Annotated in this window: 42 protein-coding genes and 2 pseudogenes (1 of these 44 running past the window's edge); 32 read left to right on the top strand and 12 right to left on the bottom strand. The window is 73.7% G+C overall.

What is annotated here, in order from left to right; all coding sequences use genetic code 11:
• The 10 genes from ACZ5NJ_RS33735 to ACZ5NJ_RS33690 form a co-directional block, all read left to right on the top strand.
• Window positions 1-337: the 3' end of a PucR family transcriptional regulator gene (locus ACZ5NJ_RS33735; protein WP_468770052.1), read on the top strand. 1,244 nt of this gene lie to the left of the window's left edge; 337 of the gene's 1,581 nt are visible here — the last part of the coding sequence; its start codon lies off the left edge, out of view; the stop codon is at window positions 335-337.
• 187 nt (window positions 338-524) lie between these two features.
• Complete coding sequence (locus ACZ5NJ_RS33730; RefSeq protein WP_468770050.1) at window positions 525-1,970, top strand: aldehyde dehydrogenase family protein; 1,446 nt, start codon at window positions 525-527, stop codon at window positions 1,968-1,970.
• 155 nt (window positions 1,971-2,125) lie between these two features.
• Window positions 2,126-4,075 carry an acyl-CoA dehydrogenase family protein gene (locus tag ACZ5NJ_RS33725; protein ID WP_468770048.1) on the top strand — a complete coding sequence of 650 codons (1,950 nt, stop codon included), beginning with the start codon at window positions 2,126-2,128 and terminating at the stop codon, window positions 4,073-4,075.
• Window positions 4,076-4,142: 67 nt separating this feature from the next.
• Entirely contained in the window at window positions 4,143-5,453 is a 1,311-nt protein-coding gene (locus ACZ5NJ_RS33720; protein WP_468770046.1) for a hypothetical protein, read from the top strand.
• Window positions 5,454-5,474: 21 nt separating this feature from the next.
• Window positions 5,475-6,728, top strand: a complete 1,254-nt coding sequence (dxr, locus tag ACZ5NJ_RS33715; protein WP_468770044.1) for a 1-deoxy-D-xylulose-5-phosphate reductoisomerase — start codon at window positions 5,475-5,477, stop codon at window positions 6,726-6,728.
• Window positions 6,725-8,026 (top strand): M50 family metallopeptidase, encoded by a 1,302-nt coding sequence (locus ACZ5NJ_RS33710; protein ID WP_468770042.1) that lies wholly within the window; start codon window positions 6,725-6,727, stop codon window positions 8,024-8,026. Before dxr ends, ACZ5NJ_RS33710 begins: the two co-directional genes overlap by 4 nt.
• Before the next feature lie 175 nt (window positions 8,027-8,201).
• Window positions 8,202-9,359 (top strand): flavodoxin-dependent (E)-4-hydroxy-3-methylbut-2-enyl-diphosphate synthase, encoded by a 1,158-nt coding sequence (gene ispG, locus ACZ5NJ_RS33705; protein WP_045947680.1) that lies wholly within the window; start codon window positions 8,202-8,204, stop codon window positions 9,357-9,359.
• Window positions 9,360-9,520: 161 nt separating this feature from the next.
• On the top strand, window positions 9,521-10,366 hold the full coding sequence (locus ACZ5NJ_RS33700; protein ID WP_468770040.1) for a GNAT family N-acetyltransferase: 846 nt from the start codon (window positions 9,521-9,523) through the stop codon (window positions 10,364-10,366).
• A gap of 110 nt (window positions 10,367-10,476) precedes the next feature.
• Window positions 10,477-11,049: a GNAT family N-acetyltransferase gene (locus ACZ5NJ_RS33695; RefSeq protein WP_468770038.1), complete on the top strand. Its 573-nt coding sequence runs from the start codon at window positions 10,477-10,479 to the stop codon at window positions 11,047-11,049.
• Between the two features lie 42 nt (window positions 11,050-11,091).
• Window positions 11,092-12,789, top strand: a complete 1,698-nt coding sequence (locus tag ACZ5NJ_RS33690) for a proline--tRNA ligase (protein WP_468770036.1) — start codon at window positions 11,092-11,094, stop codon at window positions 12,787-12,789.
• Window positions 12,790-12,808: 19 nt separating this feature from the next.
• On the opposite strand, the pseudogene ACZ5NJ_RS33685 reads toward ACZ5NJ_RS33690, so the two are convergent.
• The 4 genes and pseudogenes from ACZ5NJ_RS33685 to ACZ5NJ_RS33670 form a co-directional block, all read right to left on the bottom strand.
• A pseudogene (locus ACZ5NJ_RS33685) lies at window positions 12,809-13,699 on the bottom strand (slipin family protein); the annotation flags it as partial.
• Window positions 13,700-13,741: 42 nt separating this feature from the next.
• A complete protein-coding gene (locus tag ACZ5NJ_RS33680; RefSeq protein ID WP_468770034.1) occupies window positions 13,742-14,644 on the bottom strand; it encodes an aminoglycoside phosphotransferase family protein in 903 nt (300 codons plus the stop codon).
• A gap of 16 nt (window positions 14,645-14,660) precedes the next feature.
• A complete protein-coding gene (locus ACZ5NJ_RS33675) occupies window positions 14,661-15,131 on the bottom strand; it encodes a ferritin-like domain-containing protein (protein WP_395513432.1) in 471 nt (156 codons plus the stop codon).
• Complete coding sequence (locus tag ACZ5NJ_RS33670; protein WP_468770032.1) at window positions 15,128-15,658, bottom strand: hypothetical protein; 531 nt, start codon at window positions 15,656-15,658, stop codon at window positions 15,128-15,130. Before ACZ5NJ_RS33670 ends, ACZ5NJ_RS33675 begins: the two co-directional genes overlap by 4 nt.
• Before the next feature lie 202 nt (window positions 15,659-15,860).
• Between ACZ5NJ_RS33670 and rimP the strand changes: the two genes are divergently transcribed.
• From rimP to truB, 7 genes are all read left to right on the top strand, one after another.
• Entirely contained in the window at window positions 15,861-16,373 is a 513-nt protein-coding gene (rimP, locus tag ACZ5NJ_RS33665; protein WP_468770030.1) for a ribosome maturation factor RimP, read from the top strand.
• A gap of 2 nt (window positions 16,374-16,375) precedes the next feature.
• Window positions 16,376-17,380: a transcription termination factor NusA gene (nusA, locus tag ACZ5NJ_RS33660; protein ID WP_468770028.1), complete on the top strand. Its 1,005-nt coding sequence runs from the start codon at window positions 16,376-16,378 to the stop codon at window positions 17,378-17,380.
• A gap of 163 nt (window positions 17,381-17,543) precedes the next feature.
• Window positions 17,544-17,831 (top strand): YlxR family protein, encoded by a 288-nt coding sequence (locus tag ACZ5NJ_RS33655; RefSeq protein WP_468770025.1) that lies wholly within the window; start codon window positions 17,544-17,546, stop codon window positions 17,829-17,831.
• 149 nt (window positions 17,832-17,980) lie between these two features.
• The gene (infB, locus tag ACZ5NJ_RS33650; protein ID WP_468770023.1) at window positions 17,981-21,061 is read left to right on the top strand and encodes a translation initiation factor IF-2; all 3,081 of its coding nucleotides are present in this window, start codon (window positions 17,981-17,983) and stop codon (window positions 21,059-21,061) included.
• 159 nt (window positions 21,062-21,220) lie between these two features.
• Window positions 21,221-21,514, top strand: a complete 294-nt coding sequence (locus tag ACZ5NJ_RS33645; RefSeq protein ID WP_030227569.1) for a DUF503 domain-containing protein — start codon at window positions 21,221-21,223, stop codon at window positions 21,512-21,514.
• A 33-nt stretch (window positions 21,515-21,547) separates the two neighbouring features.
• Entirely contained in the window at window positions 21,548-22,006 is a 459-nt protein-coding gene (gene rbfA / locus ACZ5NJ_RS33640) for a 30S ribosome-binding factor RbfA (protein ID WP_079430055.1), read from the top strand.
• Window positions 22,003-22,911: a tRNA pseudouridine(55) synthase TruB gene (gene truB / locus ACZ5NJ_RS33635; protein ID WP_395512838.1), complete on the top strand. Its 909-nt coding sequence runs from the start codon at window positions 22,003-22,005 to the stop codon at window positions 22,909-22,911. Before rbfA ends, truB begins: the two co-directional genes overlap by 4 nt.
• Before the next feature lie 4,863 nt (window positions 22,912-27,774).
• Here truB and ACZ5NJ_RS33630 read toward each other — a convergent pair.
• Window positions 27,775-28,047 carry a hypothetical protein gene (locus tag ACZ5NJ_RS33630; protein WP_468770021.1) on the bottom strand — a complete coding sequence of 91 codons (273 nt, stop codon included), beginning with the start codon at window positions 28,045-28,047 and terminating at the stop codon, window positions 27,775-27,777.
• A 99-nt stretch (window positions 28,048-28,146) separates the two neighbouring features.
• On the opposite strand from ACZ5NJ_RS33630, the pseudogene ACZ5NJ_RS33625 reads away from it, so the two are divergent.
• Both ACZ5NJ_RS33625 and ACZ5NJ_RS33620 read left to right on the top strand, forming a co-directional pair.
• Window positions 28,147-28,854: pseudogene (locus ACZ5NJ_RS33625) on the top strand (serine protease); the annotation flags it as partial.
• A gap of 1,265 nt (window positions 28,855-30,119) precedes the next feature.
• The gene (locus ACZ5NJ_RS33620) at window positions 30,120-31,082 is read left to right on the top strand and encodes a bifunctional riboflavin kinase/FAD synthetase (protein ID WP_468770020.1); all 963 of its coding nucleotides are present in this window, start codon (window positions 30,120-30,122) and stop codon (window positions 31,080-31,082) included.
• A 79-nt stretch (window positions 31,083-31,161) separates the two neighbouring features.
• Here ACZ5NJ_RS33620 and ACZ5NJ_RS33615 read toward each other — a convergent pair whose 3' ends face one another.
• From ACZ5NJ_RS33615 to eccE, 3 genes are all read right to left on the bottom strand, one after another.
• Window positions 31,162-34,056 (bottom strand): SCO5717 family growth-regulating ATPase, encoded by a 2,895-nt coding sequence (locus ACZ5NJ_RS33615; RefSeq protein ID WP_468770018.1) that lies wholly within the window; start codon window positions 34,054-34,056, stop codon window positions 31,162-31,164.
• Between the two features lie 669 nt (window positions 34,057-34,725).
• Complete coding sequence (locus ACZ5NJ_RS33610; protein WP_468770016.1) at window positions 34,726-35,442, bottom strand: hypothetical protein; 717 nt, start codon at window positions 35,440-35,442, stop codon at window positions 34,726-34,728.
• The gene (eccE, locus tag ACZ5NJ_RS33605; protein WP_468770014.1) at window positions 35,439-36,713 is read right to left on the bottom strand and encodes a type VII secretion protein EccE; all 1,275 of its coding nucleotides are present in this window, start codon (window positions 36,711-36,713) and stop codon (window positions 35,439-35,441) included. The genes ACZ5NJ_RS33610 and eccE overlap by 4 nt, the downstream gene beginning before the upstream one ends.
• A gap of 262 nt (window positions 36,714-36,975) precedes the next feature.
• Here eccE and eccB point away from each other — a divergent pair, with 262 nt between their 5' ends.
• The 4 genes from eccB (at window position 36,976) to ACZ5NJ_RS33585 (ending at window position 40,648) form a co-directional block, all read left to right on the top strand.
• Window positions 36,976-38,556, top strand: a complete 1,581-nt coding sequence (gene eccB, locus ACZ5NJ_RS33600) for a type VII secretion protein EccB (RefSeq protein ID WP_468770012.1) — start codon at window positions 36,976-36,978, stop codon at window positions 38,554-38,556.
• 15 nt (window positions 38,557-38,571) lie between these two features.
• The gene (mycP, locus tag ACZ5NJ_RS33595) at window positions 38,572-39,828 is read left to right on the top strand and encodes a type VII secretion-associated serine protease mycosin (protein ID WP_468770010.1); all 1,257 of its coding nucleotides are present in this window, start codon (window positions 38,572-38,574) and stop codon (window positions 39,826-39,828) included.
• A gap of 150 nt (window positions 39,829-39,978) precedes the next feature.
• Window positions 39,979-40,299 (top strand): WXG100 family type VII secretion target, encoded by a 321-nt coding sequence (locus ACZ5NJ_RS33590; protein ID WP_468770008.1) that lies wholly within the window; start codon window positions 39,979-39,981, stop codon window positions 40,297-40,299.
• Between the two features lie 37 nt (window positions 40,300-40,336).
• A complete protein-coding gene (locus ACZ5NJ_RS33585; RefSeq protein WP_468770007.1) occupies window positions 40,337-40,648 on the top strand; it encodes a WXG100 family type VII secretion target in 312 nt (103 codons plus the stop codon).
• Window positions 40,649-40,732: 84 nt separating this feature from the next.
• Here the strand turns inward: ACZ5NJ_RS33585 and ACZ5NJ_RS33580 are convergent, their stop codons facing one another.
• Window positions 40,733-40,966 (bottom strand): DUF397 domain-containing protein, encoded by a 234-nt coding sequence (locus ACZ5NJ_RS33580; protein WP_007266914.1) that lies wholly within the window; start codon window positions 40,964-40,966, stop codon window positions 40,733-40,735.
• A gap of 122 nt (window positions 40,967-41,088) precedes the next feature.
• A complete protein-coding gene (eccCa, locus tag ACZ5NJ_RS33575) occupies window positions 41,089-45,042 on the bottom strand; it encodes a type VII secretion protein EccCa (RefSeq protein ID WP_468770005.1) in 3,954 nt (1,317 codons plus the stop codon).
• 223 nt (window positions 45,043-45,265) lie between these two features.
• On the opposite strand from eccCa, the gene eccD reads away from it, so the two are divergent.
• The 6 genes from eccD to ACZ5NJ_RS33545 all read left to right on the top strand — a co-directional run bounded on the left by eccD (window position 45,266) and on the right by ACZ5NJ_RS33545 (window position 52,392).
• Window positions 45,266-46,771, top strand: a complete 1,506-nt coding sequence (gene eccD, locus ACZ5NJ_RS33570) for a type VII secretion integral membrane protein EccD (protein WP_468770003.1) — start codon at window positions 45,266-45,268, stop codon at window positions 46,769-46,771.
• A 171-nt stretch (window positions 46,772-46,942) separates the two neighbouring features.
• Window positions 46,943-47,230, top strand: a complete 288-nt coding sequence (rpsO, locus tag ACZ5NJ_RS33565; protein WP_008737721.1) for a 30S ribosomal protein S15 — start codon at window positions 46,943-46,945, stop codon at window positions 47,228-47,230.
• Window positions 47,231-47,549: 319 nt separating this feature from the next.
• Window positions 47,550-49,772, top strand: coding sequence for a polyribonucleotide nucleotidyltransferase (locus ACZ5NJ_RS33560; protein WP_468770125.1), 2,223 nt, complete (start codon window positions 47,550-47,552; stop codon window positions 49,770-49,772).
• Window positions 49,769-51,148, top strand: coding sequence for a M16 family metallopeptidase (locus tag ACZ5NJ_RS33555; RefSeq protein ID WP_468770002.1), 1,380 nt, complete (start codon window positions 49,769-49,771; stop codon window positions 51,146-51,148). Before ACZ5NJ_RS33560 ends, ACZ5NJ_RS33555 begins: the two co-directional genes overlap by 4 nt.
• 26 nt (window positions 51,149-51,174) lie before the next feature.
• Window positions 51,175-51,927, top strand: coding sequence for a 4-hydroxy-tetrahydrodipicolinate reductase (gene dapB, locus ACZ5NJ_RS33550; RefSeq protein ID WP_468770001.1), 753 nt, complete (start codon window positions 51,175-51,177; stop codon window positions 51,925-51,927).
• 15 nt (window positions 51,928-51,942) lie between these two features.
• Entirely contained in the window at window positions 51,943-52,392 is a 450-nt protein-coding gene (locus tag ACZ5NJ_RS33545; protein WP_468769999.1) for a hypothetical protein, read from the top strand.
• Window positions 52,393-52,477: 85 nt separating this feature from the next.
• Here the strand turns inward: ACZ5NJ_RS33545 and ACZ5NJ_RS33540 are convergent, their stop codons facing one another.
• Together ACZ5NJ_RS33540 and ACZ5NJ_RS33535 are read right to left on the bottom strand one after the other, a co-directional pair.
• Window positions 52,478-53,032 (bottom strand): hypothetical protein, encoded by a 555-nt coding sequence (locus ACZ5NJ_RS33540; protein ID WP_468769997.1) that lies wholly within the window; start codon window positions 53,030-53,032, stop codon window positions 52,478-52,480.
• A gap of 47 nt (window positions 53,033-53,079) precedes the next feature.
• A complete protein-coding gene (locus tag ACZ5NJ_RS33535; RefSeq protein WP_395514009.1) occupies window positions 53,080-53,322 on the bottom strand; it encodes a hypothetical protein in 243 nt (80 codons plus the stop codon).
• A 214-nt stretch (window positions 53,323-53,536) separates the two neighbouring features.
• Between ACZ5NJ_RS33535 and thyX the strand changes: the two genes are divergently transcribed.
• From thyX to ACZ5NJ_RS33520, 3 genes are all read left to right on the top strand, one after another.
• A complete protein-coding gene (gene thyX / locus ACZ5NJ_RS33530; RefSeq protein ID WP_468769995.1) occupies window positions 53,537-54,277 on the top strand; it encodes an FAD-dependent thymidylate synthase in 741 nt (246 codons plus the stop codon).
• Between the two features lie 245 nt (window positions 54,278-54,522).
• Window positions 54,523-55,422 (top strand): 4-hydroxy-tetrahydrodipicolinate synthase, encoded by a 900-nt coding sequence (gene dapA, locus ACZ5NJ_RS33525; protein ID WP_468769993.1) that lies wholly within the window; start codon window positions 54,523-54,525, stop codon window positions 55,420-55,422.
• Between the two features lie 112 nt (window positions 55,423-55,534).
• Window positions 55,535-57,220 carry a ribonuclease J gene (locus ACZ5NJ_RS33520; RefSeq protein WP_468769991.1) on the top strand — a complete coding sequence of 562 codons (1,686 nt, stop codon included), beginning with the start codon at window positions 55,535-55,537 and terminating at the stop codon, window positions 57,218-57,220.
• Window positions 57,221-57,671 lie beyond the last annotated feature (451 nt).

Genomic DNA, 57,671 nt, shown 5'->3' with positions numbered 1-57,671 from the left:
GCGGCGCGGGCGGCCGCTGGTCGAGCACGAGGACCTCGCGGCGGGGTCGGTGCTGCCGCTGCTGGCCGACGAGGCGGTACGGGCCTTCGCGGAGGGCACGCTGCGGGCCCTCCGGGACCACGACGCGACCGGGCGGGGGGACCTGGTGGCCTCCCTCCAGGCGTGGCTGGCCCGGCACGGGCAGTGGGACGCGGCCGCCGCCGACCTCGGTGTCCACCGGCACACCCTGCGCTACCGGATGAAGCGGGTCGAGGAGATCCTCGGGCGCTCCCTGGACGACCCGGACGTCCGCATGGAACTGTGGCTCGCCCTCAAGACCAGCCCGTCCCACCGCTGACCCGCCCCGCTGACCCGCCCCGCGCAGCGGCCCGCCCCCGTGAGGCCGGATCGGCAGCGGGGTGACAGTGACAAAGCGGCGCGGCTTCGCCGGGAGGTTCTCCAACGCGGATAAACCGCGAAGCACCCCCGGCGTCCTACCTTGGTGGAGACAAGACCACCGCACACACCGAAGGGCCGGGATTCGCATGACTTCCACCCACGCCTTCTGGCTCGCCGGCCGCCAGGCCACCGGCGAGGACAGCTTCGACGTCCACAACCCGTGGGACGGCCGGCTCGTCGGCACCGTCAGCGTGCCCACCGACGCCCAGGTGGAAGAGGCCGTGGCCGCGGCGTACGCCGTGACGGCGGAGTTCTCCGCGACCCCCGCCCACGTACGGGCCGCCGCCTTGGACCACGTGTCCAAGCGGCTCAGCGAGCGCACCGAGGAGATCGCCCAGCTGATCTCCGCCGAGAACGGCAAGCCGATCAAGTGGGCGCGCGGCGAGGTCGGCCGTGCGGTGTCCGTGTTCCGCTTCGCCGCCGAAGAGGCCCGCCGCTTCAACGGCGGAGACGCCCAGCGCCTGGACACCGACGCCGGTGGCGTCGGCCGCCTGGCCCTGACCCGCCGCTTCGTCAAGGGCCCGGTCCTCGGCATCGCGCCGTTCAACTTCCCGCTGAACCTGTGCGCCCACAAGGTGGCCCCCGCCATCGCCGTCGGCGCGCCGATCATCCTGAAGCCGGCCCCGGCCACCCCGCTCTCCGGTCTGATCCTCGGCGAGCTGCTCGCCGAGACCGACCTCCCGGCCGGCTCCTGGTCGGTCCTGCCGGTCGCCAACGACAAGATGCCGGCCCTGGTCAAGGACGACCGCCTCCCGGTCATCTCCTTCACCGGCTCCGACACCGTCGGCTACGCCATCCAGCAGTCGGTGCCCCACAAGCACTGCACGCTGGAGCTCGGCGGCAACGCCGCGGCCGTGGTCCTCGCCGACTGGTCCTCCGACGCCGACCTCGACTGGGCCGCGACCCGTATCGCGACCTTCTCGAACTACCAGGCCGGCCAGTCCTGCATCTCCGTGCAGCGCGTGATCGCCGACGCCTCCGTCTACGACCGCCTCGTCGAGAAGGTCGTCGCGAAGGTCCAGGCCCAGGTCACCGGCGACCCCGCGGACGACGCCACCGACGTCGGCCCGCTGGTCTCCGAGGACGCCGCCAAGCGCGTCGAGTCCTGGGTGGACGAGGCCGTCTCCGCCGGCGCCAAGCTGCTCACCGGCGGCAGGCGCGACGGCGCCACCGTCGAGCCGACCGTCCTCGCCGAGGTCCCGGCCGGCGTCAAGCTGGCCACCGAGGAGGTCTTCGGCCCGGTCCTGACCATCACCCGGGTCGAGAACACCGACGAGGCCTTCGCCGCCGTCAACGACTCGAAGTTCGGCCTGCAGACCGGCGTCTTCACCCGCGACGTCCAGGTCGCCTTCCGCGCCCACCGCGAGCTGGAGGTCGGCGGCGTGATCATCGGCGACGCCCCCTCCTACCGGGCCGACCAGATGCCGTACGGCGGCGTCAAGCAGTCCGGCGTGGGCCGCGAGGGCGTCCGCTACGCGATGGACGACTACACGTACGAGCGCGTCCTGGTCCTCACGGGCCTCGACATCTGACCGACTCGTACGGTCACAGACCGACGGCCGGGCCTACTGTGCGGGGGCCCGGCCGTCCCCCTTTTGCCGCGCCCCCCGAATCCCCGGCGCCCGAAACGGGTACGACTCACAGGCAACCGATCGGCAGCCCCCGATGCGGCGAGGTGAGGACCCGGATGTCGGCAACACAGCCCGTACAGCCCAAGGTGACCGAGCGCGAGGCACGGCAGGTCGCGGAAGCGGCCCGGGAACAGGACTGGCGCAAACCCAGCTTCGCCAAGGAGCTCTTCCTCGGCCGCTTCCGCCTCGACCTGATCCACCCCCACCCGCTCCCCGCCGACGAGGACGTCCGGCGCGGCGAGGCCTTCCTCGCCCGGCTGCGGGTGTTCTGCGAGAACGAGATCGACGGGCAGCGCATCGAGCGCGAGGCCCGCATCCCCGACGAGACCGTGCGCGGGCTCAAGGAGCTCGGCGCCCTCGGCATGAAGATCAGCCCCGAGTACGGGGGCCTGGGCCTGACCCAGGTGTACTACAACAAGGCGCTCGCCCTCGTCGGCTCCGTCAGCCCGGCCATCGGCGCCCTGCTCTCCGCCCACCAGTCCATCGGCGTGCCCCAGCCGCTGAAGATGTTCGGCACCAAGGAGCAGAAGGACGCCTACCTGCCCCGCTGCGCCACCACCGCGATCAGCGCCTTCCTGCTCACCGAGCCCGACGTCGGCTCCGACCCGGCGCGCCTGGCCACCACCGCCGTCCCGGACCCCGAGGACCCCGACTCCTACCTCCTCGACGGGGTGAAGCTGTGGACCACCAACGGGGTGGTCGCCGACCTGCTCGTGGTGATGGCCCGGGTGCCGAAGCGGGAGGGCCACCGGGGCGGGATCACCGCCTTCGTCGTCGAGGCCGACTCGCCGGGGATCACCGTCGAGCACCGCAACGCCTTCATGGGCCTGCGCGGCCTGGAGAACGGCGTCACCCGCTTCCACCGGGTCCGCGTCCCCGCCTCCCAGCGGATCGGCCCCGAGGGCGCCGGCCTCAAGATCGCGCTGACCACGCTCAACACCGGGCGGCTGTCCCTGCCCGCGATGTGCGTCGGCGCCGGCAAGTGGTGCCTGAAGATCGCCCGCGAGTGGTCCGGGGTCCGCGAGCAGTGGGGCCGCCCGGTCGCCCGGCACGAGGCCGTCGGCGCCAAGATCTCCTTCATCGCGGCCACCACCTTCGCCCTGGAGGCCGTGGTGGACCTCGCCTCCCAGATGGCCGACGAGGACCGCAACGACATCCGGATCGAGGCCGCCCTCGCCAAGCTCTACGGCTCGGAGATGGCCTGCCTGATGGCCGACGAGCTGGTCCAGATCCGCGGCGGCCGCGGCTTCGAGACCGCCGAGTCCCTCGCCGCCCGCGGCGAACGGGCCGTCCCCGCCGAGCAGCTCCTGCGCGACCTGCGCATCAACCGGATCTTCGAGGGCTCCACCGAGATCATGCACCTGCTGATCGCCCGCGAGGCCGTCGACGCCCACCTCTCCGTCGCGGGCGATCTCATCGACCCCGACAAGGACCTCGGCGACAAGGCCAAGGCGGGCGCCCGCGCGGCCGGCTTCTACGCCCGCTGGCTGCCCAAACTCGCCGCCGGCCCCGGCCAGCTGCCCGGTACCTACCGCGAGTTCCACCCGGCCGGCCACCCCGACCTCGCCACCCACCTGCGCTACGTCGAGCGCGGCGCCCGCAAACTCGCCCGCGCGATGTTCATGGCCATGGCCCGCTGGCAGGGCCGCATGGAGACCAAACAGGGCTTCCTCGGGCGGATCGTCGACATCGGCGCCGAGCTCTTCGCGATGAGCGCGGCCTGCGTGCGCGCCGAGCACATGCGCGCCACCGGCGACCACGGCCGCGAGGCGTACCAGCTCGCCGACGCCTTCTGCCGCCAGTCCCGGCTGCGCGTCGAGGAGCTCTTCGGGCGGCTGTGGGCCAACACCGACGACCTGGACCACAAGGTCGTCCAGGGCGTCCTCTCCGGCACCTACACCTGGCTGGAGGAGGGCGTCCTCGACCCCTCCGGCGACGGCCCCTGGATCGCCGACGCCTCCCCCGGCCCGTCCACGAGGAAAAACGTTCACCGTCCGCTGCGCTGACCTGCCATCATCGGCAGTGTTCGGACAGATGTGCGGGCAAGGGGCGAGCGCGAGGCGGACGAGGACGATGCCGACGGCCGACGAGGACCGGGCCAGCCGGGCGCTGGCCCGGTGCGTGGCGCACCTGCTGCGCCACGCACCGCACCACGTCGTCGCCGCCCTCCTCGACCGCCTCGACCCGCCCGTCCGCACCTACCTGTGCCGCGACCAGTGGCTGCCCGCCGCGGCCGTCACCCTGCTGCTGCGCCACGGCACCGACGCCGACCGCCACTACGTCGCCCGCAACCCCCACGTCGTCGGCCGCCCCCTGCCCGGCCTGCCCGGCCCCGCCAGCTACGCCGCCCGGCCCGGCCCCTCGCCCGAACTGCTGGCCGCGGTGGGCCCCGGCCCCTTCACCACCGGCGAGCTGACCGCCCTGCTGCGCCGCCACGCCCGCCGCCCCCGCGTCCCGCTCACCCTGCTGCGCATGCCGCACCACCTCGACCCGGAGCAGCTGCTGCGGGAACACGCCCGCGACCCCCTGCCGCCCGGCGCCGTCGAGGCGCTGCTGTTGGCCGGCGCCCTCACCCGGACGGAGTGCCTCGCCCTGCTCGACGCGCGCGCGGGGCGGCCGTACGGGCGCCACTGGCACCGGCCCGCCGTCCGCGCCGTCCGCATGGGCCTGCTGACCTGCGACGAGCTCGTCACCCACGTGGCCCCGGCCGCCCACACCCTGCTCCTGGGGCACCTGCCCGTCACCCGCGGCCTGCGCTGGACCCTGCCCGAGCAGGCCGAGATGCAGTCCGCCGTGCACCGCGCCCTGCGCGCCCCGCTCGGCGAGGACCCCCGGCTGTGGGCCGAGCTGCCCCGCCGCGCCGCCGGCTTCCCCGGCACCCTGCCCGACCTGGCGGACGCGCTCGCCGCGGGCGCCCCGGCCGCGCCCGGCGCCGTACGGCACGACCCGGCCCTGGCCCGCGCCGTACGCCACCTCGCCCCGGAGACCGCCCCCGCCGATCCGGCCGGAGCCTGGGAGCGCGAGCTGGCCCTGGTGAGCCTCGCCGTACCGATGGACACCGCCGCCGAGGACGTCCGCTGGGTCCGCGACTGCCTGGACCGCTCCCTGCTCACCGGCGCCGACGTCGTCCGGCACAAGGTCCCCGCCTGCTGGGCCCTCGACGAGGACCAGTGGCTCGGCTACATCGGCCACCCCGACCGCCACGACCGGCCCGCCGCCGTGCTCGCCGCCCGCGCCGAGGCCGACCGGCTCTTCGCCGCGGCCCTCGGCGACGACGCGGAGGCCTGGTGGCGCGCGGCCCGCGCCCTGCCCGACTTCGCCGGCACCCTCCCCGAACTCCTCGCCCGGGTCACGGACGGGGACTCCGTGTCCAAGCGCCCCTGAGGAGCGGCAACAATGGGGGGCATGAGCGACAGTCCAGCCCCCCTCGCCGACCCGCACCTCCTCTTCGACGCCGCGGCCGGCCGCCGGGACATCGTCATCCTCGGGTCCACCGGGTCCATCGGCACCCAGGCCATCGACCTCGCCCTGCGCAACCCGGACCGCTTCCGGGTCACCGCCCTGTCCGCCGCGGGCGGCCGCACCGGCCTGCTGGCGGAGCAGGCCCGCACGCTGCGGGTGAAGACCGTGGCCGTCGCCCGCGAGGACGCCGTACCGGCCCTGAAGGAGGCGCTGAGCGCCGCGTACGGGCCCTCCGAGCCGCTGCCCGAGATCCTCGCCGGGCCCGACGCCGCGGCCGACCTCGCCGCCTCGCCCTGCCACACCGTCCTCAACGGCATCACCGGCTCCATCGGCCTGGCGCCCACGCTCGCCGCGCTCCGCGCCGGCCGGACCCTCGCCCTGGCCAACAAGGAGTCGCTGATCGTCGGCGGCCCGCTGGTCAAGGCCCTGGCCGCGCCGGGCCAGATCATCCCCGTGGACTCCGAGCACGCGGCCCTCTTCCAGGCCCTCGCCGCCGGCACCCGCGCCGACGTCCGCAAGCTGGTCGTCACCGCCTCCGGCGGCCCCTTCCGCGGCCGCACCCGCGCGCAGCTGGCGGAGGTCACCGTCCAGGACGCCCTCGCGCACCCGACCTGGGCCATGGGCCCGGTGATCACGGTCAACTCGGCGACGCTGGTCAACAAGGGGCTGGAGGTCATCGAGGCGCACCTGCTCTACGACATCCCCTTCGAGCGCATCGAGGTCGTCGTCCACCCCCAGTCGTACGTGCACTCCATGGTCGAGTTCTCGGACGGCTCCACCCTCGCCCAGGCCACCCCGCCGGACATGCGCGGCCCCATCGCGATCGGCCTCGGATGGCCCCAGCGGGTCCCCGACGCGGCCCCCGCCTTCGACTGGACCAAGGCCTCCACCTGGGAGTTCTTCCCCCTGGACACCGAGGCCTTCCCCTCCGTCGGCCTCGCCCGGCACGTGGGCACCCTGGGCGGCACCGCCCCCGCCGTCTTCAACGCCGCGAACGAGGAGTGCGTCGAGGCCTTCCTCGCCGGCCGGCTGCCGTTCACAGCAATCATGGATACGGTCTCCGCAGTGGTCGATGAGCACGGGACGCCGCGGACGGGAACTTCCCTCACCGTCCAGGACGTCCTCGAAGCGGAGACCTGGGCCAGGGCCCGGGCACGGGAGATGGCGGCGCGGGCCGCCGTGGAGGCGGGCGCATGACGGCTTTGATGACGGTACTCGGGGTCGTGCTCTTCGCGTTCGGCCTGCTGGTCTCCATCGCCTGGCACGAGCTCGGCCACCTCTCCACGGCCAAGCTGTTCGGCATCCGGGTGCCGCAGTACATGGTCGGCTTCGGGCCGACCGTCTGGTCGCGCAGGAAGGGCGAGACCGAGTACGGCATCAAGGCCATCCCGATGGGCGGCTACATCCGCATGATCGGGATGTTCCCGCCCGGCGACGACGGCCGGGTCACCGCCCGCTCGACCTCGCCGTTCCGGTCGATGATCGAGGACGCCCGCTCGGCCGCGTACGAGGAGCTCCAGCCCGGCGACGAGAGCCGGCTCTTCTACACCCGACGGCCCTGGAAGCGCGTCATCGTGATGTTCGCCGGACCGTTCATGAACCTGGTCCTGGCCGTGGCGATCTTCCTCACCACCCTGATGACCTTCGGGCTGAACACCCAGACCACCGTCGTCAGCTCGGTCTCCGACTGCGTCATCCAGCAGAGCGAGAAGCGCGACAAGTGCGCCGCCGGCGACCCGGCCGCGCCGGCCAAGGCCGCCGGACTCCAGGCGCAGGACAAGATCGTCGCCTTCAACGGGCGCCCGGTCGACGACTGGTCCGTCCTCCAGAAGGACATCCGCGCCACCACCGGCCCCGCCACCATCACCGTCGAGCGGGCCGGCAAGCGCCTCGACCTGCACGCCAACCTGATCGAGAACAAGGTCGCCAAGACCGACGCCGCCGGCCGCTACGTCAAGGACCAGTACGTCACCGCCGGCTTCCTCGGCTTCGCCCCCGCCGTCGGCTACGTCCCGCAGACCTTCGGCCAGTCCGTGGAGCGCATGGGCGAGATGATGGAGGCCGGCGTCCAGTCCCTCGTCGACCTCCCCGGCAAGGTCCCGGACCTGTGGAACGCCGCCTTCAACGGGGCCGAGCGCAAGCAGGACAGCCCCATGGGCGTCGTCGGCGCCGCGCGCGTGAGCAGCCAGATCTTCAACCTCGACATCCCCGCCCAGTACCAGCTGGTGTTCTTCCTCAACCTGCTGGCCGGGTTCAACCTGTCGCTGTTCCTGTTCAACATGCTCCCGCTGCTCCCGCTCGACGGCGGCCACATCGCCGGCGCCCTGTGGGAGTCCGTCCGGCGCACCGTGGCCAAGGTCTTCCGGCGCGCCGACCCGGGCCCGTTCGACGTGGCGAAGCTGATGCCCGCCGCGTACGTGGTCGCGGGCGTCTTCGTCTGCTTCACCCTGCTGGTCCTCGTCGCGGACGTGGTCAACCCCATCAAGATCAACTAGCGGAACGGGCCGTACCGCCGCGCACTCCGGAGCCGGGCACCCACCGTGCCCGGCTCCCCGCGTTCGGGTGGCGCCGCCCCTCGGATGCGGGGAGCACGCGCGCATTGGCGTAACCTCAAAGGTCGGAGCCCGCCGATCTCGGGACCTCGATCCACACCTTGGGGTTGCACAGCAGATGACTGCCATCTCTCTCGGAATGCCGTCCGTGCCGACGAAGCTTGCCGACCGCCGGGTCAGCCGCAAGATCCAGGTCGGCTCCGTGGCCGTCGGAGGCGACGCACCCGTCTCGGTGCAGTCGATGACCACCACCCGGACCTCCGACATCGGCGCGACGCTCCAGCAGATCGCCGAGCTGACCGCCTCCGGCTGCCAGATCGTCCGCGTCGCCTGCCCCACGCAGGACGACGCCGACGCGCTCGCCGTGATCGCCAAGAAGTCGCAGATCCCGGTCATCGCCGACATCCACTTCCAGCCCAAGTACGTGTTCGCCGCGATCGACGCCGGCTGCGCCGCCGTCCGCGTCAACCCGGGCAACATCAAGCAGTTCGACGACAAGGTCAAGGAGATCGCGAAGGCCGCCGGCGACGCGGGCACCCCGATCCGCATCGGCGTCAACGCGGGCTCCCTCGACGCCCGGCTGCTCAAGAAGTACGGCAAGGCCACCCCCGAGGCGCTCGTCGAGTCCGCGCTCTGGGAGGCCTCCCTCTTCGAGGAGCACGACTTCCGCGACATCAAGATCTCGGTCAAGCACAACGACCCTGTCGTCATGGTCGAGGCCTACCGCCAGCTCGCCGCCCAGTGCGACTACCCGCTGCACCTCGGCGTCACCGAGGCCGGCCCCGCCTTCCAGGGCACCATCAAGTCCGCCGTGGCCTTCGGCGCCCTGCTCTCCCAGGGCATCGGCGACACCATCCGCGTCTCCCTCTCCGCGCCCCCGGCCGAGGAGATCAAGGTCGGCATCCAGATCCTGGAGTCGCTCAACCTCCGCCAGCGCCGCCTGGAGATCGTCTCCTGCCCCTCCTGCGGCCGCGCCCAGGTCGACGTCTACAAGCTGGCCGAGGAGGTCACGGCCGGCCTGGACGGCATGACCGTGCCGCTGCGCGTCGCCGTCATGGGCTGCGTCGTCAACGGCCCCGGCGAGGCCCGCGAGGCCGACCTCGGCGTCGCCTCCGGCAACGGCAAGGGCCAGATCTTCGTCAAGGGCGAGGTCATCAAGACCGTCCCCGAGTCCAAGATCGTGGAGACCCTCATCGAAGAGGCCCTGAAGATCGCCGAGCAGATGGAGAAGGACGGCGTCGCCTCCGGCGAGCCCAGCGTCGCCATCGGCGTCTGACCCGGGCCGCCCGGCCCGCACGACCGCGCCCCCGGCCCCCGTTCCCCCTCCCAGCAGGGGGAACGGGGGCCGGGGGCCTTTTCGTGACCTGAGCGACGCGGCATCCCCGCGCCCCGGCGGGTACAGTGCGGAGATCAGCAGACCTGCACGGTGAGGCCCCAGTGTTGACGCAGACCACCACCCGGGTCCTTGAACCCAGTGATCTGGACGCCGCGCTCGCCATCCTCGGACGCGAGCCGGTCGAGAACGCCTTCGTCACCTCCCGCGTGCAGGTCGCCGGACTCGACCCCTGGCGCCTGGGCGGCGAGATGTGGGGCTGGTACGCCGACGGCGAGCTCCGCTCCCTGTGCTACGCGGGCGCCAACCTGGTCCCCGTCTGCGCCGGCCCCGACGCCGTCCGCGCCTTCGCCGACCGGGCCCGCCGCACCGGCCGGCGCTGCTCCTCCATCGTCGGCCCCGCCGCCGCCACCCGGCTGCTGTGGCAGCTCCTGGAACCCAGCTGGGGCCCCGCCCGCGACGTCCGCTCCCACCAGCCGCTCATGGCCACGGAAACGCCCTCCGCAGAGATCGCGCCCGACCCGCTCGTCCGCCGGATCCGCAAGGACGAGATGGACCTGATCATGCCCGCCTGCGTGGCCATGTTCACCGAGGAGGTCGGCATCTCCCCCCTGGCCGGGGACGGCGGCCTGCTCTACCAGGCCCGGGTCGCCGAGCTCGTCGGCAGCGGGCGCTCCTTCGCCCGAGTGGAGAACGGCAAGGTCGTCTTCAAGGCCGAGATCGGCGCCGCCACCGCCCGGGCCTGCCAGATCCAGGGCGTCTGGGTGGCCCCCGAGTTCCGCGGCCGCGGGCACTCCGAGACCGGCATGGCGGCCGTGGTGGAGTTCGCGCTCAGGGACGTGGCCCCGGTGGTCAGCCTCTACGTCAACGACTTCAACACCGCCGCGCGGGCCGCCTACCGGCGGGTGGGGTTCCGCGAGGTGGGGGCCTTCATGAGCGTGCTGTTCTGACGTGGGGGAGGCGTGGGGCCCGGAGGCTGTGGCTACGCACGGGGCCGCGCGGCCGGATTCGTCCGTGAAGCCGTACCGGAGCGGCCCTACCCCGAAGTAAGGTCGGCCGCATGCTGCCTACCCCCGGGGGCGACGACCCCGCACGGCCCGCTGGACTGCGCATCGGGCACCTCGACCTCGCCGGCCGCGTGGACGAAGCCCTGCGCGTGCAGGCCGTGGCCTTCGGGCTCAGCGAGGAGGAGATCGGCATCCGGCGCTACATCGTCCAGCGCCACATGACCTGCCGTGGCGCCCGCGCCCTCGGCGCCTTCACCGACGACGGGGCCCTCGCCGGCTTCGTGTACGGGATGCCCAACGACCGGGCCCACTGGTGGTCCACCATCGTCGAACCCCACCTGCGGGCCACCGGCTCGGAGCACTGGCTCGACGACTCCTTCGTGATCACCGAACTGCACGTCCACCCCGGCTTCCAGGGCCGCGGCGTCGGCCGCGCCCTCATCACGCGGATCACCGACAGCGCCGCCGAGCCGCGCTCGATCCTCTCCGCCATCGACACCGACAGCCCGGCCCGCGGCCTCTACGCGGCCCTCGGCTACCGGGACCTGGCCCGCAAGGTCCAGTTCCCGAGCGCGAGCCTGCCGTACGCGGTCATGGGCGCGCCGCTGCCGCTGCTGCGGGGCTGAATTCGGTACCGGGGCCGCGGCCGTGCCGGATAGCCTCGCCGCATGTCGACGCAACACGTGCAGCGCATGTCCCGCCTCATGGCCAAGACCCTCCGCGAGGACCCGGCCGACGCCGAGACCCTCAGCCACCGGCTCCTCGTCCGCGCCGGTTACGTCCGGCGCAGCTCCGCCGGTGTGTGGACCTGGCTGCCGCTCGGCAAGAAGGTCCTCGACAGCGTCTCGCGCATCGTCCGCGAGGAGATGGACGCGATCGGCGCCCAGGAGGTGCTGCTGCCGGCGCTGCTGCCCAGGGAGCCGTACGAGGTCAGCGGCCGCTGGTCGGAGTACGGGGACCTGCTGTTCCGGCTCAAGGACCGCAAGGGCGCGGACTACCTGCTCGGACCCACCCACGAGGAGATCTTCACCCTCGTGGTCAAGGACCAGTGCACGTCCTACAAGGACCTGCCCGTGATGCTGTACCAGATCCAGACCAAGTACCGCGACGAGGCCCGGCCCCGGTCCGGGGTGCTGCGCGGGCGCGAGTTCCAGATGAAGGACTCGTATTCGTTCGACGTGACGGAGGAGGGGCTGGCCGAGTCCTACCGGCTCCACCGCGAGGCGTACGTACGGATCTTCGAGCGGCTCGGGCTCGACCACCGGATCGTGTCGGCCGTGTCGGGAGCGATGGGCGGCTCGGCGTCGGAGGAGTTCCTGGCGCCGGCCGCGGCGGGCGAGGACACGTTCGTGGACTGCCCGTCCTGTGACTACGCGGCGAACACGGAGGCGGTCGTCTTCGTCCCCGCCCCCGTGCCCGGTGCCGCGCACGGGGCCATGGAGGAGATTCCGACGCCGGACACGCCCACGATCGAGACCCTGGCCGCGCACCTGGGCGTGCCCGCTTCGGCGACGTTGAAGAACCTCCTGGTGAAGGTCGACGGCGAGATCACGGCGGTGGGCGTGCCGGGGGACCGGGAGGTCGACCTGGGCAAGCTCGGGGAGCACCTGGCCCCGGCGGTGGTGGAGCTGGTGACGGCCGAGGACTTCGCGGGGCGGCCCGATCTGGTGCGCGGCTACGTGGGCCCGCAGGGGCTGGAGAAGGTGCCCTACCTGGCCGACCCCCGGGTGGCACCGGGGACCGCCTGGGTGACCGGGGCCAACAAGGCCGACACGCACGCGCGGAACGTGGTCTGCGGGCGCGACTTCGAGGTGGACCGGTACCTGGACGTGGTCGTGGTGGAGCCCGGCGACCCCTGTCCGCGTTGCGGGGCGGGGCTGCGGCTGGACCGGGCGATCGAGATCGGGCACATCTTCCAGCTGGGGCGGAAGTACGCGGACGCCTTCGGGCTGGACGTCCTCGGCCCGCAGGGCAAGCCGGTGCGGGTCACGATGGGCTCGTACGGCATCGGCGTCTCCCGGGCGGTGGCGGCGCTGGCCGAGCAGACGGCCGACGAGCGCGGGCTGTGCTGGCCGGCGGAGGTGGCCCCGGCGGACGTCCACGTGGTGGCGGCCGGCAAGGCCGTCCCGCTGGCGCTGGCCGAGCGGGCCGCGGAGGCCCTGGCGGCCGCGGGGAAGCGGGTCCTGCTGGACGACCGGGCCGGGATCTCGCCGGGGGTCAAGCTCACGGACGCGGAGCTGATCGGCGTGCCGTGGATCCTGGTGGCGGGCCGCCGGGCCGCGGACGGCGTGGTCGAACTCCAGGACCGGCGGACGGGGGAGCGGGCGGAGCTGTCGCTGGAGGAGGCGCTGGGGCGGCTGGTGTAGGCGGCGGTGGCGGTGGCTAGCCCGCTGGGGGGTCGGGCGGCGGTGGGGCCGTCGGGAGGTCCGGCAGGGGCGGGGGAGCCCCGTCCCGGGGTGGCTCGGGGAGTCGGGCCGCTTCGTCCGGCGGGGCCGGAGGGGGCGGGGATTCCCCGGCAGGTGTCGCCCGTTCCAGGAAGCGGAGGAGTTCCACCGGGAAGGGGAGGACGAGGGTGGAGTTCTTCTCCGCCGCGACCGCGATCACCGTCTGGAGCAGCCGCAGCTGGAGCGCCGCCGGCTGGTCCGACATCACCGCCGCCGCTTCGGCCAGCTTGTGCGAGGCCTGGAGCTCCGCGTCCGCGTTGATCACGCGGGCGCGGCGCTCGCGGTCCGCCTCCGCCTGCCGCGCCATCGACCGCTTCATCGTCTCCGGGAGGGAGACGTCCTTGATCTCCACGCGGTCGATCTGGACGCCCCAGCCCATCGCCGGGCTGTCGATCATCAGCTCCAGGCCCTGGTTCAGCTTCTCGCGGTTGGACAGGAGGTCGTCCAGGTCGCTCTTGCCTATGATCGACCGCAGCGAGGTCTGGGCCATCTGCGAGACGGCGAAGCGGTAGTCCTCCACGGCGACGATCGCGCTCGCCGGGTCGACCACCTTGAAGTAGACGACGGCGTCCACGCGGACCGTGACATTGTCCCGGGTGATGCCCTCCTGCGCCGGGACGGGCAGGGTGACGATCTGGAGGTTCACCTTGTGCAGGCGGTCCGCCACCGGGAGGATCATCGTGAAGCCGGGCGGGCGGACCCCCTCGCGCAGCCGGCCGAAGCGGAAGACCACGCCCCGCTCGTACTGCTTCACCACGCGCGCGGCGGCGCCCAGGTAGACCGCGACAGCCGCGGCGGCGGCCATCCCCGCTGTCAGCAGTTCCTCGACCATGACGGCCCCCTGCCGGACATACACCTTTTACTACGGTATGCCCTACAGCCAGGCCGCGAACTCCAGCAGCAGCTCCGCGTCCCGCCGCCGCCCGGCGGCCAGCGCCCGGACCCCGGACTCCACCGCCCGGAACACCGTCCAGCCGCGCAGCCGCTCCCGGTCCACCTCCAGGGAGTCGGCCAGTTTGTTCACCCTCCGCCGCGCCCCCGACGCCCCCGTCGACGAGGCCATCTGGTCCTCCAGGCGGTCGCGCACCAGCCGGGCCAGGTCGTACGCCCGCTCGCCGACCAGCGGGTCCGGGCCCACCGTCAGCCACGGCGCCCGCTCGCCCGCCAGTACCTTGCCCTGCCGGAAGTTCCCGTGCAGCAGGAGTTCCTCCGGCGGATGGGCCGTCAGCTGCGGGAGGAGGGCCAGGGCGCTGTCGGCGAGGGCCCGGGCCTCCGCGGGCGCCGAGCGCAGGGCCTCGGCCTGCGCGGACGTGCGTTCCGCCACCGTTTCGAAGGGGTGGCCGGCCGGCGGGCGCACCCAGAGGCGGCGGAGCGTCCCGCAGGCCTCCAGCAGGGCCTTGGCCTCCGGGAGCGAGCGCAGGGAGACGTCCGCCTGCAGCCGCTCCAGCAGGAGGGCGCCGTCGTCCTCGTGGTGGCGCGAGTCCAGGACCCGTACCGCGCCGAAGCCGCCCCAGTGGGCGAGCGCCGCCAGCTCATGGCCGGGACGGGCCCCCGGGGGCGCCAGCTTCAGGGCGGCCGGGGTGCCGTCGGTGTAGCGGACCAGGATCACCAGGCTGCTGCGGCCGCCCGGCGCCAGGGCCCGCTGGGCCACCACGTCCCGCCGCTCCAGCGCCTCCTTGGCGAGCTCGGGCAGCCGCTCCAGCCACTGCGTGTCCTGCGCGGTCCGCGGCAGCTCTCCGAGCGCCCGTACGAGACGCTGGGGCGGTTCGAAAGCCATGCGTGCGTGGTCCCTTTCAGCTGGTACGGGCCCCCTCCGAGCGTTCGGTGAGCCCAGGGAAGGCTACGCCGACACCGCGCCAGCGTGCCGCGCGCACGGCCGCCGCGCTCAGCGCGTCAGCCGCGTCGCGGCGCAACTGGCCGTCCGCCGCCCGGACGAGGTCCGAGTAGGCGCCCGCCACCCGGTCCTCGATGTCGGCGGCCAGCCGCTCGGCGTCGTCCGGGGAGCGCACCTCGAACGGCAGGGCGTACGCCGCCTCCGACGGCCGGGGCGCGCCGCCCAGCTCCCGCACCGTCCGGGTGAGCCGGTCCCGGCGCGAGAGGTGGTGGCCGTACGCCTCCCGGGCCTCGGTCGCCCGGGCGGGATCGATCCGGGCGCCGATGACCCCGTACCCGTACGCCGCCGCGTGCTCGGCGGCGAGCGCCGCCTGGGCGGCGTCCAGGGCGCGGCCGCCGGGGGCGGGGGAGGGCTTCACGGCGGGGTTCACGAGGCGGCTCCCGGGTTGGAGGTCAGCAGGTAGGCGTGGACGGCACCGCAGGCCGCCACCGAGGCCAGCATCCGGGCGAGCTCGCCCGGGGCGCCCGCCAGGGCGATGGTCCGGGCCTCGGACAGGCTCCGCTCGGCGTCCGCGAGCGCGCTCAGGGCCTCGGCGGGCTTCGCCGGGACCTCCGCCCGCCCGGCCGCCGGGGCGCTGGGGGAGGGTGAGGGCGAGGGGGATCCGGAGGGGGAGGCCGCGGGGGAGCGCGCCGGGCCGGCCTGGGGGGTGGCGAGGGCGAGGGCCCTGGTGTGGGCGGCGACCGCCTCGCGCAGCGGCGCGAGCCGGCCGGCAAGGTCCGGATGGACGGCCACCGTGGCGTCGTAACGTTCCAGCAGCCGCCCGCTGTCCCGCGCGGCACCCTCCCGCATCCGCCGTTCGAGTGAAACCGCGCCGTCCCCGGCGGACGGGCCGCCCCCGCCGGAACACCCGCTGACCAGCGCGGAGCCGGCGGCTGCCGCGGCGGCTCCGGCGAGCACGCTCCTGCGTGAGGGCGAGGGCCTCGAAGGCAAGGTCCAGGGCACGGTGCCGTCCTCGGGGTGGTGGCGGGGCAAGGTGTGATCACGGTACCCGGGGGCCCGCCCGGCGGCGCGGACGGCAACACCCTCCGCGACCGGATACCCTTTGACCTGACACGCGACGGAAAACCACAACAGCACACGCGGCCGAGGAGTCACCCGGATGAGCACCACCCAGAGCGACAGGCTGCGCGGACTGCTGGAGCCGCTCGTCGCCGCCAAGGGCCTGGACCTCGAAGAGATCGAGCTTTCCAAGGCGGGCAGGCGCCGGATGCTGAGGATCGTCGTGGATTCCGACGAGGGCGTGGAACTGGACGCGTGCGCCGAGCTGAGCCGTGAGGTCTCCGACGCGCTCGACGCGTCCGACGTGATGGGCGAGGACGAGTACGTCCTCGAAGTCAGCTCCCCGGGCGCGGACCGCCCGCTCAGCGAGCACCGCCACTTCGTGCGGGCCACCGGCCGTCTCGTGAAGTTCCAGCTGTCCGCCGAGGGTGAGAAGGGTGCCGGGGAACTGGTCGCCCGCATCCTCGGTGTCGACGACGAGGGCATGGACCTCGAAATCCCGGGCGTGAAGGGCCGCAAGGCGACCGCCCGCCGCATCGCGTTCACCGACATCGCCAAGGCGCGTGTCGAGATCGAGTTCAACCGCAAGGACAAGAAGGAAGAGGAGGCGTAGCCGTGGACATCGACATGAGTGCCCTGCGGGGTCTGGTCCGGGAGAAGGAGATCTCCTTCGACCTGCTCGTCGAGGCGATCGAGTCGGCCCTCCTCATCGCGTACCACCGCACCGAGGGCAGCTTCCGCCGCGCCCGGGTGGTGCTGGACCGCACCAACGGCCACGTGGTCGTGTGGGCGACCGAGGACCCGCGCGATCTCGAGGAGGGGCAGGAGCCCAAGGAGTTCGACGACACCCCGTCGGACTTCGGCCGGATCGCCGCGACGACCGCCAAGCAGGTGATCCTCCAGCGTCTGCGCGACGCCGAGGACGACCTGACCTTCGGCGAGTTCGCCGGCCGCGAGGGCGACGTCATCACCGGTGTCGTCCAGCAGGGCAAGGACCCCAAGAACGTCCTGGTCGACATCGGCAAGCTGGAGGCCATCCTGCCGGTGCAGGAGCAGGTCCCCGGTGAGGAGTACCCGCACGGGCTGCGCCTGAAGGCGTACGTCGTGCGCGTGGCGAAGGGCGTCCGCGGTCCGTCCGTGACCCTGTCGCGCACCCACCCGAACCTGGTGAAGAAGCTCTTCGCCCTGGAGGTCCCGGAGATCGCCGACGGCAGCGTCGAGATCTCCGCGATCGCCCGCGAGGCCGGCCACCGCACCAAGATCGCGGTCCGGTCCACCCGTTCGGGCCTGAACCCGAAGGGCGCCTGCATCGGCCCGATGGGCAGCCGCGTGCGCAACGTGATGGCCGAGCTGCACGGCGAGAAGATCGACATCGTCGACTGGTCGGACGACCCGGCGGAGATGGTGGCGAACGCCCTGTCACCCGCCCGGGTGAGCAAGGTCGAGGTCGTCGACTGGGACTCGCGCTCCGCTCGGGTGACCGTCCCCGACTACCAGCTGTCGCTGGCCATCGGCAAGGAGGGCCAGAACGCCCGCCTCGCCGCCCGGCTCACCGGCTGGCGCATCGACATCCGGCCCGACACCGAGCCGGCGCCCGACGAGGACGCCGACCGGGACTGACCGGAAACAGCGCTTCCGGCGGGAATAAATGGCTACCGGCCGACCGTTTCCGGCCGGTAGACAGGGGGTCCCTCGTCCGCGAGGGACCCGCAAGGATCACAACGACATCCGTTCGATTTTTCACCTGAAGGGGTGAGGTCGGTGCGGGGAGGTAGACTTAGGCGTGTCTGGCCGGACGCAAGCCCGCGCATGCCCCGAACGCACCTGTGTGGGGTGCCGGGAGCGAGCGGCCAAGAGCGATCTGCTGCGCATCGTGGCGGTCGGGGACGCATGCGTCCCTGATCCTCGCGGTACGCTGCCCGGCCGGGGTGCGTACGTGCACCCTGCCGTGGTCTGCCTCGACCAGGCGGTCCGCCGCCGAGCGTTCCCCCGGGCCCTCCGGTCCGCTGGACCGCTCGACACGGAGGGACTGCGCACGGCCCTGGCAGTCCAGGCCGTGGCAACACCGTAAGAAGAAGTACGGCACGGATACCCCCGTGCGGTCAGGTACCTCGCGAGTTGGAAGTAGGTCGAGATTGCGATGAGCACTCGATGAGTACGCGATGAGTACGCCCATGAAGTAGCGACGGTCCGGCGTAACCCGGACCTAAAAGGAGCGAAGTGGCTAAGGTCCGGGTATACGAACTCGCCAAGGAGTTCGGAGTGGAGAGCAAGGTCGTCATGGCCAAGCTCCAAGAACTCGGTGAATTCGTCCGTTCGGCGTCCTCGACGATCGAGGCGCCGGTTGTACGCAAGTTGACTGACGCACTGCAGGGGCCCGGTGGCAACGCCGGCAAGTCCGCTGCGAAGCCCGGCGCGCCCCGCAAGGCCGCGCCCGCCAAGCCCGCGGCGCCCTCCCCGGCGACCGCGGCACGTCCTGCCCCCAAGCCCGGCGCACCGGCCCCCAAGCCGGCCGCTGCCGAGGCCCCGGCGGCTCCCGCCCCGGTGACTCCGGCCGCTTCCGGCCCGCGTCCCGGCCCCAAGGCCCCGGCCGCCCCGAAGCCCGCTCCGGCGGCTCCCGTGGCGACCGAGTTCTCCGCGCCCCCGGCGGCCCCGGCCGCTCCGGCGCGTCCCGCCGCCTCCCCCGGCCCGCGTCCGGCGCAGCAGCGCCCGGCCGGCCAGGGTCAGGGTGCCCGTCCCGGCGCGCCGCGTCCGGCCGGTGCCACCCCCGGTGCCCAGGCCCCGCGTCCCGGTGCTCCGGCTCCGCGTCCGCAGGGCGCCCGTCCGGCCGGTCCCCGTCCGGGCAACAACCCGTTCACGTCCGGCGGCTCCACCGGCATGGCGCGCCCGCAGGCGCCCCGTCCGGCCGGCGCCCCGCGTCCCGGTGCCCCCGGCGCCGGCAGCCAGGGTGCCCCGCGTCCGCAGGCCGGCCCCGGCGGCGCCCCGCGTCCGCAGGGTCCCGGCGGCGCCCGTCCGACCCCGGGCGGCATGCCCCGTCCGCAGGGCGGCGCTCCGCGTCCCGGCGGCGCTCCCGGTGGCAACCGTCCGAACCCCGGCATGATGCCGCAGCGTCCCGCTGCCGGTGGCCCCGGTCCCCGTCCCGGCGGCGGCCCCCGCCCCGGTCCGGGTGGCGCAGGCCGTCCGGGCGGTCCCGGTCGTCCCGGCGGCGGCGGCTTCGCCGGCCGTCCGGCCGGTCCGGGCTCGCGTCCGGCCGGCGGCGGCTTCGGCGGCCCGCGTCCGGGTGGCGGCGGCTTCGGCGGCGGCCCGGCCGGCGCCGGTGGCGGCGGTCGTCCCGGCTTCGGTGGTCGTCCCGGCGGCCCGGGTGCCCGTGGTGGCACGCAGGGTGCGTTCGGCCGTCCCGGCGGGCCCGCCCGTCGCGGTCGCAAGTCGAAGCGTCAGAGGCGCCAGGAGTACGAGGCCATGCAGGCCCCGTCCGTGGGCGGCGTGATGCTGCCCCGCGGCAACGGCGAGACCGTTCGCCTGTCGCGCGGTGCGTCCCTCACCGACTTCGCGGAGAAGATCAACGCCAACCCGGCGTCGCTGGTCGCGGTCATGATGAACCTCGGCGAGATGGTCACTGCCACGCAGTCCGTCTCCGACGAGACCCTCCAGCTCCTCGCCGGCGAGATGAACTACACGGTTCAGATCGTCAGCCCGGAGGAGGAGGACCGCGAGCTCCTGGAGGGCTTCGACATCGAGTTCGGCGAGGACGAGGGCGGCGAGGAGTTCCTGCTGCCGCGTCCGCCGGTCGTGACCGTCATGGGTCACGTCGACCACGGTAAGACCCGCCTCCTCGACGCCATCCGCAAGACGAACGTCGTCGCGGGCGAGGCCGGTGGCATCACCCAGCACATCGGTGCCTACCAGGTCACCACCCAGGTCAACGACGAAGACCGCAAGATCACCTTCATCGACACCCCGGGTCACGAGGCGTTCACCGCCATGCGTGCCCGTGGTGCGAAGTCGACCGACATCGCGATCCTCGTGGTCGCGGCCAACGACGGCGTCATGCCGCAGACGATCGAGGCGCTCAACCACGCCAAGGCCGCCGGCGTCCCGATCGTCGTCGCGGTCAACAAGATCGACGTCGAGGGTGCCGACCCGGTCAAGGTCCGCGGTCAGCTGACCGAGTTCGGCCTGGTGGCCGAGGAGTACGGCGGCGACACGATGTTCGTCGACATCTCCGCCAAGCAGGGTCTGCACATCGACTCCCTGCTGGAGGCCGTCGTCCTCACCGCCGACGCCTCGCTCGACCTGCGCGCCAACCCCGAGCAGGACGCTCAGGGTATTGCGATCGAGTCCCACCTCGACCGTGGCCGCGGTGCCGTCGCCACCGTCCTCGTCCAGCGCGGTACCCTCCGCGTCGGCGACACGATGGTCGTGGGCGACGCCTACGGCCGTGTGCGCGCCATGCTCGACGACAAGGGCAACAACGTCGAGGAAGCGGGTCCGTCGACCCCCGTCCTGGTCCTGGGTCTCACCAACGTCCCCGGCGCCGGCGACAACTTCCTCGTCGTCGACGAGGACCGCACCGCCCGCCAGATCGCCGAGAAGCGTGCTGCGCGCGAGCGCAACGCCAACTTCGCCAAGCGCGTCCGTCGCGTGTCCCTCGAGGACCTCGACTCCGTGCTCAAGGCCGGTCTGGTCCAGGAACTCAACCTCATCATCAAGGGCGACGCGTCCGGTGCGGTCGAGGCCCTGGAGTCCTCGCTGCTCCAGCTCGACGTCGGTGAAGAGGTCGACATCCGCGTCCTGCACCGTGGTGTGGGTGCGGTCACCGAGTCCGACATCTCGCTGGCCATGGGCTCCGACGCCATCGTCATCGGTTACAACGTCCGTGCGGCCGGCCGTGCCGCGCAGATGGCGGACCGCGAGGGCGTCGACGTCCGGTACTACTCGGTGATCTACCAGGCCATCGAGGAGATCGAGGCGGCCCTGAAGGGTCTGCTCAAGCCGGAGTACGAAGAGGTCGAGCTCGGTACGGCGGAGATCCGCGAGATCTTCCGCTCGTCCAAGCTGGGCAACATCGCCGGTGTCCTGGTCCGCTCGGGCGAGGTCAAGCGCAACACCAAGGCGCGGCTCCTGCGCGATGGCAAGGTCATCGCCGAGAACCTCACCATCTCCGGTCTGCGCCGCTTCAAGGACGACGTCACCGAGATCCGCGAAGGCTTCGAGGGCGGTATCAACCTCGGCTCCTTCAACGACATCAAGATCGACGACGTCATCGCGACGTACGAGATGCGCGAGAAGCCCCGCGCGTAAGCGCGAGGCGGTTCGCACCGTGTCGTAACGCGGTACCCGGGGCCGGTCGGCGGAATATCCGTCGATCGGCCCCGGCCGTTGCGTGTACGGTTCTGGTGACCCTGCCGAGCGACGGCCGGCAGGCCACCGAACCCGCACCGGCGGGATATCCGGAACTGCATGTACGTGGGGACTCTGTCCTTCGATCTGCTCCTCGGCGACGTCCACTCGTTGAAGGAGAAACGCTCCGTCGTCCGGCCCATCGTCGCCGAGCTCCAACGCAAGTTCTCCGTGAGCGCGGCCGAGGTGGGCGACCAGGACCTGCACCGCAGGGCCCGCATAGGGGTGGCCCTGGTGAGCGGGGACGCGGGGTTCGTATCGGACGTGCTGGACCGCTGTGAGCGGCTGGTCGCGGCGCGTCCGGAAGTGGAGCTGCTGTCCGTCAGGCGGCGGTTCCACGGTGATGAAGACTGATTGCTTGTCTGCAAGGAAGAAGGAGACGGACCAGTGGCCGACAATGCGCGGGCGAAGAAGCTGGCGGACCTCATCCGGGAGGTGGTGGCGCAGAAGCTGCAGCGTGGAGTCAAGGACCCCCGCCTCGGCACGCACGTGACCATCACCGACACCCGGGTCACCGGCGACCTGCGGGAGGCCACGGTCTTCTACACGGTCTACGGTGACGACGAGGACCGGGCCAGCGCGGCAGCGGGCCTGGAGAGCGCCAAGGGCGTACTGCGTTCCGCGGTCGGCCGGGCGGCGGGGACCAAGTTCACGCCCACCCTGACCTTCGTCGCGGACGCCCTCCCGGAGAACGCCAAGACCATCGAGGACCTCCTCGACAAGGCGCGCGCCTCCGACGCCCAGGTGCGCGAGGTCTCCTCCGGCGCCCAGTACGCCGGTGAGGCCGACCCGTACAAGAAGCCCGATGAGGACTCCGACGACTCCGAGGACACCGCCGCGGAATGAGCACCAACGCAGGGAAGACTCCGGACGGCCTTGTCATCGTCGACAAGCCGTCCGGCTTCACTTCGCACGACGTGGTCGCCAAGATGCGCGGGATCGCCAAGACCCGCCGCGTCGGCCACGCCGGCACCCTCGACCCCATGGCGACGGGCGTCCTCGTCCTCGGCGTCGAGAAGGCCACCAAGCTCCTCGGCCACCTCGCGCTGACCGAGAAGGAGTACCTCGGGACGATCCGCCTCGGGCAGTACACCCTCACGGACGACGCCGAGGGCGAGATCACCGCGTCCGCCGACGCCTCCGGGGTCACCCGGGAGGCCGTGGACGCGGGGATCGCCAAGCTGACCGGCGACATCATGCAGGTACCGTCCAAGGTCAGCGCCATCAAGATCAAGGGCGTCCGCTCCTACAAGCGCGCCCGCGACGGCGAGGACTTCGAGATCCCGGCCCGCCCGGTGACCATCTCGTCGTTCCAGGTGTACGACATGCGGGAGGCGGAGGCCGAGGACGGCACCAAGGTCGTCGACCTGGTCGTCTCCGTCGTCTGCTCCAGCGGCACCTACATCCGCGCCCTCGCCCGCGACCTGGGCGCCGACCTCGGCGTCGGCGGCCACCTCACGGCGCTGCGGCGCACGCGGGTGGGCCCGTACAAGCTCGACAAGGCGCGCACGCTGGACCAGCTCCAGGAGGAGCTGACCGTCATGCCGATCGGCGAGGCGGCCGCGGCCGCGTTCGCGCGCTGGGACCTGGACGCCCGCCGGGCCTCGCTGCTCGCCAACGGCGTGCGGATCGAGATGCCGGACGAGTACCAGGACGGCCGGACCGTGGCGGTCTACGGGCCGCAGGGCCAGCTGCTCGGGCTCGTCGAGAGCAAGGGCGGCAAGGCGAAGTCCCTGGCGGTCTTCGTCTGAGCCCCGGCCCCGGCCCCGGCCCCGGCCCCGGCCGCCCGTTGTCCGGGAGGCCGTTCGTCTGACGTGGAGCGGTGAGCGCACACCGACTGCTGCTCACCGCTCCACGACCCCCCTCGGGTAGGTCTCTATCCACCCGGAGCCCCATATTCACTCGACCGAGCAGGCGCTCGGAGTGAACGGAGGGAGCGTAAGGGGGCGCTTTCGGCCCGCACGCTTTTCGTCTCGATCTTCACTTGCCTACCGTCATGACCACGGGTCCCGTGGCGGGGGAGTGGTGCGGCGTTGACGGACGAGGTCACAGGCGGTGCGAAGGCGTGCGCCGGGGCGGGCCCCTGGTTCTCCGGTCCTGCGGAATCCGCGGAGGGTGCGCAGTCCGGGCAGGGGGCGGGGCGCGCCCCGGTGGGCGCGGAACCCCTCGTCACGATCCGCGATCCGGCCGGGCGGACGTGCGGCACCGGGTTCGTCGCCGACGACCGCGGCACGGTGCTGACCAGCCACGAGGCCGTCGAAGGCCTGGATCTGATCGAGCTGTGCGCACCCGGCGGGCGGACCTGGCGGACCGGCGCCGCCGAGGTGACCGGCCTGCCGGAACTCGGGCTGGCCCTGGTGCCGAGCGACGGCCTCGGCCTGCGGCCGCTGCCGGTCGCCGCGCGCGGGAGCGTCCTTTCCGGAACGTACGTACGCGTCCTGGCGCGGGGCTGGCGCCAGGCGCGGGTGCTCGGGGCGGGCGCGGAGGTCGCCCACACCGCGGCCGGCCGACGATGGGTGCTCCCCGCCACCCTGGAGCTGGCGATCGGCACGGACGGCCGGGACGCCCTGAGGCTCGGCGGCGGGGCCTGCGGCGGGCCGGTCCTCGACGCGGAGACCGGAGCGGTGCTCGCGGTGGTGGGCACCGCTCTCACTGCGGAGCGGCGCTCCGGCAGCTTCGCCGTCCCCCTGCGCGCGGCCGCCGCCACCGCACCCGGCGGCCCCCTGGCGGCCCTGCTGGAGCGCAACGCGGCCACCGTCCCGGCGTACGGGGCCGACCTCAACCTGGCGGGCGTGCTGGAGCTGACCGCGGCCACCGTCGGCGCCGCGCTCCCCCCGGCCGGCCCCGGGCCGGAGCCCGTGGCACGCCCCGTGATCGCCGCCGGGCTGGCCGCCTTCACCGCCGGCCAGGACCTGGTCCTCGGCCTCGTCGGCGAGCCCGGCACCGGCCGCACCACCGCCCTCGCCACCCTGGCCGCCGACCGCGCCCGCGGCCCCCGTCCGTCCCCGACCCTCCGGCTCCGCGGCGCCGACCTCCACGCCGACGACACCTCCCTGGCCGACGCCGTGACCCGCGCACTGATGGAAGCGGCCCGCACCCTGGCGCCATCCCGTCCCACCGGGCGGGGATCCCGTCCCACCGGGCCGGGCACGCCGGGCGCGGCGGGCTCGGCTGGCGAGGCGGGGGCGGTCGGCGGCAGGCCGGACCCGGCGGGCTCAGGCCGGGACACCGCAGGGGCAGGGGCAGGGGCAGGGTGGGGGGCAGGCGGTGGCAGCCAGGGCACGTCAGGGCGGGCCGGGACCGGGGCCGACGTGGCGGAGGTGGCTGTGTACACAGCGGGCACCGCAGCCACGGCGGGGGCGGCCGGGGGCACGACGAGCGAGGGGGGAGAGGGCTGGGGCGCAGCAGCCGGGGCTGGAGCGGCAGGGACGGCCTGGGGCACTGCGGGTACGTCGGGGGCTGCGGGGGCGGGCGGGGGCACCGCGGGCATGGCGGGCTTCCATGGCGACGTTGCCGGGGACACGACGAGCGAGGGGGGAGACGGCTGGGACACGGCAGCCCGGGCGGGAGCGGGAGGGACGGCCTGGGGCAAGGGCACCGCTGGCATGCCGGGAGCTGCGGCGGGGGGCGGGGAGGCCGCGGGTGGGGCGGGCTGCGCTGGAGGGCCGGGCGTAGCCCGGGGCAGGGCGGGCGCGGCCGACGCGACCGGCGCCGCCACCAGCCCGGCGGGGACCGCAGGCACGGCGGATCTGATGGGTGGGCCGGGGCGAGGCAGGGGCGCCGCGGGCTCGGGGGGAAGGGTGGGAGCAGGCGGCGACACGGCAGGCGTGCCGGGGATGACCGGCGCGGCGTCGACAGGCAAGCACATGGCCGGGCTGGTGGGGCCGGCAGGGGCAGGCGGGGGTGCCCCGGGGGTCGTCGGCGCGGCAGGGGGAGGGGCCGGGGGGCCGGCCGACGGCTGGGGCGCCGGCGGGGAGGGCGAATGCGGGGGCGGGGCGATGGCCGCGCGGGTGGCGCGGCTCGCTGCCGTGGCCGGCCGGCCGCTGCTGGTGGTGCTGGACGCCCCCGAGGAGATGCCCCCCGCCCTGGCGCGCCGCCTCGCGCCGTGGACCGTGGCGACCGCCGCGTGGCTGTGCGGAAGCGGGGCCCGGCTGGTGGTCGCCGCCCGGCCCGAGTACTGGGAGCGGGCCGGCGCGCTCTATCCGCCGGAGTTGCTCCACACCCCCGAGCGCCCCGCCCGTCGGCTTCCGCCCGCCCTGCCCGTCGGCGACCTCACCCCGGCGGAGGCCGACACCGCCCGGGCCCGCCTCGGCATCCCGCCGGACGCCGTACGGGAGGCCGACGCACGCCACCCCCTCACCCTCGGCCTGCTCGCGGGCGTCCGGGCCGCCGGGGTCACCGAGGGCCGCCCGACGCGGGACGAGGTCTTCGCGGCCCACCTGGACCTCCTGTTCCTCCGCACGGCCGTCCGCATCGCCGCGGCGCCCCCGGCCCCCGCCCCCGCGCCCGGCGACCCTGCCACCCCGCCGGCCGGCGGATTCTCCGGGCCCGCCCCGGACTCGTCAGGTTCGGCCACCGACGCCCATCGGGACGCCGGCTGCGGGTTCTCTGGCTGCTCGGCCGCTCCCGCGCATCGGCACACCCCAGGCGGGACTTCCGGGGCAACCGACTGCTCGCACCGAGATGGCCCGGGCGGGGGCTTCTACGGGGCCCGTGCCGAGGGATCTGCCGGTCCTGCCGGCGCATCTCCCCCCGGCGACCCCACCGGCGCCTTCCCGGCCGAGAACTGCCCGTCGGTCCCCGGACCCCGCCAGGGTGCCCACGACAGGTCGACGGCCACCTTGGGCGCGTCGACCGCCTCCCGCAACGAGCCCCCTCTCGCCGAGCGCCGGACCGCCGACGGCTGGACGTCCGGATCCTGGACCGCCGAGCCCGAGGCTCCGCCCGCGTGGGCGCGGTCCGTGCGCCGGTCGTCCGACGGAGGCGAGCGGCCGGCGGTTCCGCCCGGCGGGGAGCCCTGGAACGCTCAGACCGACGGCCCCGACCGGGCCACCCCGGCGGCCGCCTGGCCTGCCGGAACGACGGCGGGCGACCCTTCCGGCCCCTGGTCCGGTGCGGACCGGCCCTCCGGCCCCTGGTCCGGTGCGGACCGGCCCTCCGGCCCCTGGTCCGGTGCGGACCCCGGGCAGCCCGGCCCTTGCCCGGCCAACGACTGGGTGTCCGGCTCCAGCTCCGATGCGGACGGGTCACCCGGTGGTGCGGACTGGCCCCGCGGCGGCGCGCCCGGCGCGGATGGGTCACCCGGTGCCTGGCCGGGCGCCGACCGGCGACCCGGCGTCTGGTCCGGCGTGGACGAACCATCCGGTGCGTCGCGGGGCGCCGACCGGCGACCCGGCTTCCGGTCCGATGCTTCGCCAGACGATGTCCGGCCCTCCGGCTTCCGGGCCGGCTCGGACGGGTCGCCCGATGGCGGACGCCGTTCATCCGGCGCCTGGCCCGGGCCGGACGGATCGTCCGACGCTTCGCCGGGCGGGGACCGGCTGTCCGGCTTCCGGGCCGGCTCGGATGGGTCCGGTGCTTGGCCCAGTGACGGCCGGCTTCCGGGGCCCCGGGCAGGCGCAGGCGGGTCGTCCGGCGGCGGACGCCGGTCATCCGGCGCGTGGCCCAGGCCGGACGGATCGTCCGGCGTTTCGCCGAGCGGCGGACTGCCGGGCTCCCGGCCCGGCGCGGACGAGGTGTGTGGCGCTTGGCCGGCGGGGGACCGGCTGTCTGGAGCGGATGAGTCGTCCGGCGTCGGGCCGGGTGGCGACCGGCTGTCCGGCTCCTGGCCCGGCACCGACGGGCCGTCCGGCGACCCGGGCCGGTCGTCCGGCGCCTGGTCCGGCGCGGAGCAGACGTCTTGGGGCCGGTCCGGCGCGGACGGGTCGTCCTCGGCCTGGACGGGTGCGGATCGGGTGTCCGGGGTTCGGGCGGATGGTGATCGGCTGTCGGGCTTCTGGCCCGGCGCGGACGGGCCGTTCGGTGACTCAGGCCGGTCGTCCGGCGCTTGGTCTGGCGTGGAGGGGGCGTCCGGTTCCCGGTCCGGTGCGGAGCAGACGGCGTCTTGGGGCCCGGCCGGAGCGGACGGGTCGTCCTCGGCTTGGGCGGGTGCGGATCGGGTGTCCGGGGTTCGGGCGGATGGTGATCGGCTGTCCGGCTTCTGGCCCGGCGCGGACGGGCCGTTCGGTGACTCAGGCCGGTCGTCCGGCGCCTGGTCTGGTGAGGAGGGGGAGTCCGGTTCCCGGTCCGGAGCGGACGGGCCGTCCTCGGCTTGGACGGGTGCGGGTCGGGTGTCCGGTGTCCGGGAGGGTGGCGACCGGCTGTCGGGCTCAGGGGCTGGCGCGGGTGGCGCGTCCGCTCCTCGGACCGGTGGCGGGGACCGGGCCTCCGGCTCGTGGCCCGGCATGGAAGGTGCCGATAGCCCGTGGCCCGGCGCGGGTCGGTGCTCCGCCGCCGGGGGCGGATCGGACGGGGCCGGAGACGCCGGGGCAGGCGGGAAGCGGCCCCGCCGGGACGGGCTCGGGTCGGCATGGGGCGTTGGCACCGGGGGACGGGTCGGGGACGCCCCGGGTGAGTCAGCAGGCGGCAGCCGCGCCGACGGGGCGCCCGCCGACGGCGTGCACAGCCCCGGGGTGCGGGGCTCCGGGGTACATGGGCTTGGGGTGCACGGCCCCGGAGTTCACTCCCCCGAGGCGCACGGTACTGGGGTGCACGGCCCCGGGGCGCATGCCCTTGGCGTGCACGGTCTCGGGGTGCACGGCCCTGAGGCGTACGGCCCCAAGGCCCACGCTCCCGGGGTGCAGGGCCCCGAGTTGCATGGCCTTGGGGTGCACGGTCCGGGGGTGCACGGTCCGGGGGTGCACGGCCTCGGGGCCCACGCCCCCCAGCCCCACGCCCCCGGGGCACGTACCCCCCAGCCCCACGCCCCCGGGGGACACGCCCCCCACCTCCACGCCCCCGGTGTGCGGCGGCTTGCCGTTCGGGTGGGTGGGCGGGTGCACGAGGCCGCGCGGTGGTGTCTCGGGCCCGGGCAGGGGCAGCTCGACCGGGCCGCCTTCGAGGAGCTGTTCCCCTGGCGCACCGGCTGGGCCTCCGCCGTCCTCGCCGAGGGCCTCCTCGTCCCCGCCGGCCCCGGCTACCGCTTCGCCCACGAGGAGCTCTCCGACTGGCTCCAGGCCTGCCACCTCGACGTCCCGAGCGCCCTCGACGCCCTCGTGCACTCCGGCCCCGTCACCCCCGGCCCGCCCGTGCCCCGGCACCGCATCGGGCCCGTGCTCGAAGCCCTGCGCCGGCTGCCCGCCCCCGAGACCGCGGAGGTACTGGCCCGGCTGGTCGGTGCCCTCAACGAGTTCGCCGAGGCCCCGCCCGGGGACGTCCACCCCGACCGCGTCTGGTGGGCCGCCCGCCTGCTGCGCGGAACCCTGCTGCGCGCCCCGGACGCCACCCCCCACCTGCCGGTCCTGCACGCCCTCGCCGAGCACGTGGCCCGGGCCGGGGCGGAGGACTTCGGCGGCTGGTTCTGGAACCGGCTCCGGCTGGCCGAGTCCGACCGGCTCGACCTGCTGCGCCGCCTCCTGCCCTCCGACCACCGCTACCTCGAAGCCGCCGGCCGCCGCCTCATCCGCGCCCCGCGGCTCGTCATGCCCCTGGTCTGCGCCTGGTTCACCGACGAACGCCGGCTGCGCGGCCGCCCCGGAGCCACCGTCGCCACGGCCGCCCAGGCCCTCCTCCACACCCACCGCCGCCTCGCCCCCGACGAACTCGCCGAGGCCCTCGTCGACGCCGCGCACCCCCGCGCCGACGAACTGCTCGCCGCCCTCGCCGAGGACGAGCCCTCTGCCCTGGCCCGCGCCGTCGACCGCTGGGCCCACGACGAGCGGCCCGGCCGGCGCGTCGCCGCCGCCGCGTACGGGCTCGCCACCGCCCCCCACGTCCGCACCCCCGCCGACCGGGAACTGCTGCGCTTCGCCGCCGAGGCGCTCCTCGCCCGCCCCGGCGACCTCCCCCTCCACGGCAGCGCCCTCGGGATGCTGCTGCGCGACCCCCAGGCGCGCGCCCGCCACCTCACCGACGCCCTCGACTGCTTCCGCGACCCCGAGCGCGGCTCCCGGCTGCCCGCCTCCGCGCTGGTCGCCGCCCTGCCCGTACTGCCCGACCCCGACGCGGTGTTCGACGCCCTGCGGGCCCGCGCCGACGGCGAGGTGCTGCGCGCCCTGGCCGCGCTGACCACCCCCGCGCTGGCCCGCCGCGCCGGTGACCTCGTACGGGAGCACCTCGCGCGGCACCCCGCGGACGCCCCGCACGCCGCCGCCTTCGTCGACCGGCGCCTGGAGCAGGGCCCGGCCGCCGCCCCCGTGCTGCGCCCGCTCGTCCTGGGCCTGCTGCGCGGCGCCCCGCCGCAGGTGCGGTCCGCGCTGGCCGGCGTCCTGGCCGCACCCGGCGCCGAGGCCTCGTCCACGCTGCGGGCCGACCTGGCCGAGACCCTGCTGCGCGAGGAGCCCGACCCGCAGGTGCTCGGCGCCTTCCTGACGGCCGTCGCCGCCGCGGCCCGCGCACGCCCCGAGGACCGGACCCGTGAGCTGCTGCGGCGCACCGGACGGCAGCTGCTGCGCATCCCGGGCGGCCCCGAGGTGTTCGAGCAGCGCACGGTGGAGCTTGTCCGGGCCGACCCCGTCTTCGGGGCGCTGGTGGCCCGCTGGCTCGCCGACTCCGGGGCCGAGGCGGCGGCCCTGCTCGGCCCGGGAGCCCGCCGTACGGTGGAGACCCTGAGCCGGTCCGCCCCGGACGTCACCTGAGCCCGGGCGGGCGGCGGCGCTGCCGGACTCCGATGCGGGGACCGGGGCACCGGCATGGCAGTCTTAGACCTGCAAAAGGCAATTCGGTACAGGGACTACACGGGTTCGGGCGAGGAGCGGTCACAGTGCAGCGCTGGCGTGGCTTGGAGGACATCCCCCAGGACTGGGGACGCAGCGTCGTCACCATCGGCTCCTACGACGGTGTGCACCGGGGACACCAGCTGATCATCGGACGGGCGGTGGCCAAGGCCCGTGCCCTGGGTGTGCCCTCGGTGGTCGTCACCTTCAGCCCGCACCCGAGCGAGGTCGTCCGCCCCGGCAGCCACCCGCCGATCCTGGCCCCGTACGACCGGCGCGCCGAACTGATGGCCGGTCTCGGCGTCGACGCGCTGCTGATCCTGCCCTTCACGGCGGAGTTCTCGCAGCTGTCCCCGGCCGACTTCATCGTCAAGGTGCTGGTCGACAAGCTGCACGCGCGCGCCGTCATCGAGGGCCCGAACTTCCGCTTCGGCCACCGGGCCGCCGGGAACGTGGACTTCCTGCGCGAGCTGGGCTCCACGTACGACTACGAGGTCGAGGTCGTGGACCTGGTCGAGCGCGGCGAGGCGGGCGGCGGCGTGCCGTTCTCCTCCACCCTGGCGCGCCGGCTCGTCGCCGAGGGGGACATGGAGGGCGCCGCCGAGATCCTCGGCCGCCCGCACCGCATCGAGGGCGTCGTGGTGCGCGGTGCGCAGCGCGGGCGCGAGCTCGGCTATCCGACGGCGAACGTGGAGACGGCACCGCACACCGCGATCCCGGCCGACGGGGTGTACGCGGGGTGGCTGACGGCGGACGGCGAGCGGATGCCGGCGGCGATCTCGGTCGGTACGAACGTGCAGTTCGACGCGACCGAGCGGACGGTGGAGGCGTACGCGATCGACCGCGTCGGGCTCGACCTGTACGGCAAGCAGGTGTCGGTGGAGTTCCTCGCATACGTGCGCGGGATGGCGAAGTTCGACTCGCTCGACGGGCTGCTGGAGGCCATCGCGGACGACGTGAAGCGGGCCCGGGGGCTGACGGACGCCTTCGACGCCGCCGCCCGCCGCTAGGCCGTCCCTGCCCGAACCCGTCGAGGCCCGAGGGCCCGTACCGTCCAGGTTCCTGGACGGTACGGGCCCTCGGGCGTTCTCAGCCGAGGCGCGGATCGCGCGGGGGCTGACCGGGCTGCGGCGGTGCCGGCGCGGGTGCCGGTGCCGGTGCGGGGGCGGGGGCGGGGGGCTGCGCCCAGGGCTGGCCGGGCTGCGGGTAGGGCTGCTGCGCGTACGGCTGCTGGTACGGCCCCTGGGGCTGCTGGGGCGGCTGCGGCTGCTGGGCCTGGGCGTGCTGCGGCGGACCGCCCCACTGGCCCTGCGCCGCCTGCTGCTGGGCCCGCACGAAGTCCTCCGCGACCAGGGCGGAGAGGTTGAAGTACGCCTCCCGGGTCTTGGGCCGCATGAGGTCGAGGTCGACCTCGGCGCCGGCCGCGAGGTGCTCGTCGAACGGCACCACGACGACGCCCCGGCAGCGGGTCTCGAAGTGCTGCACGATGTCCTCCACCTTGATCATCTTGGCGGTCTCGCGGACCCCCGAGATGACGGTGATCGAGCGCGAGACGAGATCCGCGTAACCGTGGGCGGAGAGCCAGTCGAGCGTGGTGCTCGCGCTGCTCGCGCCGTCCACGGACGGAGTGGAGATGATGATCAGCTGATCGGCCAGGTCCAGGACCCCGCGCATGGCGGAGTACAGGAGCCCGGTGCCCGAGTCGGTGAGGATGATCGGGTACTGGCGGCCGAGCGTCTCGATGACGCGGCGGTAGTCCTCGTCGTTGAAGGTCGTCGAGACCGCCGGGTCCACGTCGTTGGCGATGATCTCCAGGCCGGAGGGCGCCTGCGAGGTGAACCGCCGGATGTCCATGTACGAGTGCAGGTACGGGATCGCCTGGACCAGGTCGCGGATCGTCGCGCCGGTCTCGCGGCGGACGCGGCGGCCGAGGGTGCCGGCGTCGGGGTTCGCGTCGATGGCCAGGATCTTGTCCTGCCGCTCGGTGGCGAGGGTGGCGCCGAGGGCGGTGGTCGTCGTGGTCTTGCCGACGCCGCCCTTGAGGCTGATCACGGCGATCCGGTAGCAGGACATCACCGGCGTCCGGATGAGCTCCAGCTTGCGCTGTCGGTCCGCCTCGGCCGCCTTGCCGCCGAAGCGGAAGCCGGAGCGGGTGGGCTTGGGCTTCTGCTTGGCGCGGATCAGCCGGTCGGAGGACAGCTCGACGGCCGCGGTGTAGCCGAGCGGCGCGCCGGGGCCCTGGCCGGGCGGCTGCTGCTGGTACGGGCCCTGCGGGGGCTGCGGCTGCTGCGGCGGGACTCCGTACGGCTGGGCCTGCGGGGTCTGCGGGGTCTGGTGGTGCTGCGGGGGCTGGGGGGCGACGGGCGGGAACCCGTACCCCTGGGGCTGCTGAGGCGGCTGCGGCTGCTCCGGCGGGAACCCGTACCCCTGCGGGGCCTGCGGCTGCGGGGCGGCGTCCTGCGGGAACCCGTATCCCTGGGGGGCCTGCGGGGCCTGGTGCTGCTGCGGGGCGGCGGCGGGCGGGAACCCGTATCCCTGCGGGGCCTGGGGCTGCGGAGCGGCGTCCTGCGGGAACCCGTACCCCTGCGGCGGGCCGGAGGAGAAGGCGGGCGGCAGCGGCGGCAGTTCGGCGCCGGGTCCCCCGACGGGGGCGTACGGCGCCTGACCGGCGGACGCGGGCGCGACGGCGACACCCTCGGGCGGGGTGGCCGTCCGCCCGCCCGGGGCCGGCGCGTCCTGCGGCGCGGCCGCACCCGGAACCACACCGCCCGCGGGCGACTGGCCAGGGGTTGCCGGAGCGTCAGCCGGAGCCGGAGCTCCGAGCGTTGCGCCCTGGGCGGCCGCGCCGGTCGTGCGGTCGGCGCCCGCCGGGGGTGCGTCGGCGGGGGCCGTGACGGCGGCCGGAGCCGGGGCGGCTCCCGGGCCACCGTCGGCCGCTGCCGCGAACGGCGCCGGCAGCGCGGGCAGGTCTCCCCGGGCAGGGCCGGCGCCCTCCCCGTGCGCGGACACGGTGGACGGCGCCGGGAACCCAGGCCCGCCCTCGCCGAACGGCGCCTGCGCGGAACCCTGGCCCGCGGGGAGCGCCGGGACCGCGTCGGAGGGCGGCACCGGCACCCCGGGCGCACCGTCACCGGAGGGCGCCGCCGGAGCCGCGTCCGGGTGGGCGGGAGGGGCGTCGGCGACCGGTGCGGTCCCCTGGAACGGGGCCCCGGGCGTCCCCGGCTGCGCCGAGGCCTCCGGCGCGCTGTGGCCGGAGGGTGCCCCCGGGTGGGCGGGAGGGGTGTCGGCGGCCGGTGCGGTCCCGTGGAACGGGGTCCCGGGGGTGCCCGGCTGCGCAGGGACCTCCGGCGTCCCACCGCCGGAGGGTGCCCCCGGGTAGGCGGGAGGGGTGTCGGCGACCGGCTGTGCCGGGGCCTCCGGCGTGCCATGGCCGGACGGTGCCTGCGGGGGCGTGGCCGGGTAGGCCGGGGCGGCGTCGCCGGCCGGTGCGGTGCCCTGGAACGGAACCGGTGCGGCGGGCGGTGCCGGGACCTCCTGCGCCCGGTCACCGGCCTGCGCGGCCCCCTGGAACGGGGCCCCGGCCGTACCCGGTTGCGGGGCGGGGAACCCGGCGTCGGCCGACAAGGAGAGCGGCGGCACGGTGGGTACGGCGAACGGCGCGCCGGCGTCCGGCTGCGCGGGCACCGCCGGCGCGCCGGAGCCCGGCTCGGCCCCGGGAGACGCCGCCCCGGCCCGCGGCCCCGGCGGAGCGATCCGCATCGTCGGGGGCGAGACCACGTCCGTCGGGCGGTGGGGTTCGAAGCCGCTGCCCTCCGGCAGCCCGGGCACCCCCGCGGCGGGCGCGGGCGGCGGGCTCTGCGTGTACCAGGCCGGCGGGGTGTAGTCGATGGTGAACTCGCCCGTCACATCGGGCTCCGCGTCGGACTGATCGTCCGTCGGGACATCCCACGTCCCGCCGCGCCTCTCGTTCCGATCGCCGCTCACTGATCCTCCTGGTCTGTCGAACACCGGTCAGGCGCCTCCGTAAGACGCCGCGCCCACGCTCAGCCTAATCGCGCTCCGTGCCCGCGGGCCCCGGAGGTCGCGCCCCCACACGTCCTGCCTACAGGCCCCCCGGGCCCTGAGCAACCGTCACCGAGGCGCCGCCGACCACCCCCCGTCCCCCCGTCCCGTCTCCACAGACGCGACGACGAGATCGGGAACCGATGCCCAACCGCCAGCCGCGACGGCATGCCAGGCGTCCCGCCGCACCGGCGCGTCGCCTCGCCCCCGAGCACCGGGCGCTCGGCTACCCAGCCGCCCAGCCGCGGCGGCGCACCAAGCGCGACGGCGCACCAGCCACCCAGCCGCGACGGCGTGCCGCCCAGGGGAGCACCGGGGGCTCAGCCGCCCAGCCTGCGGCGCACCAGCCGCGACGGCGCACCAGCCACCCAGCCGCGACGGCGTGCCGTCCAGCCGGGAGCACCGGGCGGAGAGGCCCAGCCGACGGCGCATCACCCCGCGTTGACGCGCCAGCCGCCCAGCCGCGACGGCCTGCCAGGACGGCAGCCGCCCCGGTGCGTCGCCCAGCCGGGACACCGCGCCCCCACCGCGCCAGCACCACCGCGCCACCGCCGCACCGCGACCCGCGCCGGGGTCGCGGCCGTACCGGGGTCAGTCGATGCGCCGGGCCGCCCCCAGGAGGCCCGTCTCCGTCTCCGTGCCCTGCGTCATCACGAACTTCCGGTCCCCCCGGGTGCACCACAGCGTCACCCCGTCGCCCAGCGTCGGCAGCGAGTCCACCGCCGCGCTCGGCAGCCGCATCAGCGCGCCCACCTGCTCCGCCTCGTCCGGGGACACCCGCTGCACCCCCACCAGCGCGGAGTTGCGCAGCAGCCGGGGCGCCGCCGGGCTCAGGTACGGCAGCAGGGTCAGGACCGACTGCCACGGGCCCGCCACCACCCGCCCGCGCGGCGGCCGCATCCCGCAGTCCCGGACCACCAGCACCGGACTGCCCGCCGACGCGCCCTGCGGCGGCACCCGGCCCACGTCGTGCAGGGTCACGCACTGCTGCCCGCCGCCCGCCGCCCGGGCCAGCGCGGACCACACCTGCGCGCGCCCCGTCTCCACCGCGACCCGCGCCCCCGTGGCGGCCGTCCGCAGGGCCAGCACCTGCGCCGTCCACAGCCCGCCGATCAGCGTGACCTCGTACGGGGTGGGCCGGTTCACGCCCAGCACCGCCGGCCGCCCCCCGGCGTCCACGCCGATGACGACCCCGTCGTCCCCCACGGGCAGTGCCAGCGCGTCCAGGTCCGCCGCCGAGACCACATGCCGCTCGCGGCGCGGCCCGACCAGCCCGAACCCGCCCCGCAGCGAAGCCGTACCCCTCATCGCGCCCCTCCCAGCGGCAGCGAGGCCAGCAGCCCCGGCACCTGTTCCCGGTCCAGCCGTACCAGCCCGGTCCGCACGCCCCGCGCCGTCCGCTCCAGCTCCTGCCGGGCCGCCACCAGCTCCTCGTCACTGCGCCCCGTCACCCGTACGTGTCCCGTCAGCGACACACCCTGGCGCCCGGCCGGGGCCATCGTCAGGCTGAAGTTCGTCGCCAGCGCGGGCAGTGAGGTCAGCAGCGCCACGAGCTGCGGCAGCGCGGCCCCCGCGCCGCCCATCTGCGGCCAGCGGGCTATCCAGTACGTGGTGTGCCGACGGTCGTCGCAGCGCCAGGTCCGCGGGGTCTCCTCCGTGCGCCGCCCGGTGCTCCCCGACCGGCCCGCCTGGGTGATCGCCATCGGGTTCGCGCACGAGGACGTCGCCAGCGCGCCCGTCAGCTCCTGCTCCGTCAGCACCGTGGCCCGGAACCCCGCCCCGGTCAGCCGGCTCGCCAGCTGGTCCGCCGCCCGCACCACACACCGCTGGGCCCCCGTGAGACCGCCGCCGCGCGCGGCGACCGCCTCCGGGCACAGCTCCGGGTCGAGCTTGAGGGCGATCCACGTCAGCCGCACCGCCGGAGCGCCCGTCTGCGCCTGGAGCGGGGCGTAGTTGCGCGTCGCCACCGCCTGCGCCGGCAGGTGCGGGGCCGGGGCCGGCTGGGTGTGCTGCACCAGCTGCGCCGACTCCAGCCGGATGCCGTCCACCTCCAGAATGTCCCGCACCGCGGACAGCGGCAGCGGCCGCGCCGTGCGCTCCGGCCGCAGCGCCGTGGCCTCCATGTCGACCTGCACCACCGCCGTCAGGAAGGTCCCGTCGCCGACCAGCCCGACCGGCCTCCGGTCACGGCCCCCGAAGGTTGTCGTCCGCAGCGCCGGATCGGCCTCGACCAGCGGCGCCAGCCCCGGCTCGGTGCCCGCGGGCACGGTGGCGGACGCGGCCCGGCGCCGCCGGGCGCGCAGCGCGAGCGCCCCGCCGATCCACTCGGGCAGGGAGCGCTGGTGGCGCCGTACCAGCGCCAGCGGCACCAGGACCGCCGCGCACACCCCGGCGGGCACCAGCAGCAGCGGCTCGACCACCCAGGCCACGAGGAGCACGGCCGCGGCGAGCTGGAGGAGGACGAGCTGTTGCAGTCGGAACGGCCCGAACCGGCCGGTGCCCGGCCTCCGATGCGGTGTGACCCCGCCGCGTGCGGGTGCGGTCGCGGCCGCCTGCGGCGCCGTCGCGGTGGCCCCCACTGGCGCACCTCCCCAACTCGGGGGCGGAGCCGGGAAGTCCGGCGGGCGCGCGGCCATGGCCGCCCGTCACCGGAATCCCCCCATCCACCCCAACAGCCCTGAATACCCCGGTCCGGAGGGTTCCGCCGGGCTCCGGGTCGCCGCCCGGGGCCACCCGGCACCTGCCGACCCTCCGTCAAGAGGCATAGTAGGTCCCCGGTCCGACAACCCGGGCCCGGGGAGCGGCCCGACGACCGGGCCGTGCGGGGAGGAGCAGGCGGTCATGGCGTCACGGCGCGACGAGCTGAACGCGTACACCTTTGCGAAGCGGCGTACGGTGTCCGCCTTTCTGCAGCCCTCCGCCACCGGCACCGAGGAGGGCGCCCCCCGCCCGCTGCGCGCCGTCCTGCCCGGGGTGGTCGTCGGCGCCCTGCTGGTCTCCGGCTTCGGCGCCTGGGGCATGTTCAAACCGCAGGCGCCCAAGGGCTGGGACGAGCCCGGGGCCATGGTCATCGTCGGCAAGCAGTCGACGACCCGCTACGTGGTCCTCACCACGAAGATCAACGGCAAGGACCAGACCCGGCTGCACCCCGTGCTGAACCTGGCCTCCGCACGGCTCCTGCTCGACCCGCAGAAGTCCAAGGTCGTCCAGGTCGAGGACAGGCTGCTGGACGCGGGCAAGCCCCCGCGGGGCCCCATCATCGGCATCCCCTACGCCCCCGACCGGCTCCCGGCGAAGGCGGACGCCGCCAAGGCCAAGCGCTGGGCCGTCTGCCAGCAGCCCGGCGGCAACAACCGCGGCGTGCAGACCGCCGTCTTCGTCCTCGCCGACCGCGAGGCGGGCCTGACGGACGACGCGCACCGCACCACCGACACCCAGCTGCTGTACGTGCAGAGCACCGGCGGGGCCAAGGAACGCTTCCTGGTCGACTCGGCCGGCACCAAGTACAGGTTCCCCGAGGGCCGGCCCGACTCCGGGACCCTGACCATGGCGCTCGTCGGCACCGGCGCCACGCCCCAGCCCGTCACCGAGGAGTGGCTGGCCACCCTCAACTCCGGCGACGACCTCGGCTTCCCGCAGCTGCCCGGCACCGCCGGCGCCCCCGCCGCCGTCCCGGGGCTGGGCGGCACCGAGAACCGGGTCGGTATGGTGCTGACCGCCCAGACCGGCTCGGGCACCCAGCACTACGTCGTGCTGCCCGACCGGGTCGCCCCGGTCTCGGAGTTCGTCGCCTGGCTGCTGATCTCCGCGCCCGCGGCCGACGGCCTCAACATGCACGGCAAGGCCCACGAGGTCGACCTCCAGGCCCTGAACCCCGAGGCCGCCGCCTTCAAGGACGACGTCCGCTGGCCCCGCAGGCGCGGCACCCAGGTCAACCGGGTGGCGGCCGCACCCGGCGCCGCCCCGGCCGGCGAACAGCGCGACACCGTCTGCAACGTCCTGCGCTCCGTCGACGCCCAGGGCAACCAGACGCTGAGCACCTGGGCCGGGACCGGGTTCCCCGTCGACATCACCGCCAGCGGCACCAGCTCGTACGTCACCCCCGGCACCGGCCTGCTCTACACCCAGGTCCAGGGCCGCCAGGCCAACGCCGGGGGCGCCCTGTTCCTCGTCACCGACACCGGACTGCGCTACGCCGTGCAGGCCAACGGCGACAGCGACGCCGAGCAGTCGAAGATCGGGGCCCGCGACCCGCAGGCCCAGGGCGGGTCCGGTGACGGCCGGCCCGAGCCCAGCCAGGCGCAGGTCCGCCTCGGCTACGGCGGGATCACCCCGGCGCCGGTGCCCATCGCCTGGTCGGAGTTCCTCTCCAAGGGGCCCCGCCTGGACACCAACTCCGCGCGCCAGCCCCAGGGTTCCTGAGTGAGGAGACCGGCCGTGCCCCAGCCCTTCCGCGCCGCCGCCCTGCCGCCGGCCGCACTGGCCGCACTGGCCCTCGTCGCGATCACCGGCGGCCCCGCCCAGGCCCACCCCGCCCCGCTCGGGGCGGCCCCGGCCGCGTACCTGCGGGGCCCGGCCGGCGCGGGCGAGTGCACCTTCCCCATGAAGAAGCAGATCGCCGACCGCCCCTGGGCCCTCCAGCGCCTCACCTTCGACGCCCTCTGGGCGAAGACCAAGGGCAAGGGCGTACGGGTCGCGGTCATCGACACCGGCGTCGACCGGGCCAACCCCCAGCTGGCCGGCGCCCTCGACCCCGGCGCCGGCCGGGACTTCCTCGACCCCAAGGGCGGCGACGGCACCACCGACACCGTCGGCCACGGCACCAAGGTCGCCGGACTGATCGCCGCCCGCCCCCAGCAGGGCACCGGCTTCGTCGGCCTGGCCCCCGAGGCCACCCTCATCCCCATCCGGCAGAACGACGGACAGGGCAACGGCAACGCGGCCACCCTCGCCCAGGCCATCGACCACGCCGTCGCCAAGGGCGCCCAGGTCATCAACATCTCCCAGGACACCGACGCCCCCCTGACCGCCGACTCCGAGCTGGCCAAGGCCGTCCAGCGGGCCCTGGACGCCAAGGCCGTGGTCATCGCCTCCGCCGGCAACGACGGACTCAGCGGCGAGAAGCACCGGACCTACCCCGCCGCCTTCCCCGGCGTCCTCGCCGTCGCCTCCTCCGACCGCAACAACGAGCGGGCGGCCTTCTCCCAGCCCGGTGACTTCATCGGCATCGCCGCCCCCGGCGTCGACATGGTCTCCACCGTCCCCGGCTTCGGCCAGTGCATCGACAACGGCACCAGCTTCTCCGCCCCCTACGTCGCCGGGGTCGCCGCCCTGCTGCGCGCCGCACACCCCCAGTGGACCCCGCAGGAGGTGGTCTGGCAGATCCAGAACACCGCGGAGCGCTCCGTCAACGGCCGCGACGACTACGTGGGCTGGGGCGTCGTGGACCCCGTACGGGCCCTCACCCAGGACCGCGAGACCCCCCGGGCCCCCGTCCCGGACCCGGGCCCGCCCCCGGCGGCCGCCCCGCAGGCGGTACCGCTGCCGCTCACCGAGACGGCGCAGGAGCGCGACGAACGAATCGGCACGTACGCCCTGGGCATCACCGGTCTGCTCATCGCGGTCATCGCCGTGACCGCCACGGTCGTGCGCGAGGCGCGCCGCCGTGTTGGGCGTGTCGGTCGAACTGGCTAGAGTGACCGCAGGCTTCGCGACCGTGATCGGGGGAGGGCGTGGGGCAGAGGGGGAACTCCGGTGCGCGCGGCTCGAATCCGCGCCCGGACGATCCGCTCCGCCGCGCGATCCCCCGGCTCGGCCGGGGAATTGAGAAGTGAGGAGCTTCGGATGACTACCAATTTCGGACTTGCCGACGATCCGGTCGTCAAGGCGGCCAACAAGATCGCCGAGACGGGCGACGCGGTGTCCACCCAGGCGCGCGAGCTGGCCGACATCCTGGCGACCGCAGCCGCGGGCTGGACCGGTGTCGGCGCCGACGGGTTCACGTCGGCCCAGGCGGAGCTGAACGAGGACCACGACGCCATCCGCCGCCTGCTCCGCGTGCTGCACCACGCCGTGTCGGAGACCAAGAACCTCACCAACGCACAGGACGAGGAAGTGCACCAGGTGTTCGTCCAGGCCAAGAAGTCGGGCCTCGACAGCCTCTGAGCCGCCCCGCCCCGCACGCCAGCCGAAGGAGAAGATCATGTCCGGCAACAACGACGGCCACACCCGGGTACGGTACGAGAGCGTCCAGCAGATGGCGGACCGCATCCGCGTGGTCTCCAAGAACATCCTCAAGGACCTGGAGGAGATGGAGTCGGCCGTGAAGGTCGTCACCGACACCTGGGACGGTGAGGCGCACACCCAGTACCTGGAACTCCAGAAGAAGTACCACGCACGCGCCGACCACATGCAGAAGAGGCTTGAGGAGGCTGCCCGCCTCATCGAGCACGGCAAGGGCGCCTACCGTGCCACCGACGTGAAGGCCTCCCGGGCGTTCACCGAGGCCTTCTGAGCCCCACGGCTCACCCGGCTCACCGCACGCGGCATACGGAGGGGGGGGCGCGCCCGCACCGGGCGCGCCCCCTCTCCGTACGGTTCAGGTGAGGTCGAACTCCCCGTCCCGGGCCCCGAGGACGAACGCCTCCCACTCGGCCGCCGTGTACCGCAGCACCGTGTCCCGGTCCAGGGACGACCGCATCGCCACCGCGCCCTCGGGCAGCTTCGCGATCTCGACCCGCTCCTCGTCCGGGCTAGTCCCGGGCGGGCCCTGCCATTCGACGTCGCTGATGTCGAGCGCGTACAGCTCGTCCTTCTCCTGCTGGGTGCCCATGATGCGGCCCTTCCCGTCGGTCGTGCGGTCCTGCTCGGTCTTCGCAGCCGATTATCTGCGCAAGCCGCCCGCCCGGGGCCGTTTCCGCCGTAAACGAAACCCCGGGCTCCGGCCGCCACCGGCTACAGCCCCGGCATCCGCCCCAGCTGCACCAGTGACGTGCCGCGCCGCCGCGAGACGTAGTAGCCGCGGCCCGGAGGCATCGGGCGCGGGCGGACCGAACCGAGCAGGTCACCCTCGGACGGGTCGCCCGACAGCACCACGCCCTGTGCGCCCAGCTCCTTGATCCGCTGCATGAACGGCTCGTACATGGCCCGCGACGCCCCCGCCGAGCTGCGCGCGATGATGAACCGGACGCCGGTGTCCCGGGCGAAGGGCAGGAACTCCACCAGCGGCGCCAGCGGATTGCCCTGGCTCGTCGCCACCAGGTCGTAGTCGTCGATCACGATGAACACGTTCGGGCCCGTCCACCAGCTGCGGTCCCGCAGCTGCTGCGGGGTGACGTCGGTGGGCGGCTGGCGCCGCGAGAACACCCCGCCCAGCGCCTCCATGTGCGTCTGGAGGGAGTTCGCCATCGGCGCGTACTCCAGCAGGTGCTCCTCCGGCAGCGCCCCCAGCAGCCCGCGCCGGTAGTCGCCGACCACCAGCTTCGCCTGCTCGGGCGTATAGCGCTCGGCGATCTGCCGGGTGATCAGCCGCAGCAGGTTCGTCTTGCCCGACTCGCTCTCGCCGAACACCAGGAAGAAGGGGTCGGACTCGAAGTCGACGAACACCGGCTCCAGCGCCGTCTCGTCGATGCCGATCGCGATCCCGCGCTCGGGGAACTCCCCGCCCTTGGGCAGCTGGTCGGCGCGCAGCATCCGCGGCAGCAGCCGCACCCCCGGAGCCGAGGGGCCCGACCAGCCCGCCCGCACCGCCGCCACGAACGCCTCGGTGCCCTGCGAGAGGCTGTCCGCCTCGTGGTCCCCGTCGATGCGCGGCAGCGCGCCCAGGAAGTGCAGCTTCTCGGGCACCTGCCCGCGCCCCGGCATCCCCGTCGGGACGTTCGCCGCGACCTTGCGGTCGAACTCGGAGTCCATGACGTCACCGAGCCGCAGCTCCAGCCGCCCCAGGATCTGGTCCTTGAGCGCGGCCCGCACCTCCATGTACCGGGCCGCCGTCACCACCACGTGCACGCCGTAACCCAGCCCCCGCGAGGCGACGTCGGTGACCACCTGCTCCAGGCCCTCGTACTCGCCGCGGAAACCGCCCCAGCCGTCGACGACCAGGAAGACGTCGCCCCACGCCTCGCCCGGCAGCTCGCCCGCCGCCCGCCGGCGCCGGTACGTGGCCATGGAGTCGATCCCGTTCGCCCGGAAGAACTCCTCCCGGCGGTTCAGGATCCCCGCCACCTCCGCGACCGTGCGCCGCACCCGCTCCGGGTCCAGCCGCGAGGCGATCCCACCCACGTGCGGCAGCTCCGCCACCGCCGACATGCCGCCACCGCCGAAGTCCAGCCCGTAGAACTGCACCTCGCTCGGGGTGTGGGTGAGCGCGAACGCCGAGATCAGCGTCCGCATCAGCGTCGACTTGCCCGACTGCGGGCCGCCGACCACCATCATGTGGCCCGCCGCGCCCGAGAAGTCCCGGTAGAGCACCTCGCGCCGCTGCTCGAAGGGCTTGTCGATCAGCCCGAGCGGCACCACCAGCCCGCCCGGCCGCGTATAGCCGTCCGCGTGCAGCCCGCGCTCCGCCGACGGCGCCAGCGCCGGCAGCAGCTGGTCCAGCGAGGGCGCCCGGTCCAGCGGCGGCAGCCACACCTGGTGCGCCGGCACCCCCTGCCCCTCCAGCCGCCCCACGATCACGTCGAGCACCGTGTCCGCGAGCGCGTCGTCCGCCTGCTCCGGACCCGCCGCGACGTGCGCCGGGTCCGGGGCCGCGTACACGACCGGCACCGGAGCCGCCGTGAACAGCGCCGGCCGCCGCTCCACCGGGAACGGCCCCACCGACAGCTCGCGCCCACCCGAACGGTAGACGCCCGAGACGTACGCCGCCTTGAACCGCGTCATCTCGTCCGTGCCGAACTTCAGGTAGCCCGAACCCGGCACCGACGGCAGGTGGTACGCGTCCGGCACACCGATCGCCGTCCGCGACTCCGCAGCCGAGAAGGTCCGCAGACCGATCCGGTACGACAGGTACGTGTCCAGGCCGCGCAGCTTGCCCTCCTCCAGCCGCTGCGAGGCCAGCAGCAGGTGCACCCCCAGCGAACGGCCGATCCGGCCGATCTGGATGAACATGTCGATGAAGTCGGGCTTGGCCGTCAGCAGCTCGCTGAACTCGTCGATCACCAGCACCAGCGAGGCCAGCGGCTCCAGCGGGGCACCGGCCGCGCGCGCCTTCTCGTAGTCGTGGATGTTCGCGTAGTTGCCCGCCGCGCGCAGCAGCTCCTGCCGGCGCTGGAGCTCGCCGCGGATCGAGTCGCCCATCCGGTCGACCAGCGTCAGGTCGTCCGCCAGGTTGGTGATCACGGCCGCGACGTGCGGCATCTGGCCCATGCCCGTGAAAGTGGCGCCGCCCTTGAAGTCCGCGAGGACGAAGTTCAGCGTCTCCGAGGTGTGCGTCACCGCGAGCCCCAGCACCAGCGTGCGCAGCAGCTCCGACTTGCCCGAACCCGTCGCCCCCACGCACAGCCCGTGCGGGCCCATGCCCTCCTGCGCGGCCTCCTTGAGGTCCAGCATCACCGGCGCGCCGTCCTCGCCCACACCGATCGGCACCCGCAGCCGCTCACCGGCCGACCTCGGCCGCCAGGTGCGGGAGACGTCGATCGAGGCGGCGTCGCCCAGGTTCAGCAGATCGGTGAAGTCCAGGTTCGCCAGCAGCGGCTCGTCGTCGTCCCCGCCGCCCGTGCGCAACGGCGCCAGCTGCCGGGCCAGGGCCTCGGCCGCCGGCAGCGACAGGGTGTCCGGCACCCCCTCGTACGCCACCCCCGCGCCCGACTCCAGCCGCAGCCGCCCCGGCCGCACCACCACCGAGAGCCCGCCCCGCGGCTCGTCCAGCTCGCCGGCGACCACCTCCACGATGGTCACCCCCTGCAGCCCCTCGGCCGCCGCGAACACCGAGTCCGGCGGCACCAGGCCCCCGTCGAGGACCACCACCAGGTGCGGCTGGTCCAGCACCGGCGAGACGTCCCGGCTGAACCGCGGCCGCCCCTCCAGCCGGGACCCCAGCAGCCCCTCCAGCTCACCCAGATCGTCACCGAACAGCCGCTTCGTACCGGCCCCGTCCACCTGCCCGGGCACCTGCGCGTGCGGCAGCCACTTCACCCAGTCCCACGAGGGCGCCGCCCCCGGCGCCGCCACCACGCCGACCACCAGGTCCTCGGGGGAGTGCAGGGTCGCCAGCTGGGCCACCACCGCCCGCGCCGCCCCGCGCACCGACTCGGCCTCACCGGACACCGTCACGTGGTAGAACGCCCGGATCGACACCGCCACCGGCAGCCCGTCCAGCGAGGAGTGCACCTTCAGGAAGCGCTGCATCGCCCCCGCCGTCAGCGGCTCCAGCTCGTCCACCGGCGCCGTGTCCGGAGCCACGAGCGGGGTCGCCAGCCGCTGCGCGCCCAGCCCCAGCCGGGCCTGCCCGAAGTCCGCGTCGCCGACCCGCCGCTCCCACAGCCGCGAACCCTCCGCCACCACCGACCACAACTGCTCCGGCGCCGGGTGCAGGTACAGCTGCGCGTCGCGCTGCGCCCGCGCGGTCCTGCGGACCTGACGGCGCGTCTGGGACAGGTACTTGAGGTAGTCCCGGCGCACGTCGGCCATTTGCCCCTGTGTACCGCGCCGGTGGCGCACCAGCTGGGCCACGACCATGCCCACCGTGGACACCAGCATCAGCACGCCCATGATGCGCATGAACGGCGCCGCACCCGGCATGAAGAAGAACACCACCGAGGAACCCATGCCCAGCATCGGCAGGAGCTGCATCAGCATCCCCTCCTGCTGCCCCCGCGGCAGCTCGGGCGGGGACTCCAGCCTCAGCTCCTCGGAAGGGACTTCGGGCGGCAGCGACCGGGGCGGGCGCTTGACGACGATCTGGCTCACCGAAGCATCAATCCCTCGAAAACGGACGGGACGCCGCGACCGCCGCCCCAACTCCCGGGCCCGGCTGGCGACTCCCGCACCCCCGCGCCCGGACGCGACCGTGATCCTACTTGCCGCCGCTCCCGCCCCCGCCGGGTAGGGTGGCGCGCGCACCAGGCGCATCCACCCATGCGCATCCGCGAATCGGCCGCCCCGACGGGCGCCAACCAGGGGGGTCACACAGGTGAGTACGGCCGAGGCGACCGGATTCTGCAGGGTCACGGTCGTGGCCCCGGACAGCCGGATCGACGTCGCCCTCCCCGAGGACCTCGCGGTCGCCGACATCTACCCCGAGCTGCTGCGCCTCACCGGCCAGACCCAGCCCGTCGGCGCCCCCACCGGCTTCCACCTCGTACGCCGCTCCGGCACCGTCCTCGACGGCGCCCGCACCCTCGCGGCCCAGCAGGTCCTCGACGGCGAGGTGCTCAGCCTGCGCCCCTTCGCCGAGTCCCTCCCGCCCGCCGTGTTCGACGACGTCTCCGACGCCGTGGCCTCCGCCGTCGTCCGCGACCGGCACCGCTGGAGCGACGACCTGCTCCGCGGCGCGGGTCTGGCCGGCTCCGCCGTCCTGCTGGTCCTGCTCGGTTTCGTCCTCTGGTACTCCGACCCGCTCCGCCACGACATGCACGGCCTGCCCGGGATCATCGCCGGCTCGGCCGGCGTCCTGCTCACCGCAGCCGCCGCGGTGCGCGCCCGGGTCTACCGCGACCGGGGCTCCGCCGTCGCCCTCGGCCTCGGCGGCCTGCCGCACCTGCTGATCGCCGGCTCCGGCATCGTCGCCGCCGCCCCCGGCCACGGACCCGGACGGCTGCAGTTCCTGCTCGGCTGCGTCTGCGTCCTCGTCGCCTCCGTCGCCCTGACCGCGCTCACCCCGCACGGGGACGCCCCCTTCGTCGCGGCCACCTTCCTCTCCGCGACCGGCACCCTCGCCACCTTCGCCGCCATCGCCGCCGGAGCCTCCGCGACGGCCACGGCCGCCGTGTGCGCCCCCGCCGCCATCGGGCTCGTCGCCTTCCTGCCCGGCCTCTCCGCCCGCTTCGCCCGCCTCCCCATCGGCTACGCGGCCCCCCAGAGCGCCGCCCCCGACTACGAGACCCCCGACCGTCACGATACCGACCCGTACGGCGACCGGCCCGGCGACGGCCGCCCGGACCAGGCCGGCCCGGTCGACGCCGAGGCGGTCGCCGCCCAGGCCCGCCGGGGCCACGAGATGCTCCTCGGCCTGGTCGGGGGCTGCGCGGCCGTCACCGTCGGCTCCGCGGCGGTCCTCGGCTTCTCCGACAACACCTGGGGCCGCCTGCTGGCCCTGGCCACCGGCCTGGCCGTCCTGCTGCGCGCCCGCCTCTTCCGCTACACCTCGCAGGTCGTGTGCGCCCTCACCGCCGGACTCGCGGCCACCGCCCTGCTCGTCCTGGGCCTCGCCCTGCACCCGCCCGGCGACCTGATGGCCGAGCTCACCCTCCACCACGACCGGGGCGGCCTGGAGCTCCGTACGATCTGGCTCTCGGCCGCCGTCGCCGCCGGCGCGGCCCTCCTCGCGGGAATTGCGCTTGTCATCCCCCGCAAGGGCCTGTCACCCTTCTGGGGAAGGCTGCTCGACCTCACCGAGGCCGCGGTACTGCTCAGCCTCGTCCCCCTGGCCCTGGCCGTCCTCGACGTCTACGGCCGCGCCCGCTCGCTCACCAGCTGAGACGGCGGGACCCGGCAGCCTGGTACGCTGTGTGACGGCCGTTTGTGTACGCGCCTCCGGAGACCTCTGGGGGCTGCGCTCAGCGGACCCCGCCTCCCGAGTCACGGAAGATCCCCAGAGAATTCGACCTGGGGCACTCGGTGGCCACGAAGACCCATACGAGGAGTAAGCGTGCCGCTCGACGCCGCTACGAAGAAGCAGCTCATCGCCGAATTCGGTGCCAAGGAGGGCGACACCGGCTCTCCCGAGGTCCAGGTCGCGATGCTGTCCCGCCGCATCTCGGACCTGACCGAGCACCTCAAGACCCACAAGCACGACCACCACTCCCGTCGTGGTCTGCTGATCCTGGTCGGCCAGCGCCGCCGCCTGCTGCAGTACCTGGCCAAGAAGGACATCCAGCGCTTCCGTACGCTGGTCGAGCGCCTCGGCATCCGCCGCGGTGCGGCCGGCGCCAAGTAAGCACACTGTGAAGGGAGCGGTTCCCACACCGATGGGGCCGCTCCCTTTGCCGTACGTGCGCGACGTACCCCACGCTTTGTAGGCTGGGACCCAGCGCACAACTGAAGAGGAGGAGCGCCCTCCCTACGCCGCCGGTCCTCGGTAGTGGCATCCGGAAAACCCCCATGGAGGGGCCGAGAACCGGGTGCTTCGATCGAAGACCGGCCCGCACGCCAGGAGCGCTTCTCCACAACCGTCCCCCACCACACGGGTGGCCGGGGCGGACGTCCTCCACCACACGGGTGGCGGACGGAAGACGACGAAAATGGAGAAAACGCTAGTGGAGAACGAGACCCACTACGCCGAGGCCGTCATCGACAACGGTTCCTTCGGCACCCGCACCATCCGCTTCGAGACGGGCCGCCTGGCCCGCCAGGCCGCCGGCTCCGCCGTCGCCTACCTGGACGACGACACGATGGTGCTCTCCGCGACCACCGCGTCGAAGAAGCCCAAGGACCAGCTCGACTTCTTCCCGCTGACGGTCGACGTCGAGGAGCGGCAGTACGCCGCCGGCAAGATCCCCGGCTCCTTCTTCCGCCGCGAGGGCCGCCCCTCCGAGGACGCGATCCTCACCTGCCGCCTGATCGACCGCCCGCTGCGCCCCTCCTTCAAGAAGGGCCTGCGCAACGAGATCCAGGTCGTCGCCACGGTCATGGCGCTCAACCCCGACCACCTGTACGACGTCGTCGCGATCAACGCCGCGTCCGCGTCCACGCAGCTGGCCGGCCTGCCCTTCTCCGGCCCGATCGGCGGCGTCCGCGTCGCGCTGATCAAGGGCCAGTGGGTGGCCTTCCCGACGCACACCGAGCTCGAGGACGCCGTTTTCGACATGGTCGTCGCGGGCCGCGTCCTGGAGGACGGCGACGTCGCGATCATGATGGTCGAGGCCGAGGCCACCGAGCGCACCATCGCCCTGGTCAAGGGCGGCGCCGAGGCGCCGACCGAGGAGATCGTGGCCGCCGGCCTGGAGGCCGCGAAGCCCTTCATCAAGGTCCTGTGCAAGGCCCAGGCCGACCTGGCCGCCAAGGCCGCCAAGCCCGAGGGCGAGTTCCCGGTCTTCCTCGACTACGAGCAGGACGTCTACGCCGCCCTGGAGCAGGCCGTCCGCGGCGAGCTCGCCCAGGCGCTCACCATCGCGGGCAAGCAGGACCGCGAGGCCGAGCTGGACCGCGTCAAGGACATCGCCGCCGAGAAGCTCCTCCCGGCCTTCGAGGGCCGCGAGAAGGAGATCTCCGCCGCCTACCGCAGCCTGACCAAGGCCCTGGTGCGCGAGCGCGTCATCAAGGACAAGGTCCGCATCGACGGCCGCGGCCTGACCGACATCCGCACCCTGGCGGCCGAGGTCGAGGCCATCCCGCGCGTGCACGGCTCGGCGCTGTTCGAGCGTGGCGAGACCCAGATCCTGGGCGTCACCACCCTCAACATGCTCCGCATGGAGCAGCAGCTGGACACCCTCTCCCCGGTGACCCGCAAGCGCTACATGCACAACTACAACTTCCCGCCGTACTCCGTCGGCGAGACCGGCCGCGTCGGCTCCCCGAAGCGCCGCGAGATCGGCCACGGCGCGCTCGCCGAGCGCGCGATCGTGCCGGTCCTGCCGACCCGCGAGGAGTTCCCCTACGCGATCCGCCAGGTGTCCGAGGCCCTCGGCTCCAACGGTTCGACGTCCATGGGCTCGGTCTGCGCCTCCACCATGTCGCTGCTGAACGCCGGTGTGCCCCTCAAGGCCCCCGTCGCCGGTATCGCCATGGGCCTGATCTCCCAGGAGATCGACGGCAAGACCCACTACGTCGCCCTCACCGACATCCTCGGTGCGGAGGACGCCTTCGGCGACATGGACTTCAAGGTCGCCGGCACCAAGGAGTTCGTCACCGCCCTCCAGCTCGATACCAAGCTGGACGGCATCCCGGCCTCCGTCCTGGCCGCGGCCCTCACCCAGGCCCGCGACGCCCGCCTCCACATCCTCGACGTGATGATGGAAGCGATCGACACGCCGGACGAGATGTCCCCGAACGCCCCGCGGATCATCACCGTCAAGATCCCGGTGGACAAGATCGGTGAGGTCATCGGCCCCAAGGGCAAGATGATCAACCAGATCCAGGAGGACACCGGCGCCGAGATCACGATCGAGGACGACGGCACCATCTACATCGGTGCCGCCGACGGCCCGGCCGCCGAGGCCGCCCGCTCTACGATCAACGCGATCGCCAACCCGACCATGCCGGAGGTCGGCGAGCGGTACCTGGGTACGGTCGTCAAGACCACCACCTTCGGTGCCTTCGTCTCCCTCATGCCCGGCAAGGACGGCCTGCTGCACATCTCGCAGATCCGCAAGCTCGCCGGTGGCAAGCGCGTGGAGAACGTCGAGGACGTGCTCGCGGTCGGCACCAAGGTGCAGGTCGAGATCGCCGAGATCGACCAGCGCGGCAAGCTCTCCCTGGTCCCCGTGATCGAGGGCGAGACCGCCGACGCCGATGCTGACAAGGACGACTCCGACAAGTGACGTCGCGTAGTTCCCGTGTGACGGCCCGCCCCTCTTCGGAGGGGCGGGCCGTCGCCCGTACCCAAACCCTCCTCAAGGGCGAGAACGGCATCGGCACCGTCCGCCGCACCGTCCTCCCCGGCGGACTGCGCGTCGTCACCGAGACGCTGCCGTCCGTGCGCTCCGCCACCTTCGGCATCTGGGCGGGCGTCGGCTCCCGCGACGAGACGCCCTCCCTGAACGGCGCCACCCACTACCTGGAGCACCTCCTCTTCAAGGGCACCGCAACGCGCACCGCCCTCGACATCTCCTCCGCGATCGACGCGGTCGGCGGCGAGATGAACGCCTTCACGGCGAAGGAGTACACCTGCTACTACGCGCGGGTGCTCGACACCGACCTGCCGCTGGCCATCGACGTGGTCTGCGACATGCTCACCGGCTCGCTGATCCGCGAGGAGGACGTCGACGCCGAGCGCGGGGTCATCCTCGAAGAGATCGCGATGACCGAGGACGACCCGGGCGACATGGTCCACGACCTCTTCGCCCAGACCATGTACGGGGACTCGCCGCTCGGCCGCCCCGTCCTCGGCACCGTCGACACCATCAACGCCCTCGGCGCCGACCGGATCCGACGCTTCTGGAAGAAGCACTACGACCCCACCCGCCTGGTCGTCGCCGCCGCCGGCAACGTCGACCACGCCAAGGTCGTCCGCCAGGTCCGGGCCGCCTTCGAGAAGGCCGGCGCCCTGCGCCACACCGACGCGGTCCCCCTCGGCCCGCGCACCGGCACCAAGCGCGTCCGCACCGCCGGCCGCGTCGACCTGGTGAACCGCAAGACCGAGCAGGCCCACGTGGTCCTCGGCATGCCGGGCCTCGCCCGCACCGACGACCGGCGCTGGGCCCTCGGCGTGCTGAACACCGCCCTCGGCGGAGGCATGTCCTCCCGGCTCTTCCAGGAGGTCCGCGAGAAGCGCGGGCTGGCCTACAGCGTGTACTCGTACACCTCAGGCTTCGCCGACACCGGCCTCTTCGGGGTCTACGCCGGCTGCCGGCCCAGCCAGGTCCACGACGTGCTGCGGATCTGCCGCGACGAGCTCGACAAGGTCGCCTCCGAGGGACTCACCGACGAGGAGATCCGCCGCGCCGTCGGCCAGCTCTCCGGCTCCACCGTCCTCGGCCTGGAGGACACCGGCGCGATCATGAACCGCATCGGCAAGAGCGAGCTGTGCTGGGGCGACCAGATGTCCGTCGACGACATGCTGTCCCGCATCTCCGAGGTGACCCCGGACGACGTCCGCGAGGTCGCCCGGGATGTACTGGCCCAGCGGCCCTCGCTCGCGGTGGTCGGCCCGCTCAAGGAGAAGCAGGCGGCCCGCCTGGACGAAGCGGTCGCATAGTCCCGTACGGAGTGAAGGAAACAAGCATGAGCAAGCTGCGCGTGGCGGTCCTCGGCGCCAAGGGCCGGATCGGCTCCGAGGCCGTCAAGGCCGTCGAGGCCGCCGGGGACATGGAGCTGGTGGCGGCCCTCGGCCGGGGCGACAAGCTGGAGGCGCTGGCCGACGCCGGCGCCCAGGTCGCCGTCGAGCTGACCACCCCCGACTCGGTGATGGACAACCTCGACTACCTCGTCGGCCACGGCATCCACGCCGTGGTCGGCACCACCGGCTGGAACGAGGACCGCCTCGGCCGGCTGAACACCTGGCTGGCCGGCTCCCCGGAGACCGGGGTGCTCATCGCCCCGAACTTCTCCATCGGCGCCGTCCTCACCATGAAGTTCGCCGCCCAGGCCGCCCGCTACTTCGAGTCCGTCGAGGTCGTCGAGCTCCACCACCCCCGCAAGGTCGACGCCCCCTCCGGCACCGCGACCCGCACCGCGCAGCTCATCGCGGCCGCCCGCGCCGAGGCCGGCCTCGGCGCGCAGCCCGACGCCACCGCCACCGCCCTCGACGGCGCCCGCGGCGCGGACGTCGACGGTGTCCCGGTGCACGCCATCCGCCTGCGCGGCCTGCTGGCCCACCAGGAGGTGCTGCTCGGCGGCGAGGGCGAGACCCTGACCATCCGTCACGACTCCCTGCACCACAGCAGCTTCATGCCGGGCATCCTGCTCGGCGTGCGCCGCGTGACGCAGACCCCGGGCCTCACCTTCGGCCTGGAAAACTTCCTCGACCTCGGCTGATGAGGCAGTAGCACCATGCGCGCGAAGATCACCTACTTCCTCACGGCGGCCGTCCTGGTCGTCTACTTCGTCCTGGTCGGCAGCAGGGGCCTGATGCTGATCGGGCAGGGCACCTGGCTCACCGTCACCTTCGGCGTCGCCGTGCTGGTCCTGCCGGTCATCGGCATCTGGTTCCTCTGGATGAACACCCGGTTCGTCACCCGGGCCAACCGGCTCGCCGCCGAACTGGAAGCCGAGGGCGGCCTGCCCGTCGACGAACTGGAACGGGACCAGTACGGCCGGATCCTGCGGGACTCCGCCGACGAGGTCTTCGCGCGCCGCAAGGCCGAGACCGAGGACGCGCCGGGGGACTGGCGCACCTGGTTCCGCCTCGCCGTCGCCTACCACGACGCCCGCGACACCCCGCGGGCCCGCAAGGCCATGCAGCGGGCCATCGCCCTGCACCAGGCGCACGCCGGCGCCTAGCCGCGCCGCCGCGCCGTCGCCACGCGAACGGAAGGGCCCGTACGGGACGATCCCCGTACGGGCCCTCGTGGCGTTCCCCGAACCGTCAGGCGGGCACGGCCCGGTACTCCTCGGCCCAGGCCTCCACCAGGTCGGCCGCGCGGTCGAAGGCCTCGGCGCGCGAGAGGAAGTCGGCGCTGTGATCGGTCAGCAGCACCGGGAGGGCCGCAGCGCCACGCCCGGCCACCGTCAGCGCCTGCCCCTGCACGGTCCTCGGCAGCCCCAGCCAGCGCACCGGCTGCTGGACCTTCCTGACCCCCTCGACCTCGCTCCAGGCGATCGAACGGGTCGTGAAGAACCCGACGTGCCGCAGCCCGCCGGGACTCACCCAGACGCCCGCACGCAGGATCCGCAGCGCCGACCCGATGACGGCGAGCGAGGCGGCCCCCGCGACCAGGGCGCCGGCCCAGGTGCCCGCGAAGGCGATGATCACGGTGGCCAGCAGCATGAAGGCCGAGAGCAGCAGCAGCAGCGCCGCACCGGCCACCCGCCAGGGGCCGGGCCGGTAGGGGCGCCGCCAGCGCTCGGGATCGACATGCGGGAGGGCTTCGTCCTCGTGCGCGTCGAAGACGCCGTCGGCCGTCAGGAAGGGCAGGGGCACGGCTGGACCTCACTCACATGCACGTTCGTTGATCTGTGCCCGTGAGGCTACCGCCCCTCGGAGGCCTCCGACTGCTGCGCCTTGCCGGTGGCCTTGTAGGGCTGCAGCGCGGGCATGCCGAAGAACAGGGAGCCGACGAGCCCCGCCACCACGGTCAGTCCGACCAGACTACGGGCGGTGATCTGGGTCATGCTCAGACTCTCGCGCGGCGGCGGAGTGACATTGCTTCGGAAACGGTCGGCCTCGGCGACGAAGGCGAACGGGACGGGTTCGCGCCGGCGGCGAAACATGGGGCAACACTCCTCTGAGTAGGGTTCGGTACGTCTGCCCGGTATGACGAACGAACGGGCCGATCGGTGCCGGATTCCGGGACATTCGCCGAAACTCGTGGCGCCCCGTCAGCTGTCCGGGCGGCCCCGCCCCGGCCGGTGCGTGTCGGGCGGCCGGCGCCGGCCGCCGTAGAGTGGGCGCGCCCCTCGAAAGACCCGTTCGGAAGGACTCCGTGTGAGCGAGACCGTCGCCCCCGACCTGAAACCCAGCTTCCGCAGTGATGTGACGGTGGAGTTGGTCAAGCACTCCGCCGCCGACAGCGATGTGCTGTGGGCCGCCCGTGTGTCGACGGCCGGCGAGCAGTCCCTCGACGAGCTCCGGAAGGACCCGGAGCGTTCCAAGGGCCTCATCAACTACCTGATGCGCGACCGCCACGGCAGCCCCTTCGAGCACAACTCGATGACCTTCTTCATCAGCGCCCCGATCTTCGTCTTCCGGGAGTTCATGCGGCACCGCGTGGGCTGGTCCTACAACGAGGAGTCCGGCCGCTACAGGGAGCTCCAGCCGGTCTTCTACGTGCCCGACGCCGAGCGCAAGCTCGTCCAGGAGGGCCGTCCGGGCAAGTACGTCTTCGTCGAGGGCACCGAGGCGCAGCAGGAGCTGACCGGCCGGGTGATGGAGGACAGCTACCGCCAGGCCTACGAGGCGTACCAGGAGATGCTCGCGGCCGGGGTGGCCCGCGAGGTCGCCCGCGCGGTCCTGCCGGTCGGCCTGTTCTCGTCGATGTACGCCACGTGCAACGCGCGCTCGCTCATGCACTTCCTCGGCCTGCGCACCCAGCACGAGCTGGCGACGGTGCCGTCCTTCCCGCAGCGGGAGATCGAGATGGTCGGCGAGAAGATGGAGCAGCACTGGGCGAAGCTCATGCCGCTGACCTACGCGGCCTTCAACGGCAACGGTCGCGTTGCCCCGTAAGGTCCGATGCACGCACGGCGTACTGATGTGCTGGGACAAGTCCCAAGTGTCCGTATTGCGGCGTTTCGGAAAGTTCATCTAGGCTGATCAAACGGACCCGGCACTGCTTGAACCCCCGAGCAGGCAGTGCCGGGATCCAACAGCCAGCCATCCCCCCGTCCACCACGGGGGACCTCCACGACGGATACCCGGTTGACGTCCCCCGAGGGGACACTGCGAGCATGGCAGCGAGTAGCGTGTTACCCATGGCTCCGATCTCGACTCCGCAGACCCCCTTCGGGCGGGTCCTCACCGCCATGATCACGCCGTTTACGGCGGATGGCGCACTTGACCTCGACGGCGCGCAGCGTCTCGCCGTCCACCTGGTGGACGCAGGCAACGACGGCCTGATCATCAACGGCACCACCGGTGAGTCCCCCACGACCACCGACGCGGAGAAAAACGACCTCGTACGAGCCGTACTCGAAGCGGTGGGCGACCGCGCCCACGTCGTGGCCGGAATCGGCACCAACGACACCCGGCACACCCTGGAGCTGGCCCGCCAGGCCGAGCGCACCGGCGCCCACGGCCTCCTCGCGGTCACGCCCTACTACAGCAAGCCGCCGCAGGAAGGCCTCTTCCAGCACTTCACGGCGATCGCCGACGCCACCGGGCTGCCCGTCATGCTCTACGACATCCCCGGCCGCAGCGGCGTCCCGATCAACACGGAAACCCTGGTCAGGCTCGCTGAGCACCCCCGCATCGTCGCCAACAAGGACGCCAAGGGCGACCTCGGCCGCGCCAGCTGGGCCATCGCCCAGAGCGGCCTGGCCTGGTACTCCGGCGACGACATGCTGAACCTGCCGCTCCTGTCGGTCGGCGCCGTCGGCTTCGTCTCCGTCGTCGGCCACGTGGTCTCCCCCGAACTGCGCGAGATGCTCGAAGCCCATCTCGGCGGCGACGTGCAGAAGGCGACCGAGATCCACCAGAAGCTGCTCCCCGTCTTCACGGGCATGTTCCGCACGCAGGGCGTCATGACCACCAAGGCCGCCCTGGACCTCCAGGGCCTGCCGGCGGGCCCCCTGCGGCTCCCGCTGGTCGGACTGACCGACGAAGAGACGGCCCAGCTCAAGCTCGATCTCGCCGCCGGCGGGGTACAGCTCTGACAACGGACTTCACAACTGAACAAGCAGAACCGAAACAGACAAGAGCAAGTGCACGAATGACATGCGCGCCACGTGCCATGGGGTACGTGGCGCGCGTGGTGAAGGAGAACCTTTGAGCCATCCGCACCCTGAACTGGGCCCGCCGCCGAAGCTCCCCAAGGGCGGCCTGCGGGTCACCCCGCTGGGCGGTCTCGGCGAGATCGGCCGCAACATGACCGTCTTCGAGTTCGACGGCCGCCTGCTGATCGTCGACTGCGGCGTCCTCTTCCCCGAGGAGGAGCAGCCCGGCATCGACCTGATCCTCCCGGACTTCACGTCCATCCGGGACCGGCTCGACGACGTCGAGGGCATCGTCCTCACGCACGGCCACGAGGACCACATCGGCGCCGTCCCGTACCTCCTGCGGGAGAAGCCGGACATCCCGCTGATCGGCTCCAAGCTGACGCTGGCCCTCATCGAGGCCAAGCTGCAGGAGCACCGCATCCGCCCCTACACCCTCGAGGTGAAGGAGGGCGAGCGCGAGAACCTCGGGCCCTTCGACTGCGAGTTCATCGCGGTCAACCACTCCATCCCGGACGCCCTGGCCGTCGCGATCCGCACGGACGCGGGTCTCGTCGTCGCCACCGGCGACTTCAAGATGGACCAGCTCCCGATGGACAACCGCCTCACCGACCTGCACGCCTTCGCGCGTCTGAGCGAGGAGGGCATCGACCTCCTCCTCTCGGACTCGACGAACGCCGAGGTCCCGGGCTTCGTCCCGCCGGAGCGCGACATCTCCAATGTCATCCGCGGGGTCTTCGCGGGTGCCCAGAAGCGGATCATCGTGGCGTCCTTCGCCAGCCACGTGCACCGCATCCAGCAGATCCTGGACGCCGCCCACGAGTACGGCCGCCGGGTCGCCTTCGTCGGCCGTTCCATGGTCCGCAACATGGGCATCGCCCGTGACCTGGGCTACCTGCGGGTCCCGGCCGGCCTCGTCGTCGACGTCAAGACCCTCGACGACCTGCCGGACGACGAGGTCGTGCTGGTCTGCACGGGCTCCCAGGGCGAGCCGATGGCGGCCCTGTCCCGCATGGCCAACCGCGACCACCAGATCCGGATCGTCCCCGGCGACACCGTGATCCTGGCGTCGTCGCTGATCCCGGGCAACGAGAACGCGGTCTACCGCGTGATCAACGGCCTGACCCGCTGGGGCGCCAACGTCGTCCACAAGGGCAACGCCAAGGTCCACGTCTCGGGCCACGCCTCGGCCGGCGAGCTGCTGTACTTCTACAACATCTGCAAGCCGAAGAACCTGATGCCGGTCCACGGCGAATGGCGCCACCTGCGCGCCAACGCCGAGCTCGGCGCCATGACGGGCGTTCCGAAGGACCGCATCGTCATCGCCGAGGACGGCGTGGTCGTCGACCTCATCGACGGCAAGGCCCGCATCTCCGGCAAGGTCCAGGCCGGCTACGTGTACGTCGACGGCCTCTCGGTCGGCGACGTCACCGAGGCCTCCCTCAAGGACCGCCGCATCCTGGGCGACGAGGGCATCGTCTCGGTCTTCGTCGTGGTGGACAGCACCACCGGCAAGGTCGTCAGCGGCCCGACCGTCCAGGCCCGCGGCTCCGGCATCGAGGACTCCGCCTTCGCGGCGATCGTCCCGAAGATCGAGGAAGCCATCGCCCGCGCCGCGGCCGACGGCGTGGCCGAGCCGCACCAGATCCAGCAGCTCATCCGCCGCACGGTGGGCAAGTGGGTCTCCGACGGCTACCGCCGCCGGCCGATGATCCTCCCGGTCGTCGTCGAGGTCTGATCCCGGCCACCCCGGTAGCGACATCACCGGAGCGGGGCAACCGGATTTGCATCCGGGTGCCCCGCTCCAGTACGTTGACGTCTCCACCCCGCAAGGAACGGCGCACACACGTGTGTCCGCACCCGCCTGCCGGGGAGGGTGGGAATCCGGACCGGGGAAACCTGATAAAGTCTGTCCCGCCCGAAAGGGAAAGGCCCTCCGAAGGCCATCGGAATTCGAATCCACACCGGAGACGGTACGGAAAAGAATCTGATAGAGTCGGAACCGCCGGAAAGGGAAAAGCGCGAAAGCGAAGGACCTGGAAAGCGCAGAGGAAATCGGGTCCGAAAAGATCTGATAGACTCTGAACAGAACGAAACGAAAGCCCGGAGGAAAGCCCGAGAGGGTGAGTACAAAGGAAGCGTCCGTTCCTTGAGAACTCAACAGCGTGCCAAAAATCAACGCCAGAAGT

This window comes from Streptomyces sp. NPDC032091 (genome assembly GCF_055580265.1).
The sequence above is the reverse complement of the archived record's forward strand: the minus strand, read 5'-3'. Positions and strand labels throughout refer to the sequence as shown.

Excerpts from the sequence above, each read along its gene's own strand:
- eccB (WP_468770012.1), top strand. The coding sequence starts at position 36,976 with ATGGCGTCACGGCGCGACGAGCTGAACGCGTACACCTTTGCGAAGCGG.
- rimP (WP_468770030.1), top strand. The coding sequence starts at position 15,861 with ATGAGCACCACCCAGAGCGACAGGCTGCGCGGACTGCTGGAGCCGCTC.
- ACZ5NJ_RS33535 (WP_395514009.1), bottom strand. The coding sequence starts at position 53,322 with ATGTTTCGCCGCCGGCGCGAACCCGTCCCGTTCGCCTTCGTCGCCGAG.
- ACZ5NJ_RS33730 (WP_468770050.1), top strand. The coding sequence starts at position 525 with ATGACTTCCACCCACGCCTTCTGGCTCGCCGGCCGCCAGGCCACCGGC.
- ACZ5NJ_RS33725 (WP_468770048.1), top strand. The coding sequence starts at position 2,126 with ATGTCGGCAACACAGCCCGTACAGCCCAAGGTGACCGAGCGCGAGGCA.
- dxr (WP_468770044.1), top strand. The coding sequence starts at position 5,475 with ATGAGCGACAGTCCAGCCCCCCTCGCCGACCCGCACCTCCTCTTCGAC.
- truB (WP_395512838.1), top strand. The coding sequence starts at position 22,003 with ATGAGCACCAACGCAGGGAAGACTCCGGACGGCCTTGTCATCGTCGAC.
- dapB (WP_468770001.1), top strand. The coding sequence starts at position 51,175 with ATGAGCAAGCTGCGCGTGGCGGTCCTCGGCGCCAAGGGCCGGATCGGC.
- ACZ5NJ_RS33610 (WP_468770016.1), bottom strand. The coding sequence starts at position 35,442 with ATGAGGGGTACGGCTTCGCTGCGGGGCGGGTTCGGGCTGGTCGGGCCG.
- ACZ5NJ_RS33710 (WP_468770042.1), top strand. The coding sequence starts at position 6,725 with ATGACGGCTTTGATGACGGTACTCGGGGTCGTGCTCTTCGCGTTCGGC.
- ispG (WP_045947680.1), top strand. The coding sequence starts at position 8,202 with ATGACTGCCATCTCTCTCGGAATGCCGTCCGTGCCGACGAAGCTTGCC.
- ACZ5NJ_RS33690 (WP_468770036.1), top strand. The coding sequence starts at position 11,092 with ATGTCGACGCAACACGTGCAGCGCATGTCCCGCCTCATGGCCAAGACC.
- ACZ5NJ_RS33545 (WP_468769999.1), top strand. The coding sequence starts at position 51,943 with ATGCGCGCGAAGATCACCTACTTCCTCACGGCGGCCGTCCTGGTCGTC.
- ACZ5NJ_RS33695 (WP_468770038.1), top strand. The coding sequence starts at position 10,477 with ATGCTGCCTACCCCCGGGGGCGACGACCCCGCACGGCCCGCTGGACTG.
- ACZ5NJ_RS33585 (WP_468770007.1), top strand. The coding sequence starts at position 40,337 with ATGTCCGGCAACAACGACGGCCACACCCGGGTACGGTACGAGAGCGTC.
- ACZ5NJ_RS33590 (WP_468770008.1), top strand. The coding sequence starts at position 39,979 with ATGACTACCAATTTCGGACTTGCCGACGATCCGGTCGTCAAGGCGGCC.
- ACZ5NJ_RS33680 (WP_468770034.1), bottom strand. The coding sequence starts at position 14,644 with ATGGCTTTCGAACCGCCCCAGCGTCTCGTACGGGCGCTCGGAGAGCTG.
- ACZ5NJ_RS33580 (WP_007266914.1), bottom strand. The coding sequence starts at position 40,966 with ATGGGCACCCAGCAGGAGAAGGACGAGCTGTACGCGCTCGACATCAGC.
- ACZ5NJ_RS33720 (WP_468770046.1), top strand. The coding sequence starts at position 4,143 with ATGCCGACGGCCGACGAGGACCGGGCCAGCCGGGCGCTGGCCCGGTGC.
- dapA (WP_468769993.1), top strand. The coding sequence starts at position 54,523 with ATGGCTCCGATCTCGACTCCGCAGACCCCCTTCGGGCGGGTCCTCACC.
- ACZ5NJ_RS33645 (WP_030227569.1), top strand. The coding sequence starts at position 21,221 with ATGTACGTGGGGACTCTGTCCTTCGATCTGCTCCTCGGCGACGTCCAC.